The 54,084-nt window shown below is 70.3% G+C and carries 62 protein-coding genes (1 of these 62 cut by a window edge); 28 read left to right on the forward strand and 34 right to left on the reverse strand.

Annotated features, from left to right (window positions below; all coding sequences use genetic code 11):
- Nucleotides 1-141: 141 nt before the first annotated feature.
- The 7 genes from Q9S36_RS18340 to istB all read left to right on the forward strand — a co-directional run bounded on the left by Q9S36_RS18340 (nt 142) and on the right by istB (nt 6,279).
- Complete coding sequence (locus tag Q9S36_RS18340; protein WP_311286366.1) at nt 142-330, forward strand: antitoxin; 189 nt, start codon at nt 142-144, stop codon at nt 328-330.
- A 449-nt stretch (nt 331-779) separates the two neighbouring features.
- Nucleotides 780-1,211 carry a hypothetical protein gene (locus Q9S36_RS18345; RefSeq protein ID WP_311286367.1) on the forward strand — a complete coding sequence of 144 codons (432 nt, stop codon included), beginning with the start codon at nt 780-782 and terminating at the stop codon, nt 1,209-1,211.
- Nucleotides 1,212-1,233: 22 nt separating this feature from the next.
- Complete coding sequence (locus Q9S36_RS18350) at nt 1,234-1,980, forward strand: ATP-binding cassette domain-containing protein (protein WP_311286368.1); 747 nt, start codon at nt 1,234-1,236, stop codon at nt 1,978-1,980.
- A complete protein-coding gene (locus Q9S36_RS18355) occupies nt 1,977-3,284 on the forward strand; it encodes a hypothetical protein (protein WP_311286369.1) in 1,308 nt (435 codons plus the stop codon). The genes Q9S36_RS18350 and Q9S36_RS18355 overlap by 4 nt, the downstream gene beginning before the upstream one ends.
- Nucleotides 3,281-3,910 carry a hypothetical protein gene (locus Q9S36_RS18360; RefSeq protein WP_311286370.1) on the forward strand — a complete coding sequence of 210 codons (630 nt, stop codon included), beginning with the start codon at nt 3,281-3,283 and terminating at the stop codon, nt 3,908-3,910. The genes Q9S36_RS18355 and Q9S36_RS18360 overlap by 4 nt, the downstream gene beginning before the upstream one ends.
- 369 nt (nt 3,911-4,279) lie before the next feature.
- Nucleotides 4,280-5,488 (forward strand): IS21 family transposase, encoded by a 1,209-nt coding sequence (gene istA, locus Q9S36_RS18365; RefSeq protein WP_311286371.1) that lies wholly within the window; start codon nt 4,280-4,282, stop codon nt 5,486-5,488.
- Entirely contained in the window at nt 5,488-6,279 is a 792-nt protein-coding gene (gene istB, locus Q9S36_RS18370; protein WP_125133150.1) for an IS21-like element helper ATPase IstB, read from the forward strand. The genes istA and istB overlap by 1 nt, the downstream gene beginning before the upstream one ends.
- 463 nt (nt 6,280-6,742) lie before the next feature.
- Here the strand turns inward: istB and Q9S36_RS18375 are convergent, their stop codons facing one another.
- The 5 genes from Q9S36_RS18375 to Q9S36_RS18395 all read right to left on the reverse strand — a co-directional run bounded on the left by Q9S36_RS18375 (nt 6,743) and on the right by Q9S36_RS18395 (nt 10,021).
- Nucleotides 6,743-7,552: an RNA polymerase sigma factor gene (locus Q9S36_RS18375; RefSeq protein ID WP_311286372.1), complete on the reverse strand. Its 810-nt coding sequence runs from the start codon at nt 7,550-7,552 to the stop codon at nt 6,743-6,745.
- Between the two features lie 760 nt (nt 7,553-8,312).
- Nucleotides 8,313-8,483 (reverse strand): family 78 glycoside hydrolase catalytic domain, encoded by a 171-nt coding sequence (locus tag Q9S36_RS51635; protein ID WP_253036146.1) that lies wholly within the window; start codon nt 8,481-8,483, stop codon nt 8,313-8,315.
- 49 nt (nt 8,484-8,532) lie between these two features.
- Nucleotides 8,533-8,955 carry an alpha-L-rhamnosidase N-terminal domain-containing protein gene (locus tag Q9S36_RS18385; protein ID WP_253036145.1) on the reverse strand — a complete coding sequence of 141 codons (423 nt, stop codon included), beginning with the start codon at nt 8,953-8,955 and terminating at the stop codon, nt 8,533-8,535.
- Between the two features lie 120 nt (nt 8,956-9,075).
- Nucleotides 9,076-9,435 (reverse strand): hypothetical protein, encoded by a 360-nt coding sequence (locus tag Q9S36_RS18390; RefSeq protein WP_311286373.1) that lies wholly within the window; start codon nt 9,433-9,435, stop codon nt 9,076-9,078.
- Between the two features lie 79 nt (nt 9,436-9,514).
- Nucleotides 9,515-10,021, reverse strand: coding sequence for a MarR family transcriptional regulator (locus Q9S36_RS18395; RefSeq protein WP_311286374.1), 507 nt, complete (start codon nt 10,019-10,021; stop codon nt 9,515-9,517).
- A gap of 132 nt (nt 10,022-10,153) precedes the next feature.
- Between Q9S36_RS18395 and Q9S36_RS18400 the strand changes: the two genes are divergently transcribed.
- On the forward strand, nt 10,154-10,495 hold the full coding sequence (locus Q9S36_RS18400; protein WP_311286375.1) for a hypothetical protein: 342 nt from the start codon (nt 10,154-10,156) through the stop codon (nt 10,493-10,495).
- A 16-nt stretch (nt 10,496-10,511) separates the two neighbouring features.
- Here Q9S36_RS18400 and Q9S36_RS18405 read toward each other — a convergent pair whose 3' ends face one another.
- Nucleotides 10,512-11,372: a PfkB family carbohydrate kinase gene (locus Q9S36_RS18405; RefSeq protein WP_311286376.1), complete on the reverse strand. Its 861-nt coding sequence runs from the start codon at nt 11,370-11,372 to the stop codon at nt 10,512-10,514.
- Between the two features lie 185 nt (nt 11,373-11,557).
- Between Q9S36_RS18405 and Q9S36_RS18410 the strand changes: the two genes are divergently transcribed.
- The 6 genes from Q9S36_RS18410 (at nt 11,558) to Q9S36_RS18435 (ending at nt 18,536) form a co-directional block, all read left to right on the forward strand.
- A complete protein-coding gene (locus Q9S36_RS18410) occupies nt 11,558-12,433 on the forward strand; it encodes a formate/nitrite transporter family protein (protein WP_311286377.1) in 876 nt (291 codons plus the stop codon).
- Between the two features lie 77 nt (nt 12,434-12,510).
- A complete protein-coding gene (nirB, locus tag Q9S36_RS18415) occupies nt 12,511-15,090 on the forward strand; it encodes a nitrite reductase large subunit NirB (protein WP_311286378.1) in 2,580 nt (859 codons plus the stop codon).
- Complete coding sequence (nirD, locus tag Q9S36_RS18420; protein ID WP_311286379.1) at nt 15,087-15,464, forward strand: nitrite reductase small subunit NirD; 378 nt, start codon at nt 15,087-15,089, stop codon at nt 15,462-15,464. The genes nirB and nirD overlap by 4 nt, the downstream gene beginning before the upstream one ends.
- On the forward strand, nt 15,461-16,702 hold the full coding sequence (cobA, locus tag Q9S36_RS18425; protein WP_311286380.1) for a uroporphyrinogen-III C-methyltransferase: 1,242 nt from the start codon (nt 15,461-15,463) through the stop codon (nt 16,700-16,702). Before nirD ends, cobA begins: the two co-directional genes overlap by 4 nt.
- Nucleotides 16,699-17,844, forward strand: a complete 1,146-nt coding sequence (locus Q9S36_RS18430) for a uroporphyrinogen-III synthase (protein WP_311286381.1) — start codon at nt 16,699-16,701, stop codon at nt 17,842-17,844. The genes cobA and Q9S36_RS18430 overlap by 4 nt, the downstream gene beginning before the upstream one ends.
- Nucleotides 17,841-18,536, forward strand: coding sequence for a CbiX/SirB N-terminal domain-containing protein (locus Q9S36_RS18435; protein ID WP_311286382.1), 696 nt, complete (start codon nt 17,841-17,843; stop codon nt 18,534-18,536). The genes Q9S36_RS18430 and Q9S36_RS18435 overlap by 4 nt, the downstream gene beginning before the upstream one ends.
- A 160-nt stretch (nt 18,537-18,696) precedes the next feature.
- Here the strand turns inward: Q9S36_RS18435 and Q9S36_RS18440 are convergent, their stop codons facing one another.
- Nucleotides 18,697-19,572 (reverse strand): DMT family transporter, encoded by an 876-nt coding sequence (locus Q9S36_RS18440; protein WP_253035958.1) that lies wholly within the window; start codon nt 19,570-19,572, stop codon nt 18,697-18,699.
- Nucleotides 19,569-20,822 (reverse strand): serine hydrolase domain-containing protein, encoded by a 1,254-nt coding sequence (locus tag Q9S36_RS18445; RefSeq protein ID WP_311286383.1) that lies wholly within the window; start codon nt 20,820-20,822, stop codon nt 19,569-19,571. Before Q9S36_RS18445 ends, Q9S36_RS18440 begins: the two co-directional genes overlap by 4 nt.
- 93 nt (nt 20,823-20,915) lie before the next feature.
- On the opposite strand from Q9S36_RS18445, the gene Q9S36_RS18450 reads away from it, so the two are divergent.
- Nucleotides 20,916-21,227, forward strand: a complete 312-nt coding sequence (locus Q9S36_RS18450) for a DUF2470 domain-containing protein (RefSeq protein ID WP_311286384.1) — start codon at nt 20,916-20,918, stop codon at nt 21,225-21,227.
- A gap of 46 nt (nt 21,228-21,273) precedes the next feature.
- The gene (locus Q9S36_RS18455) at nt 21,274-21,927 is read left to right on the forward strand and encodes a biliverdin-producing heme oxygenase (protein ID WP_311286385.1); all 654 of its coding nucleotides are present in this window, start codon (nt 21,274-21,276) and stop codon (nt 21,925-21,927) included.
- A 22-nt stretch (nt 21,928-21,949) separates the two neighbouring features.
- Here Q9S36_RS18455 and Q9S36_RS18460 read toward each other — a convergent pair whose 3' ends face one another.
- Nucleotides 21,950-23,332 (reverse strand): ATP-dependent RecD-like DNA helicase, encoded by a 1,383-nt coding sequence (locus tag Q9S36_RS18460; protein ID WP_197471613.1) that lies wholly within the window; start codon nt 23,330-23,332, stop codon nt 21,950-21,952.
- A gap of 44 nt (nt 23,333-23,376) precedes the next feature.
- On the opposite strand from Q9S36_RS18460, the gene Q9S36_RS18465 reads away from it, so the two are divergent.
- A complete protein-coding gene (locus Q9S36_RS18465) occupies nt 23,377-24,504 on the forward strand; it encodes a hypothetical protein (protein WP_311286386.1) in 1,128 nt (375 codons plus the stop codon).
- 6 nt (nt 24,505-24,510) lie between these two features.
- Here the strand turns inward: Q9S36_RS18465 and Q9S36_RS18470 are convergent, their stop codons facing one another.
- From Q9S36_RS18470 to Q9S36_RS18495, 6 genes are all read right to left on the reverse strand, one after another.
- Nucleotides 24,511-26,493: a cytochrome c oxidase assembly protein gene (locus tag Q9S36_RS18470; protein WP_311286387.1), complete on the reverse strand. Its 1,983-nt coding sequence runs from the start codon at nt 26,491-26,493 to the stop codon at nt 24,511-24,513.
- An 82-nt stretch (nt 26,494-26,575) separates the two neighbouring features.
- On the reverse strand, nt 26,576-26,854 hold the full coding sequence (locus Q9S36_RS18475) for an HU family DNA-binding protein (protein WP_064002669.1): 279 nt from the start codon (nt 26,852-26,854) through the stop codon (nt 26,576-26,578).
- Between the two features lie 413 nt (nt 26,855-27,267).
- Nucleotides 27,268-28,299: an alpha/beta hydrolase gene (locus Q9S36_RS18480; protein ID WP_311286388.1), complete on the reverse strand. Its 1,032-nt coding sequence runs from the start codon at nt 28,297-28,299 to the stop codon at nt 27,268-27,270.
- 231 nt (nt 28,300-28,530) lie between these two features.
- Nucleotides 28,531-28,836, reverse strand: a complete 306-nt coding sequence (locus tag Q9S36_RS18485; RefSeq protein WP_311286389.1) for a biopolymer transporter Tol — start codon at nt 28,834-28,836, stop codon at nt 28,531-28,533.
- A gap of 32 nt (nt 28,837-28,868) precedes the next feature.
- The gene (locus Q9S36_RS18490) at nt 28,869-29,372 is read right to left on the reverse strand and encodes an N-acetyltransferase family protein (RefSeq protein ID WP_311286390.1); all 504 of its coding nucleotides are present in this window, start codon (nt 29,370-29,372) and stop codon (nt 28,869-28,871) included.
- Nucleotides 29,369-29,719: a helix-turn-helix transcriptional regulator gene (locus Q9S36_RS18495; RefSeq protein WP_231872752.1), complete on the reverse strand. Its 351-nt coding sequence runs from the start codon at nt 29,717-29,719 to the stop codon at nt 29,369-29,371. The genes Q9S36_RS18490 and Q9S36_RS18495 overlap by 4 nt, the downstream gene beginning before the upstream one ends.
- Before the next feature lie 92 nt (nt 29,720-29,811).
- Between Q9S36_RS18495 and Q9S36_RS18500 the strand changes: the two genes are divergently transcribed.
- From Q9S36_RS18500 to Q9S36_RS18510, 3 genes are read left to right on the forward strand one after another with little or no spacing between them, the layout of a single operon-like run.
- Complete coding sequence (locus Q9S36_RS18500) at nt 29,812-31,131, forward strand: NAD(P)-binding domain-containing protein (protein ID WP_311286391.1); 1,320 nt, start codon at nt 29,812-29,814, stop codon at nt 31,129-31,131.
- Between the two features lie 47 nt (nt 31,132-31,178).
- On the forward strand, nt 31,179-31,904 hold the full coding sequence (locus tag Q9S36_RS18505) for an MIP/aquaporin family protein (RefSeq protein WP_311286469.1): 726 nt from the start codon (nt 31,179-31,181) through the stop codon (nt 31,902-31,904).
- Nucleotides 31,901-32,305 carry an arsenate reductase ArsC gene (locus tag Q9S36_RS18510; RefSeq protein WP_064002675.1) on the forward strand — a complete coding sequence of 135 codons (405 nt, stop codon included), beginning with the start codon at nt 31,901-31,903 and terminating at the stop codon, nt 32,303-32,305. Before Q9S36_RS18505 ends, Q9S36_RS18510 begins: the two co-directional genes overlap by 4 nt.
- An 82-nt stretch (nt 32,306-32,387) precedes the next feature.
- Here Q9S36_RS18510 and rpsN read toward each other — a convergent pair whose 3' ends face one another.
- The 10 genes from rpsN to Q9S36_RS18560 form a co-directional block, all read right to left on the reverse strand.
- Nucleotides 32,388-32,693, reverse strand: coding sequence for a 30S ribosomal protein S14 (gene rpsN / locus Q9S36_RS18515; RefSeq protein ID WP_311286392.1), 306 nt, complete (start codon nt 32,691-32,693; stop codon nt 32,388-32,390).
- A gap of 4 nt (nt 32,694-32,697) precedes the next feature.
- Nucleotides 32,698-32,868, reverse strand: a complete 171-nt coding sequence (gene rpmG / locus Q9S36_RS18520) for a 50S ribosomal protein L33 (protein ID WP_005051772.1) — start codon at nt 32,866-32,868, stop codon at nt 32,698-32,700.
- Nucleotides 32,868-33,104, reverse strand: a complete 237-nt coding sequence (gene rpmB / locus Q9S36_RS18525) for a 50S ribosomal protein L28 (RefSeq protein WP_018187658.1) — start codon at nt 33,102-33,104, stop codon at nt 32,868-32,870. The genes rpmG and rpmB overlap by 1 nt, the downstream gene beginning before the upstream one ends.
- A gap of 173 nt (nt 33,105-33,277) precedes the next feature.
- Nucleotides 33,278-33,916 (reverse strand): HEAT repeat domain-containing protein, encoded by a 639-nt coding sequence (locus Q9S36_RS18530; RefSeq protein ID WP_311286395.1) that lies wholly within the window; start codon nt 33,914-33,916, stop codon nt 33,278-33,280.
- A 334-nt stretch (nt 33,917-34,250) separates the two neighbouring features.
- The gene (locus Q9S36_RS18535) at nt 34,251-34,919 is read right to left on the reverse strand and encodes a DNA-3-methyladenine glycosylase (RefSeq protein WP_311286396.1); all 669 of its coding nucleotides are present in this window, start codon (nt 34,917-34,919) and stop codon (nt 34,251-34,253) included.
- Nucleotides 34,916-36,256 carry a permease gene (locus tag Q9S36_RS18540; protein ID WP_311286398.1) on the reverse strand — a complete coding sequence of 447 codons (1,341 nt, stop codon included), beginning with the start codon at nt 36,254-36,256 and terminating at the stop codon, nt 34,916-34,918. The genes Q9S36_RS18535 and Q9S36_RS18540 overlap by 4 nt, the downstream gene beginning before the upstream one ends.
- On the reverse strand, nt 36,246-36,659 hold the full coding sequence (locus Q9S36_RS18545) for a Fur family transcriptional regulator (protein WP_064002682.1): 414 nt from the start codon (nt 36,657-36,659) through the stop codon (nt 36,246-36,248). The genes Q9S36_RS18540 and Q9S36_RS18545 overlap by 11 nt, the downstream gene beginning before the upstream one ends.
- A gap of 9 nt (nt 36,660-36,668) precedes the next feature.
- Complete coding sequence (locus Q9S36_RS18550) at nt 36,669-37,568, reverse strand: metal ABC transporter permease (protein ID WP_253034696.1); 900 nt, start codon at nt 37,566-37,568, stop codon at nt 36,669-36,671.
- The gene (locus tag Q9S36_RS18555) at nt 37,565-38,377 is read right to left on the reverse strand and encodes an ATP-binding cassette domain-containing protein (protein WP_311286399.1); all 813 of its coding nucleotides are present in this window, start codon (nt 38,375-38,377) and stop codon (nt 37,565-37,567) included. The genes Q9S36_RS18550 and Q9S36_RS18555 overlap by 4 nt, the downstream gene beginning before the upstream one ends.
- On the reverse strand, nt 38,374-39,393 hold the full coding sequence (locus Q9S36_RS18560) for a metal ABC transporter solute-binding protein, Zn/Mn family (RefSeq protein ID WP_311286400.1): 1,020 nt from the start codon (nt 39,391-39,393) through the stop codon (nt 38,374-38,376). The genes Q9S36_RS18555 and Q9S36_RS18560 overlap by 4 nt, the downstream gene beginning before the upstream one ends.
- A gap of 249 nt (nt 39,394-39,642) precedes the next feature.
- Between Q9S36_RS18560 and Q9S36_RS18565 the strand changes: the two genes are divergently transcribed.
- Complete coding sequence (locus tag Q9S36_RS18565; protein WP_311286401.1) at nt 39,643-40,071, forward strand: BLUF domain-containing protein; 429 nt, start codon at nt 39,643-39,645, stop codon at nt 40,069-40,071.
- 79 nt (nt 40,072-40,150) lie between these two features.
- Here Q9S36_RS18565 and Q9S36_RS18570 read toward each other — a convergent pair whose 3' ends face one another.
- The 3 genes from Q9S36_RS18570 to Q9S36_RS18580 all read right to left on the reverse strand — a co-directional run bounded on the left by Q9S36_RS18570 (nt 40,151) and on the right by Q9S36_RS18580 (nt 43,732).
- Nucleotides 40,151-41,485 carry a dihydrolipoamide acetyltransferase family protein gene (locus tag Q9S36_RS18570; RefSeq protein ID WP_311286402.1) on the reverse strand — a complete coding sequence of 445 codons (1,335 nt, stop codon included), beginning with the start codon at nt 41,483-41,485 and terminating at the stop codon, nt 40,151-40,153.
- A 127-nt stretch (nt 41,486-41,612) separates the two neighbouring features.
- Entirely contained in the window at nt 41,613-42,536 is a 924-nt protein-coding gene (locus tag Q9S36_RS18575; RefSeq protein WP_396653796.1) for an alpha-ketoacid dehydrogenase subunit beta, read from the reverse strand.
- A gap of 56 nt (nt 42,537-42,592) precedes the next feature.
- Nucleotides 42,593-43,732, reverse strand: a complete 1,140-nt coding sequence (locus Q9S36_RS18580) for a thiamine pyrophosphate-dependent dehydrogenase E1 component subunit alpha (protein WP_311286404.1) — start codon at nt 43,730-43,732, stop codon at nt 42,593-42,595.
- 145 nt (nt 43,733-43,877) lie between these two features.
- Between Q9S36_RS18580 and Q9S36_RS18585 the strand changes: the two genes are divergently transcribed.
- Together Q9S36_RS18585 and Q9S36_RS18590 are read left to right on the forward strand one after the other, a co-directional pair.
- Complete coding sequence (locus tag Q9S36_RS18585) at nt 43,878-44,555, forward strand: response regulator transcription factor (RefSeq protein WP_311286405.1); 678 nt, start codon at nt 43,878-43,880, stop codon at nt 44,553-44,555.
- 4 nt (nt 44,556-44,559) lie between these two features.
- Nucleotides 44,560-45,903, forward strand: a complete 1,344-nt coding sequence (locus Q9S36_RS18590) for an ATP-binding protein (protein ID WP_311286406.1) — start codon at nt 44,560-44,562, stop codon at nt 45,901-45,903.
- Between the two features lie 29 nt (nt 45,904-45,932).
- Here Q9S36_RS18590 and Q9S36_RS18595 read toward each other — a convergent pair whose 3' ends face one another.
- On the reverse strand, nt 45,933-46,445 hold the full coding sequence (locus Q9S36_RS18595; protein WP_311286407.1) for an ASCH domain-containing protein: 513 nt from the start codon (nt 46,443-46,445) through the stop codon (nt 45,933-45,935).
- An 85-nt stretch (nt 46,446-46,530) separates the two neighbouring features.
- Here Q9S36_RS18595 and Q9S36_RS18600 point away from each other — a divergent pair, with 85 nt between their 5' ends.
- Nucleotides 46,531-47,304 (forward strand): hypothetical protein, encoded by a 774-nt coding sequence (locus Q9S36_RS18600; protein ID WP_311286408.1) that lies wholly within the window; start codon nt 46,531-46,533, stop codon nt 47,302-47,304.
- Here the strand turns inward: Q9S36_RS18600 and Q9S36_RS18605 are convergent.
- Complete coding sequence (locus tag Q9S36_RS18605; protein ID WP_311286409.1) at nt 47,241-47,702, reverse strand: family 1 glycosylhydrolase; 462 nt, start codon at nt 47,700-47,702, stop codon at nt 47,241-47,243. The two genes, Q9S36_RS18600 and Q9S36_RS18605, sit on opposite strands and share 64 nt — an antisense overlap.
- A gap of 68 nt (nt 47,703-47,770) precedes the next feature.
- Between Q9S36_RS18605 and Q9S36_RS18610 the strand changes: the two genes are divergently transcribed.
- A complete protein-coding gene (locus Q9S36_RS18610; protein ID WP_311286410.1) occupies nt 47,771-48,202 on the forward strand; it encodes a GIY-YIG nuclease family protein in 432 nt (143 codons plus the stop codon).
- A gap of 19 nt (nt 48,203-48,221) precedes the next feature.
- On the opposite strand, the gene Q9S36_RS18615 is transcribed toward Q9S36_RS18610, so the two are convergent.
- Complete coding sequence (locus tag Q9S36_RS18615; RefSeq protein WP_311286411.1) at nt 48,222-48,788, reverse strand: NAD(P)H-dependent oxidoreductase; 567 nt, start codon at nt 48,786-48,788, stop codon at nt 48,222-48,224.
- A 145-nt stretch (nt 48,789-48,933) separates the two neighbouring features.
- Here Q9S36_RS18615 and Q9S36_RS18620 point away from each other — a divergent pair, with 145 nt between their 5' ends.
- A complete protein-coding gene (locus tag Q9S36_RS18620) occupies nt 48,934-50,394 on the forward strand; it encodes a sugar porter family MFS transporter (protein WP_311286412.1) in 1,461 nt (486 codons plus the stop codon).
- Between the two features lie 100 nt (nt 50,395-50,494).
- Here Q9S36_RS18620 and Q9S36_RS18625 read toward each other — a convergent pair whose 3' ends face one another.
- Nucleotides 50,495-51,559 (reverse strand): histidinol-phosphate transaminase, encoded by a 1,065-nt coding sequence (locus Q9S36_RS18625; RefSeq protein ID WP_311286413.1) that lies wholly within the window; start codon nt 51,557-51,559, stop codon nt 50,495-50,497.
- Between the two features lie 71 nt (nt 51,560-51,630).
- Between Q9S36_RS18625 and Q9S36_RS18630 the strand changes: the two genes are divergently transcribed.
- Nucleotides 51,631-52,023: a phage holin family protein gene (locus Q9S36_RS18630; protein ID WP_311286414.1), complete on the forward strand. Its 393-nt coding sequence runs from the start codon at nt 51,631-51,633 to the stop codon at nt 52,021-52,023.
- On the opposite strand, the gene Q9S36_RS18635 is transcribed toward Q9S36_RS18630, so the two are convergent.
- Together Q9S36_RS18635 and Q9S36_RS18640 are read right to left on the reverse strand one after the other, a co-directional pair.
- A complete protein-coding gene (locus tag Q9S36_RS18635) occupies nt 51,995-53,281 on the reverse strand; it encodes a hypothetical protein (RefSeq protein ID WP_311286415.1) in 1,287 nt (428 codons plus the stop codon). The two genes, Q9S36_RS18630 and Q9S36_RS18635, sit on opposite strands and share 29 nt — an antisense overlap.
- Nucleotides 53,281-53,574 carry a hypothetical protein gene (locus tag Q9S36_RS18640; RefSeq protein WP_311286416.1) on the reverse strand — a complete coding sequence of 98 codons (294 nt, stop codon included), beginning with the start codon at nt 53,572-53,574 and terminating at the stop codon, nt 53,281-53,283. Before Q9S36_RS18640 ends, Q9S36_RS18635 begins: the two co-directional genes overlap by 1 nt.
- Nucleotides 53,575-53,714: 140 nt before the next feature.
- On the opposite strand from Q9S36_RS18640, the gene Q9S36_RS18645 reads away from it, so the two are divergent.
- Nucleotides 53,715-54,084, forward strand: the 5' portion of a protein-coding gene (locus tag Q9S36_RS18645; RefSeq protein WP_308210388.1) for a low molecular weight protein-tyrosine-phosphatase. The gene runs 104 nt beyond the window's last position; only the first 370 of its 474 coding nucleotides appear in the window; its start codon is at nt 53,715-53,717; its stop codon lies beyond the right edge, outside the window.

Consider the following 54,084-nt stretch of genomic DNA (forward strand, 5'->3'; position numbering starts at 1 on the left):
GACATGGTTGTCGGCCTTCGGGTCAACGCTCGCTGAGCTGCATCCGGCTGCGTGCCGTTGTCAACCCCCGTCGCGTTCGCGCACGGTGGAGTCGAGACTGCGGCTGTTCAGCAATATCCGGGCTCAGGAAGGAGAGGCGCTATGGCAGACCTCGGAGGTTTCGGCGACAAGGCGAAGGACGTCGTCAACAGTGAGAAGGGCGAGCAAATGTCCGACGCCGCGATCGACAAAGCCGGCGACGCGGCAAGCTCCGCGTCCGGCGGGAACTTCGACGACAAGATCAACGCCGGCGAAGACGCCGCCGACTCGAAGATCGGTGACCAGAGCTGATCCATGAGATGGAACCGAAAAGGACGCCTCTGCGGGCGTCCTTTTCGATGTACGGCCTCGTACTACTGAGTGACTTCGCAGTCCAGGTGCACTTCGCCGTGGCGGCGCGCGACCAGCTCGAACGGCGTGGCTTTCACGTCAGCGCACCGCGCGGGTTTTCGTGAAATGTGCGCGCGACCGTGATGCCTGCGCTCACGCTACCGACTCGGCATTTCCGCGCCACTCCCCGACCAACCGATAATTACCCTTATGTCGACTCGGCAGATGGAACGGGCACCGGTCTTCGGGAGCGAGCGCAGGGCAATCGGAGATGCCGACGCGCAGGGTGAGTGACGCAGAGATCAACGTTGAGCGGTCCACGTAACAGCTCCGCAACGGTCCAAATCCAACGTATTGACGTTCAGCCAACTACCAGGATGAGTTCGGAGCAAGTTCTAGGGGGGACTCTCATGAAGCGATTCACGAAGATGTTGGCAGCCAGCGCGGGTCTGGCTCTGGTTGCGGGTCTAGCCGCTGTTCCGGCTTTCGCGGAGGGCTCGCGCGGACCGGGCGATTTCTGGAACGCACGTACGGGATTCAGCTCCGGGAGCTGGCGCGACTACCAGAACGACAGCAACAACACGAACGTGAAGCTGTCGAGCTGTTCGCTGACGAATGGCGACACTCTCACGAGTGTTCAGGTCGGCCTTTGGGATGAGCATGGTGCCCTTCCTGACGCGCAAGTCGGGGCCTACAAGAACCTCGGCAAGTGTGGGACCGCAAGCTGGACCCACACCTCGTCCAGCTACATACTCCGTAACAGCACATTCCACTGGGCCCTTGGCAACATCAACGGCAGCAACCGGGGCTACCTTGTCGGGACGGCGTACGTGACGTTCTAACCGGCTCGGGTAGGTTCGGCGCGTGAGCATCACGGCAACCGACGTCTCCTACGCCTTCGGTCGGAAGGAAGTACTCCACAACATCAGCATTTCGTTCGATGCTGGAGCGACACTACTTCTCGGGCCAAACGGTGCCGGTAAGTCGACGACCCTCGAGGTTCTCGCGTCGTTACGTCGGCCCCAGGCCGGCGACACCGAGATCGCCGGGGTCGGCAAACCGGGGCCAAAACGACGGCAGCTGGCCTCCTACAGGGCCGCCTTATCATGGCTGCCGCAGACTTTTGTGCCTTATCCCGGGCTCAAAGTTCGAGAGCAAGTAGCTCTCGCTGGTTGGCTCAAAGGGATGTCTCGAACTGACGCGTGGGACAAGGCTAGCCGCGCCTTAGAGCATGTGACTCTAAAGGAAAAGGAAGCAGAACCGGTCAAGTCACTTTCTGGTGGTCAGCTTAGGCGTCTGGGGATTGCGGGTGCCCTCGTGCACGACGCGCGCGTCATCTTGATGGACGAGCCAACGGCTGGGTTGGATATATCACAGCGCCAGCGCTTCCATAGCCTCATAACTGAGATCGGAGCCTCGCGAACCGTTGTCGTCTCTTCTCACGACACTGAGGACGCCCTGAGCCATTACGACTCAGTGGCCGTCCTTCACGCGGGAAGGATTATCTTCAACGGAACCAGCGGAGACTTTGTGGAGGGCACCGACCCCTCTGCGCGCCCCGCTGATCGCTTTCAGAAGGCGTACGAGTCGTTCGTGGGTGTCTCCGAGTGAGGCCGATTTTCCCTCTGACGAATCACGCGGCGACTCTCCTGTTTCTGCCAGCTCTCGTCCTGACCGTTCTGTTCGGGATTGCGCAGGGTGTCCGTGGTGACACGGTCGGTTATTGGGTGGGGATCGTCAGCTCCGCAACGGTGTTCGTCGTTCTCTCCTGCACCTACGCGTCGCTCGCCGCCGCTCTCACTGCAGGGCGCATCCGTAAAGCACAGGTATTCAAGGGCGCGACAACGCGCTCCCCACTCGCCATTGCGTCGGCGGGAGTGTGGCCGCCCGTGGTCGGTGCGATCATCCTGCAAGCGGTCGGCCTCGCGATGGCAAGCAGCCATAGCTGGGGTGCGCCTGGGCGAATCCCAGTGGAGATCTTCGCGGCCTGGATCGTGATGATCCTGTTCCACACCACGCTGGGATACCTCTTCGGCCTTCTAATGCCTGCGGTAGTCGCCGCCCCACTGGCCGTCATCGTCTCGTACGTGTGGCTCGGCTTCACCTGGTCAGTCGACTATGTACCACTGCGATACCTCGCTGGCCTTGCTCTATCGGGCTGTTGCGCCGTATACGCTGACCTCCCCATCGAAGCACCCTTAACAGTGATCCTCTTCTCGGGGGGAGCGGTAGCGCTCATAGCCGCAGCCCTCGCTCTTTGGAACCATCGCCGGCGGTGGCTCATGTTCGCGGGACTCGCGTCGATCATGATTCCTGTCACTGTCTCTTCGATCGCCCTTGCTAGCAACCTTGGCTACTACCCATCTCCTCCGCGCGCAACCAACGATCTCGTTTGCGCCGAACAGGGCGACAAGAGCGTCTGCCTCTTTCCTGAGCAGCTCTGGAATCACCAAGGCACCCCCACTCAAGTCGTTTTCTCCGCCCTCGACCGGCTCGAGGCGCAAGGCATCGACGTGCCCCAGCGCGTGTCCGGCGCGATCGTGCCGCCCTCCGCCGACACGGTGTGGATGGTCTATCGCAGTGACTTCAGCAACGAGGTGACCCTCCGCTCTCTTGTGAGCTCGCTAGTCCCGCAACGGCAAGAGGGCGAAGTGTGCGTCAGAGACGACGAAGATCCCGATCGCATGTTTGTAATCACCGATGTGCTTCGTCGTGAGCTTTATCGCCTCGCGTCTGCGTCGGACTCGGCACCCGATCTCGGAGAAATGCCAACCGGCGCAGACCAGATCGACGCCGTAACAAGCTATCTGAACCGTCTGGATGAGGACCAACGAGCCTCCTGGGTGAACAACGCAGTTACCGCTCTCCGCGACTGTGAGGTGGCGTACCCGGACACGCCACCCCTTGTCTCATGATCTGGCTGACAGGTTCGATTCGAACGTGGTGGTTGCTCGCCGCGGGTGCCGTGGGCGGCATCGCCTCCGCCCTGTTTGTCGGAGTGACGTTCGCGGTACCCGCGCTCGACCAAAGCCTCACCTTTCAGCAGCTGCCGATGACTGTGATCATTCCCCTCGTGTTTGTTGTAGTTGGAGGAGGCATCACGGCTCAGGGCGCTACAGCTAGCGCGGCTGTTTCTGCACGGCGTCATGCCATGCTCATCAACTCTTCCCTGTTTGCGGCGATCATCACCTTCGTGATGTTTCACATCATCGGCCTGATGCTGACTGCAGGTCTCGACGACCTCGCCGGCGCACGGAACGCGCTGGCCTATGCGGCGCTGCTCTACACGGCTCAGAACTTTGTCGGTGTGGGCTACGCGCCTCTTATCCCCGCGATCTATGCCGTCATCGCCACCATCTTCGGACGCGTGGGGGGGGTTATCCAACTATGGGCATGGCCCGCTCTGCCTGCCTCATGGTCAGATCTCGCCGTAGCATGTCTGGCCGCCCTCGCCACCGCCGTCACCGCCAGCGCTTGGGCAGATCGGTCTTCCGGTCGGTTCTACGGGGTCACTAGACCTGCATGGCTGAACAGCCAGTAGGTGTCACCGAGCACGCTACGAATGCAGTCGCGGGACTTTGACCCCGACATGGCCAGCTGGCTTGCCGGACGCGCAGCGAGCTAAGAAGACTCTTGTTGCCGCACGGCGAGGGCCTGCACGCGTACGCGTGCAGGCCCTCTGGTCCGGTCAGACTCGCTGGCTGATCGTTCCGCCGGGGTTGCGGTTGGCGGTCGATTCGGTGACGAACCGGCCGGTCGCCGCGGAGCGGTGCACGGTCGTCGAGTTGCTCGTGCCGGACCCGACACGTTCGGTGGTGGTTTTTCCGGGCCAACGGGCCGCAGCGTGTCGACGGCGCTCGAAAACTGGACAGTAGCGGCGCTTGAAAAGTGAACACTCAACGATTGGAGAGTGATCACTTTGGAGGACTGGGCGTTGATCCGGAGGCTGGCCGGCGAGGGCGTGCCGAAGGCGCATATTGCTGAGCGGTTGGGGATCTCGAGGACCACGGTCATCAAGGCGGTGAACTCGGAATCGCCGCCTCACTATGAGCGGACAGCGGCGCCGACGTCGTTCACGCCGTTCGAGTCGCGGGTGCGTGCGTTGCTGCTGGAGACGCCGACGATGCCGGCGACGGTGCTCGCGGAGCGGGTCGGGTGGACGGGCTCGATCCGGTGGTTCCGTGACAACGTGAAGCGGTTGCGGCCCGAGCAGCAGCGTCTCGATCCCGCGGATCGGATCACGTGGGCGGCGGGGGACGCGGCGCAGTGCGATCTGTGGTTCCCGCCGAAGAAGATCCCGCTCGAGGACGGGACAGCGAAGCTGTTGCCGGTGCTGGTGATCACCCCGGCGCATTGCCGGTTCACGACGGGAGTGATGATCCCGACGCGGAAGACGGAGGATCTGCTGCTCGGGACCTGGCAGCTGATCGAGCAGCTCGGCCGGGTTCCGCGTCGGCTGATCTGGGACAACGAGACCGGCATCGGGCGAGGACGCCGTCACGCGGACGGAGTCGACGCGTTCATGGGAACCCTCGCGACCAAGCTCGTGCTGCTGCCGCCGCGGGATCCGGAATCGAAAGGGATCGTGGAACGCCGCAACGGTTGGTTCGAGACATCGTTCATGCCGGGCCGGTCATTCACCTCGCCCGCGGACTTCAACGAGCAGTTCACCGACTGGCTCGGAGTCGCCAACCAGCGGAGGGTGCGCACCCTGGCCGCCTCTCCGATCTCGCTGCTGCCTGCGGATCTGGCGGCGATGTTGCCGTTGCCGCCGATCCCGTTGCATCTGGGCTGGCGGAACCGGATCCGGCTCGGCCGCGACTACTACGTCCGCATCGACACGAACGACTACTCCGTCGACCCGCGCGCGATCGGCAGGATCGTCGACGTCACCGCGGACCTGGACCGGGTCCGCGTCCGCCTCGATGGACGGATCATCGCCGACCACACCCGTGTCTGGGCACGAGGAATGGTGATCACCGACCCCGCGCATCGAGAAGCTGCGGCCGTCCTACGACGCGAGTTCCAGCAGCCGCGACTTGTTCCAGTCGGCGACGATCTGACTCGGGATCTCGCCGACTACGACCGCGCGTTCGGGCTCGTCGAGGGGAGCAACTGATGGCCGGCAAGACCGACGTCGCGAAGCAGATCACCTATTTCGCCGGCGCACTCAAGGCACCCCGGATCACGGAGGCCGCAGCCCGGATGGCGGACCAAGCACGCGACGCCGGGTGGTCGTTCGAGGACTACCTCGCCGCCGTCCTCGAACGCGAAGTGAGCGCTCGCAACGCCTCCGGCGCGGAGCTGCGGATCAAAGCCGCTGGCTTCCCGAGCCGGAAGACGCTCGAGGACTTCGACTGGGACGCGCAACCAGCCACCCGGCAGCAGATCGCCGCGCTCGCTTCGGGAGGGTTCCTCCTCGAAGCGCAGAACGTGGTCCTGCTCGGCCCTCCCGGGACCGGGAAGACGCACCTCGCGACCGCGCTCGGGATCGTCGCTGCCCGCCACGGGCACCGGGTGTTGTTCGCGACTGCGACCGATTGGGTCACCCGACTCGCCGACGCCCACCGGCAAGGCAACCTCCCACGAGAGCTCACCCGGCTTCGCCGTTACGGGCTGATCATCGTCGACGAAGTCGGCTACCTCCCGTTCGAACAAGACGCCGCCAACCTCTTCTTCCAGCTGGTCTCGTCACGCTACGAACACGCGTCGCTGATCCTGACCTCGAACCTGCCGTTCTCCGGCTGGGGTGGCGTCTTCGGAGACCAGGCCGTCGCCGCCGCGATGATCGACCGGATCGTTCACCACGCCGACGTCCTCACCCTCAAAGGGGCCAGCTACCGCCTCCGCGGCAGAGGCATCGACAGCCTCCCCAGCATTCGCACCACCACCGACGAGACCCCTGGCTAGACTGCCCGCAACCGTTCACTTTTCGAGCGCCGAAAGTGACCAGGATTCACCCGCCGCCGACACAGCGGCCTTGGAAACGAAACGACCGGTGGATGCGGAGCGACGAACGGTTCCCATGGGAACTCCTTTACTGATTGGTGCCGGGTGCCGTGAGACGGAGCGCCGCTAGTCTGCGGCTGCCAACTCCGGTACAGTCAGTGCTCTGGATGAGACCTGACCTTCTCAGGGCTTGTGAGCCGTCCCGTTACCGCGGGGCGGCTCTTTTCAGTTGTGATCCCGACGTCTCGGTATATATCCGTCGGTGCTCACTTCCCCTCGCCGGACCTGAACTTTCCCGTGGAGCTGCCCTTCATGGAGCGCGACACAAGGGACTGAGCTTTGCTAGACGGCACCGAGCGCCGCGCAGCCTTGGCGCTCTGGGTACCAAACGAGGAACGTTCGATCTTGCCCCTGAACTGATCGCTCATGCCGATTCCTTGTCCTCTCGTAGCTGCTGACGAGCCCGCGCCATCGCGGACTCCACCGCCTTTGCGGTCATACTCAACTTCTCGCCAATCTCGGCGTGCGTGTAACCGTGGACCGCATGGAGGTAAAAAGCTGACCGAACGCGCCCGTCAGTGATCTTCCCGAAAGCGCGGCGGAGCTCATCCTTGACCTGCGCTGCTTCGCCCGCGTCCGGGGCGGTGGGTGCCGAGGGGCCTTCCTCGAATTCTTCTACCCAGTCGAGAGCGGCTGGCGGCGCCTCCGGCTCGATATATGACCGAATCTCTTCGCGGAGCCACCGCTTGTAGACGTTGCTGAACTGAAACAGGCACTGGCCCACGAAGAACGTCCGCAGGGAAGCCCCCTTCGCGGGATCCCACCTGCCAGGGATGAGCACCTTGTCGCGGAACGCGATCAGCGCGCGGACGACAGTCTCGTCCGCGAGGCTTTCCGCATCCTCGATCATCGCGCCAGGCCGCGGCTCCGCGTCGAGTGCCCCGAATCCCTTTCGCTTCACTTCACCGCAGATCTGCCCCTTGTAGATCCAGCCGCGGATGACCGCCCACCCGTACTTTGCGATCTCGTTGGCGAACACGTCGTAGTTGCGCCCTCGAAAACCGCTTGCACGAAGCGCATCCGCGAGCTCGCGGTCCCCAGCGAGCCGATCAAACTCATCCTCGAACCGCTCACGCTCTCCATCTGCGACCGAGGCCAGATTCCTCGCCCACTCACTGAGAGTGGGAACGCCTTCGGGAGACGAATGCTCATCGGGCACGTCGTTACCGGTCATGGCGTTCCTCGCGATCCTGCTCAGTTCATAATCACCACGATCCCTCATATGTCCGACACCGGCGACCTCCCCTCGCCGCGCGGTGAAAATGTTCAAGCGACTTCGAGGCTTTGACTCGTGGAGCTCAGTTCTGGCTGGCTGACTGGCTGGAGGTCAGAGAGTTGGAACCCCTCTTGCGAAGCTCCGATAATCGACGTTATGTCAGCACAAGCGAATCGACGGTGCTCTCCCCTGCCGAAGATCCGGTAGACAGGGGCATGGGGGGAACATCTTTCGAGCAGCTCCGGAGGTCGTTGCGGAATCCGGTTGCTCGTCGCGCGATCGGCATCGAGATGTCCGACGGCGAAGCCGTGCGCATAGCAGCGGACGACGGCCTCGCTCGCGCCTACTACGAGAACTGGCTGAAACGGACGCCGGTTGAGGCCCCGACGCACCTGCCGCAAGGCCCGCAAGCTTTTGTTGACAATGCTGCTGTCGGGCAGAAACCGCGGTCTGGGTCTTGGGGCTGCTTGGGGTGCCTCGGAGTCCTGCTCGTCGCTATGGTTGGCTTCCAGCTCCCGAGAGCCGGAGAGGATCCGGCAGATCGCAACGACAACCAGTCTGTGGCCGGGGTGGTCTGCGAAAACGCCGTCAGAACGAATTTGAAGGCTCCTTCAACTGCATCGTTGGACAGCGACGCAAGCGATGCCGGCTACCGAAGGTGGACCGTCTCGGGGTACGTCGACTCCGAGAACTCCTTTGGTGCGATGATTCGCACTGGCTACGCGTGCGCCGTAGACGTCACTGCGGACGTCGAGCTGGCGTGGCGGAGCGGCCTCGTCCCGAGCTCGCCGTCCTCGAGGACCTCCGCGTGGCGGAGGCGGATGACGTCGCCGCGGCGGCCGCGCACGGTGAACCGCAGCCAGCCGACGAGGTTCTGTCCGAAGTCCACGAGGGTGCGGCCCGACGGCGACCGCCAGATGCGGCGCGGCGCGAGGGTCTCATGGCGCCGGATCGGCGGGGCCGCCTGCGGTTCGAGGGTCGCGGTCGATCTCGACCGCGCGGACGGCGAGCGCCGGCTCGTCTCCGCGGACCCGGGCATCCACCGTCTGCCCCTTGTACAGCGAGTTGCGTGTGATCCCGGATGCCGTTGCCCGCCGCTCCGGCGACGTCGTGAGCCGCTGTCGCCGCCCGTCGCGGAACTCGACCTCGAGCGCCGCGGCGACGGCGATCCCGTCACCGTAGTTCCCGTTCGCGGCACCGAACCCGAGCCGGCCGCGCCACCACCCGTTGCCGAGCAGCAAGCCGACCTCGAGGTCGCCCGTGGCGCCCCGGACGATCGCCGTCACGTCGAACGAGTGGTAGGCGAGCCGCCATTCGTACGAGGTCCACCCGGGGTTCAGGACCGACTCGGTGACGGGCATCCCGTCGCACCGTGGAAGCGCAGGGCCACCCCCTCCGAAGCTTCCGCCGTCAGGAAGGCGGCATCGTCGAGGGGGATGCGCGCATCTCGCGACCTTCCGTTCGGGCAGAGCCCGACGAGGTCAGGCCCGGCCGAACCCGTCGAGGTCGGGGTCCCAGTACGCTTCGGGCCCCTCGTCCAAGATCGTCTCACCCGAGCCGCCGTCGCCGCGAGGGAAATGCGGGTGGTGTCGCAGCTGCGCGGCGGCGAAGGAGAAGTCGGGCTCGGGACGGTCCCAGTCGGTCGCGACCGAGAGCACGTCGTTGCCGACGCCGATGACGAGGGATGCCTCGCCGATCTCCCCGTTCTTCTCGAACACGATCGGGATCGTGACAGCATGGGCCCGGCCGCGCTCTGCGACGGCGGCCGTCAACGTGACGAGAGCCTCCGCGACGTCATCGGTCGTGACCACGGTCTCGCCGGCGTACGTGATGCATCTCATGTGCCCACTATGTGGCGTGAAGTCCGAATCACCGAACGGTTGCGTTCCCGCCGCCCGGCGAGTACGGCGGATGCCGCGGTCAGGCCTCGGCGGTCACGGGCGCGACGTCGTCCACCGCATCCGTCATCTTCTGCAGGAAGGCGACGACGTGCTCCTGTTCGTCGGGGGTCATCCCGACGGCGACGTCGTACATGAGCCCGTGCATGCGCCCGAGGGTCTCGCGCACCTCTTCGTTCGCGTGCGGCGTCGCCCGCACGAAGATGCTGCGCCGATCGGTCGGGTTCGCGATCCGCTGGACGCGTCCGGTCTTCTCGAGCCGGTCGAGCATCGTCGTGATCGACGCCGAGGTGACCCCGAGATACTTCACGAGCTCGGCGGGACGGGCGGAGTGGTCGGGCTGACGCAGAAGGTAGCGAAGCGCGAGAAGCTCGTTCTCACCCATCGCCATCGAGTCCCGGGTGCGGCGACGCATGGCGGCCTCGGCGGCACGATAGGTGCGCAGGGCCTCCAGGACACGACGCGCACGATCCCGCTCGCCGGGGGCCTCGTTATACCAGTAGCCGGCCTTGTCCTCGCCGTCCGCCACATCCACTCCCTACCGGTCGCGCCGAAATGCGACGACTTCGTCGAGAATAGGTGATGGGAGCGGGCGGACAGCCGCCAGTAGCCACGTGTCCCCGGATCCGCTACTCTCCCGCAACCGCGAGAGGGGAAGCCCATGCCGTTCCGAAGCAAAGAGACCCTCGAACGCTGGGTCGACGAGTTCCACGAGGCCCGCGGCGCCGGCGAGCGCATCAAGGTCATCGTGCAGGACGGCACCGGCGGCGCCGACACCGGCCTGGTGGTCGTCCCCCTCGAGAACGCGACCGTCACGATCTTCATGCAACCGGCCGAGGTCGGGGCAGCGTCGTGGCGCGTGACCATCGAGCCGCAACCCGACACGACGATCCTCAACAGCCACCAATTGCACGCGATGGCCGTCGAGCTGTCCGTCGCCGCGGAGCTCTGCGCCTACCTCGAAGCCCGCTCCGTCGGCCACGAGGAGACTGACGTCGACTGACCTCCGGCAGCGGTCTTCAGCCGGCCCGCGTGCCCGCGTCCGGCTCGCTGAGCGCCGGATGCAGGTGAGGCGACGCGAGGGCGACCGCAGCCTGTCGCGCACCGGCCTCGAGGCTCGCATCGACGTCCGAACCCGCACCATGCGCAGCGAGGAATCCCGCGAAGAAGGCATCGCCGGCCCCGTTGCTGTCGACGACGTCGACCTCTACTGCGGCGACCGCGTACCGACGGCGAGCCGCGTCCATCGCGATCGCCCCTGACGCTCCGCGCGTGCACACCGCGAGACGGGGGCCGCGCTGCAGACACGACTCCAGCAGTTGCCACGGGTCATCGACGGCATCGTCGTTCATGAACACGACCTCCGCGGCGCGCAGGAACGGCTCATGGAATGCGGCCTTCCCGTCGTAGTCGTGGAGGTCCGTCCAGACCGGCGCGTCGATGCCGCGCGCCACGAGCTCGGCCCCGAGCGCGCTGAGGTCCACGACCGCGACAGCGGCGGAGTCCAGATCGTCACCGATCTCCGCGACGATCGCCGGATCCGCCGCCGAAGGCGTCGCGACGTACAGGGAGACCCGCTCGCCCGCCCGAGTCATCAGATTGACATGCTGCTCCGTGGCCTCGGACGCGTGGCGCGCCAGCCGCACGCCCGCACGCGCGAGCCCGCTCGCGACGGCGGCACCCTCGGCATCCGCTCCGAGAAGCGCGTGCAATCTCACGTCCAGGCCGAGCTCCGCAAGGTGGACCGCTTTGCCCGCCGATGTGCCGCCGACCGTCCGCACCGATCCGGTGGCGAACTGCATGTGGGGCGTGGGCTCGGGGAGCCGATCGAGTTCGATCAGGTGGTTCCAGGCGGCGGGCCCGCACACGACGACAGTCATGCGCTCAGTCAACCATCGGTCTCTGCTCCGGAGGCCGACGACCGGACGCATCCGTTCTCACATCGCGCCTCCCTCCGAAGAGAGGAAGAGGTAACCAAAGCGGTCGATCCCGGTGCGGTCGGGGGAAACACCGGCCCTTTAGCGTCGAGCCTCACACCCGGCTCCACGACTGAAAGGGATCTGCGATGACGTACGTCAAGCCCACCGAGCTCGTCCAGACCGTGATCGACGCCGGCGCGTCGAAGGTCATGCTCTCCACCCGCGACACCCTCGTCCGCTCCATCATGGGCGGCGCGCTGCTCACGCTCGCGGCGGCGTTCGCCGTCACGGTCAGCGTCACCACCGGCATGCCGCTGCTGGGTGCCGTGCTCTTCCCCATCGGGTTCGTGATGCTCTACCTGCTCGGCTACGACCTGCTCACCGGCGTGTTCGTGCTCGCACCCCTCGCGTGGCTCGACAAGCGCCCGGGCGTCACGCTCGGCGGCATCCTGCGCAACTGGGGACTCGTCTTCCTCGGCAACTTCATCGGCGCGTTCTCGATCGCGCTGCTCATGGCGATCGTCTTCACGAACGGCTTCTCGACCCCGCCGAACGAGGTCGGTCAGGCGATCGGCCACATCGGCGAGGGCCGCACGGTCGGCTACGCCGAACACGGTGCCAACGGGATGCTGACCCTCTTCGTCCGCGCCGTGCTCTGCAACGCCATGGTCGCCACCGGAGTCGTCCTCGCGACGGTGTCGAAGGACGTGATCGGCAAGATCGTCGCGATGTGGATGCCGATCATGCTGTTCTTCTTCATGGGCTTCGAGCACTCCATCGTGAACATGTTCCTCTTCCCCTCGGGTCTGCTCCTCGGCGGTGACTTCACGATCGGCGACTACCTGATCTGGAACGAGATCCCGACGGTGCTCGGCAACCTCGTGGGCGGACTGCTCTTCGTCGGCATCCCGCTGTATCTGACGTACGGACGTCCCGCCGCCCCGCGCCGCGTGCGCCCGTCGCGTCGCGAAGCCGCCGCTGCCCGCGCCGTCGCCGCAGGCTCCGCCGTCCCCACCCGGTGACCGACGTGGCCGGCATCGTAAAGAGACTGCAACACGACGTGACCACGCAGGCAACCTCGCCCGCATACCGTCACGACATGAGCTCCACCGGCCCCACCCCGCCCCACGTGGTCGTGGTCGGTGCCGGGATGGTCGCGCACCGCTTCGTCGAGAGCCTGCTCAGCCGCACCGACGAGCCGTGGCGGATCACCGTGATCGGTGAGGAGCAGCGGCATCCCTACGACCGGGTCGGCCTCACGTCCTTCTTCGCCGGGGCGTCGGCCGACGACCTCGCCCTCGACGGGGGTCCGCTCTCGGACGAGCGGGTGCGGTTCCTGCGCGGCGTCGCCGTCACGCGGATCGAGCGCGACCGCGCCGAGGTCGTCACCGACCGCGGCGAGCGCATCGACTACGACCGGCTGGTGCTCGCGACAGGTTCGTACGCCGCCCGGCTCGCGGTCGACGGGTACGACCACGACGGCTGCTTCGTCTACCGCACGCTCGACGACGTCGAGGCCCTCGAGCGGTTCGTGCAGCGCCGGTCGGCCGAGCTCGGCCGCCGCCTGGTCGGCACGGTCATCGGGGGCGGACTGCTCGGCCTCGAGGCGGCCGGCGCGCTGCAGGGCCTCGACGTCGACTGCACCGTCGTGCAGTCGTCCGACCGGCTCATGTCGGCGCAGCTCGACCTGCCTGCCGGCGACGCCCTGCGCCGGCTCATCGAGCAGCGCGGGATCGGCGTGCGCACATCGGCGATCACGACGCGCCTCGACGCCGACCGCAGCGGGCAGGTCGTCGGGCTCGAGTTCCGCGACGGGTCGTGGGAGCGCACAGACGTCGTCGTCTTCACCGTCGGCGTCCGCCCGCGCGACGAACTGGCCCGCACGGCCGGGCTCGCCGTCGACCCGCGCGGCGGTGTCGTCATCGACGCCGGCTGCGACACCTCCGACCCGGCGATCCTCGCGATCGGCGAGGTCGCCAGCTTCGAGGGCCAGTGCGTCGGTCTCGTCGCCCCCGGCTACGCCATGGCCGAAGTCGCCGCGGCGCGCCTGCTGGGGCTCGAAGCCTCGTTCGCGGGCTTCGACGTGTCGACGAAGCTCAAGCTGTCAGGCGTCGACGTCGCGAGCTTCGGCGACGCGTTCGCCGAAGCTCGCGGCGCCCTCGATGTCGTCTACGCCGACCCGATCGCGGGGGTCTACAAGAAACTCGTCGTCTCGGACGACGCGAAGACCCTGCTCGGCGGCATCCTCGTCGGCGACGCGTCGGCGTACGGGTCGCTCCGTCCCCTCGTCGGCGGCGCCCTCGGCGGCGACCCCGTCGCCTACCTCCTGCCCTCCGATGGCGTCGCCGCCCCGACGGGCGACCTGCCCGATGACGCGCTCGTGTGCTCCTGCAACAGCGTCACGGCCGGCGGCATCCGCTCGGCCGTCCACGACGAGGGCTGCACCGACGTGAAGGGCATCAAGGCCTGCACGAAGGCGGGCGCGGCGTGCGGGTCGTGCGTCGGCATGATCACGAAGCTCCTCGGCAGCGAGCTCGCGAAGACCGGCGCCGCGCTCAGCACCGCGCTGTGCGAGCACTTCGCGATGTCGCGGCGGCAGCTCTTCGACGCTGTCCGCGTCTCGGGACTGTCGACCTTCAGCGCCGTCATCGACCGGTTCGGCACCGGCCGCGGCTGCGACATCTGCAAGCCGGTGCTCGCCAGCATCCTGTCGACCCTCACCGGCCGGCACGTACTCGACGGCGAGAACGCGACCCTGCAGGACACCAACGACCACGTCATGGCCAACATGCAGAAGGACGGCAGCTACTCGGTCGTCCCGCGCATCCCGGGCGGCGAGATCACCCCCGAGGGACTGGTCGTCATCGGGCAGGTCGCGCAGGACTTCGGGCTGTACACGAAGATCACCGGCGGTCAGCGCATCGACATGTTCGGCGCGAGGCTCGAGCAGCTGCCCGAGATCTGGAAGCGACTGGTCGACGCGGGCTTCGAGTCGGGCCACGCCTACGGCAAGTCGCTCCGCACGGTGAAGTCCTGCGTCGGGTCGACCTGGTGCCGGTACGGCGTGCAGGACTCGGTCGGCATGGCGGTGCAGCTCGAGCTGCGCTACCGCGGGCTGCGCTCGCCGCACAAGATCAAGCTCGGCGTCTCGGGCTGCGCCCGCGAGTGCGCCGAGGCCCGCGGCAAGGACGTCGGCGTCATCGCGACCGAGGCCGGCTGGAACATGTACGTCGGCGGCAACGGCGGCTTCACGCCCCGCCACGCGGTGCTCCTGGCCGAGGGACTCGACGACGCCGGGCTACTGCAGGCGATCGACCGCTTCCTCATGTACTACGTGTTCACGGCCGACCGCCTGCAGCGCACCGCCCCCTGGTTCGAGGACCTCGAGGGCGGCATCGACGAGCTGCGCCGCGTGATCTTCGACGACTCGCTGGGCATCTGCGCCGATCTGGATGCCGCCATGGCCCGCCACCTCGACAACTACGAGGACGAGTGGAAGGCGACGCTCGACGACCCCGAGAAGCTCCGCCGCTTCGCGTCGTTCGTCAACGCCCCGACCACCCCCGACCCCTCGCTCGCGTACACGGTCGAGCGCGGGCAGGCGCGTCCCGCGACGGCGGAGGAGCGCGAGGACGGCCGCGTCCTCATCGCGGGGACGACCCTGGAGGTGCGGCGATGACGATGATGGTGCACGAGACGGATGCCGCGGTGCCGGCCGGCTGGACCGCGGTCTGCGCGCTCGCCGACCTCGAGGTCGAGCGCGGCCGGGCCGCGCTGCTCGGCGACGAGCAGATCGCCCTCTTCGTCACCCACGCGGGCCGGGTGCACGCCGTGCAGAACCTCGACCCGTACAGCGGCGCCAACGTCATCTCGCGCGGCATCGTCGGCACCCGGGGCGAGGTCCCGACGGTGGCGTCGCCGATGTACAAGCAGGTCTTCGACCTGCGCACCGGGGTCTGCCTCGAGACGCAGGGCAAGGACGCAAAGACGCTGCGGGTGTGGCCCGCCGCCGTCGAGGACGGCATCGTCTACGTCCGGGAGGAGCAGCGATGACCACCCTCTTGGGTCTCTCCCTGACGGGACGACGCGTCGTGTTCGTGGGCGGCGGCGTCGTCGCCGGGCGGCGCGTCGGCCGCTTCCTCGACGAGGGCGCGCTCGTGACGGTGGTCGCGCCGGCGCTCGGCGACGCCCTACGCGCGCACGTCGCCGCCGGCCGCGTGACGTGGGTCCCGCGCCCCGCCCGTCAGGACGACGTGACGGATGCCTGGCTCGTCCACGCGGCGACAGGCGACGCATCCGTCGACTCCGCCGTCGCGGCGTGGTGCGACGCCGTGCGCGTGTTCTGCGTCAACGCGTCGGACGGCGCCCACGGGTCGGCCCGCCTGAGCGCCGAGACCCGGTCGGGCGACGTGATCGTCGCCGTCGCGTCCGACGCCGGCGTCGACCCGCGCCGGTCCGCGCGGCTGCGCGACGCGATCGCGGGGGCGCTGCGCGACGGGATGCTGCCCCTGCGGCGCCGTCGCACCGCCGCCGGTCGCGTCGACCTCGTGGGCGGCGGCCCCGGTCCCGCCGACCTCATGACCGTCCGCGGTCGCCGGCTGCTCGCCGAGGCCGACGTCGTCGTCGCCGACCGGCTCGGACCGACCGACGTCCTCGCCGAACTCGACCCCGACGTCGAGGTGATCGACGTCGGCAAGGCGCCCGGCCACCACCCCGTGCCGCAGGAGGAGATCAACGCGATCCTCGTCGCCCACGCGCGCGCCGGCAAGCGCGTCGTCCGCCTGAAGGGCGGCGACCCGTTCGTCTACGGCCGCGGCGGCGAGGAGGTCGCCGCGTGCCTCGCGGCGGGCGTCCCGGTCGAGGTGGTGCCCGGGCTGACGAGTGTCGTGTCGGTGCCCCAGGCCGCCGGCATCCCGGTCACCCATCGCGGCACCGCTGCGGGACTGCACGTGACGATGGGCCAGGGCCCGGTGTCGGCGGCGACGCGCGCCGCGCTGGCCGACGACACCGTCACGACCGTCGTGCTCATGGGCGTCGCCGCCCTGCCGAAGCTCGTCGCCGCCGCGCTCGCGGCCGGGGCGCCCGCGCACCGGCCCGTCGCGATCGTCGAACGGGGTCACACCCCGACGCAGCGGACGACCCGTACGACCCTGTCGGCCGCGGTGACGGATGCCGCAGCCGCCGGTGTGAGCAATCCCGCCGTCATCGTGGTGGGCGAGGTCGCCGCCGCGGGCCTGCTCCTGCCCGACGCGGCCGCGGTCTCGGCGGGAGGAGGGGATTCCGACCGGTGACGACCCCCCGCCCCGCCCTCTCGGCCGCGCTCGGCGGCTGCACGATCGTCATCGCCGTCGATCGTCGATCCGCCGAGCTCGCGTCGGCGTTGGAGCGGCACGGGGCGACCGTCCGTCACGCTCCGGCGCTCACGATCGTGTCGCACATCGACGACGAGGCGCTCATCGGGGCGACGCGCGAGCTGATCGACACTCCGCCCGACATCGTCGTGGCGACGACGGGGGTCGGGTTCCGCGGGTGGATGGAGGCCGCCGACGAGGCGGGCCTGCAGGGCGCGCTGCACGAGGCGCTCGCGGGGGCGCAGATCGTCGCACGCGGCCCCAAGGCGCGCGGCGCGATCCAGCAGGCCGGGTTGGCGGCGGACTGGGTCGCCGAGTCCGAGACCTCCGAGGAGCTCGGCGCCTTCCTGCTCGCCGAGGGTCTCGAGGGGCGCCGCGTCGCGGTGCAGCACCACGGCTCGGGCGCGGACGGCCTCGACGAGCTGTTCACCGAGGCGGGCGCCGACGTCGTGAGCCTGACGGTCTACCGCTGGGGGCCACCGCCCGATGCCGCCGCGGTCGCGCGCTCGGTGGTCCAGACCGCGCAGGGCGAGGTCGACGCCGTGCTGTTCACCTCCGCGCCGGGGGCCGCGGAGTGGATCGAGACCGCGCGGCGCGAGGGCGTGCTGGAGGACGTCGTGCAGCGCTCGGCCGACGGCACCCTCCTGCTCGCGGCCGTCGGCCCGATCACTGCAGGCCCCCTCGTCGCCGTGGGAGCCGCGCCGCTCGTCGCCGAGCGCGGCCGGCTCGGCTCGCTCGTCCGCGCCGTCGTCACCCACTTCGGCGGCGGGGGCGCGCCGTCGCTCGCCACGCCCGTTGGGCGCCTCGAGCTGCGCAGCGGCGCCGCCGTCCTCGACGGTGCCGTGCTGCCCCTGTCGCGCACGTCGGCGTCGATCCTCGCGATGCTCTTCGCCGCCCGCGGCGGCGTCGTCGGGCGGGCCGAACTCGCCGCCGCCCTGCCACGCTCGGGTGCCGACAGCGCCCACGCCGTCGACGTGGCGATCGCGCGTACGCGCGAAGCCCTCGGCATCCCGACCCTCATCCGTACCGTCGTCAAGCGCGGGTACCGCCTCGACGTCCTCGCCCCGGAAGGATCACCGTGACGCCCGTCCTCATCGCCTGCTCGCACGGGACCAGTTCGCTCGCCGGACGCACCGCCATCTCGGCCCTCGTCGAGAAGGTGCGGCTGCTCCTTCCGCACGTCGCCGTCGAGGAGGCGTTCGTCGACGTGCAGCAGCCCGAGATCGACGACGTCGTGCGGGCGACCGCCCCGCGCGCCGCGGTCGTCGTCCCCCTCCTGCTGTCGACGGGGTTCCACACGAAGGTCGACATCGCCCGCGCGGTGACGGATGCCGGGGGCCGCGCCTCCGCCACAGCGCCGCTCGGGCCGCATCCGCTGCTCGCCGACCTGCTCGCGACGCGTCTGCGCGAGGCGGGGACGGCACCCGGCGACGCGGTGGTGCTCGCGGCGGCGGGATCGACCGACCCCGCGGCATCCGTCGACGTCGTCGCGATGGCCGACCTGCTGCGCGAGCGCGTCGACGGCCCGGTGTCGGTCGGCTTCGCCGCGGGCGCGGGAACCCGCATCGGGGCCGCCGTCGCTGCGGCGCGGGATGCCGGTGCCCCCCGCGTCGTGGCCGCGAGCTACGTCCTCGCCCCCGGCTTCTTCGCCGACGTCATCGCCCGATCCGGCGCCGACCTCGTCACCGCGCCGCTGGCGCCCGACGACCTCGTCGCCCGGGTCGTCGTCGAGCGCTACCTCGCCGCCGCCGCCCCGCTCACCCGCGCCGCCTGACCCATCCCGCGCGCCGCGCGCGCCGCATCCGCCGCGCCGCCCGCGAAAGCGCCCCTCCGTGCCGAGAGCGCCTGCCCCGCACGCTCTCCAACCGGCGCGCTCGGCAGCAACCCACGCTCTCGCGGCGCACGCCGCGCCCCGCGCGCGAACCCCCGGCGCCTCAGCCGACGGGCTCGGCGACGTCGCGTGCGCGGCGGCCGGCGGCACGGACGGCGCCGATCGACGCGACGATAACGAGCGCGATGCCCGCGACCTCGAGCAGGCTCAGGTGCTGGCCGAGCAGCAGGAACCCGGCGAACGACGCCGTCGCGGGGGCCAAGGCCATGAGGATCGAGAACGCCGCTGCGGGCAGTCGGCGCAGCGCGATGAGTTCGAGCGCGTACGGGATGGTCGACGACAGCACCGCGACGGCGGCGCCGAGCGCGACGAGGTCGAGGCGCAGCAGTGACGCACCGGCATCCACGATCCCGAAGGGCAGCGACAGGACGGCACCGACCGCCATCGCGAGCGCCAGGCCGTCGAGCTTGGGGATGGCGGCGCCCACCTTCGCCGAGGCGAGGATGTAGAACGCCCAGCTGACGGCGGCGCCCAGGGCGAAGACGACCCCGAGCGGATCGAGCCGGTCGAAGCCGCCGCCGCCGAGCGCGACGACGCCGACGAGCGCCAGCCCTGCCCACAGCCACGCCGACGCGCGCCGGCTCGCGATGATCGAGAGCGCCAGCGGTCCGAGGATCTCGATCGTGACCGTCACGCCGAGCGCGAGCCGTTCGAGCGCGAGGTAGAAGAAGCCGTTCATGACGGCGAGCGCGACGCCGAGCTGCACGACGGCGGTCCACGCGGCGCGGCTGTGCCCGCGCAGCGACGGACGGGCGATGAGCCACAGGATGAGCGCCGAGAACACGAGGCGCAGCATCACCATCCCGAGCGGGCCGACCTGCGGGAACAGCAGGACGGCGAGCGAGGCACCGACCTCCTGGCAGCAGAGGCCGACGACCACCAGGACGACCGCGGTCGTCGGGGCGGTGCGTGTGGTCACTCGCCGCAGATGGCGTAGCCGGCGAGCTCCTCGCCGAGGCTCTCGACCGTCCACGGCAGGCCCAGCTCGGGAGCCGTGCGACCGTCGGCGGCAGGAGCCTTCGACGCGAGGGCGGCGAGCTGCCAGGCGAGCAGGCGCGCGACGTTCGACGACGCGCGCGAGTCGTTGAGCACGACGACGACCGACATCCCCGTCTCACGGTCGGCGAAGGCCGCGACCATGTAGCCCGGGAGGGAGCCGTACTGCCCGACGAGGCTGTCGCCCTGATACGTGCCGCCCTTGGCCGTGAACCAGGTGGGCTGCGAGTCGGCGACGGGACGGGCGTCCGCGAGGCGCTGCTCCACGTCGTAGGGGCGGGCGCCGACGGCGAGGGCGCGGACGTAGGTCGAGAGGTCCGCGACGCTCGACACGGCGCCGGCCGCCGCTGCGCCGACGCTGGAGGTGAGGTCCGTCATGTCCGTCGGGGCGCTGCAGTCGGCCTTGCCGTCCTCACCGGACGCGAGGTACGAGCCCTTCAGCCGGTCGCCGCCGCCGACCCCGGCGGGCAAGGAGCTGGAGGTCATCCCGAGCGGCTGGAAGACGTACTCGTCGAAGAGCTCGTTCAGAGGCGTGTTCGCGGCACGCTCGAGCACGATGCCGAGCAGCACGTACCCGGTGTCGGACTCCGCGAAGCGCGCGCCGGGCTCGAAGGCGCGCGGCTGGCCGAGGCCGTAGGCGACGAGCTCGCGCGGGTTCCAGGTGCGCTCGGGCGTCGCGAGGACCCGTTCGAAGATCGCGCCGAGGTACCCGTGCAGTCCGCTCGTGCTGTCGCACAGCTCGCCGAGGGTGATGTCGCTCTCGGCCGGGTAGGAGTCGACGTACTCCGCGATGCTGTCGTCGAGGGCGACGGTGCCCTTCTCGACGAGGGCGTACAGGACGTCGCAGGTCATCGCGCGGGTGACGTTGACAGCTTTGAAGGTCATCGCGGGGTCGACCTTCGGGCCGCCCTCACCCGAGGTGCCGACACCGGCGACCCACTGGCCCGACCAGGGCACCGACACCGAGACGATGGCCCCGCTCGCGCCGACGGCGGTCATCGCCGTCTCGGTCAAGGTCTGCATCTGGTCGGTCAGATCCGACGGGAGCGCCCCGTCGACCTGGTCGACGCCGATGTCGATCCGCGCGGGTCCGGGTGAGCACGCTCCGAGACCGATCGCGAGACCGAGCGCCGTCACCGCTGCGACCACTCGCCTCGACACTCGTCCTGCCACGCGCAGATCACCCCCGTTTTTCCCGTCCCATGATTACAGCACACCCGTCGGCCGCCTCCCGTTCGCCCGACCGCACCCTCCTAGGCTGTGCGCATGACCGCCGTCTTCGACGACTCCGTGCAGCGCGCCGTGCTCCACCACATGAACGCCGACCACACCGACGACAACGTGCTCATCGCGCGCGCGTTCTCGCCACTCCCCGACGTCATCGCGGCGACGATGACGACCTTCGACGGGGAGGCAGGTCAGTGGCACGTGATCACCGCGGACGGGGCTGAGGACGTCATCCGCATCCCCTGGCCCGGCGGCGCGATCACCGAGCGCGCCGAGGTCCGGCGCGAGATCGTCGCGCTCTACGACGCGGCCTGCGCCCGGCTCGGCGTGGAGCCCCGCCCGCATTCGTAGATATCCGACCTTCAGGTTAGCTGAGCCTTACTGTACGCTCGGGGCCATGTCCGAGCCCGTCCCCTTCTCCGCCGCCGTCCGCGCCCGCTCCGCCGGCGCCCACTCGTCGAGCGAGGGCGCCGACTTCATGTCGGACCTCATGCGCGGCGAGGGTTCCCGCGAGGACTACGTCGCCCTCGTGGCGCAGCACTGGTTCATCTACGAGGCGCTCGAGACAGCGGCCGCCCGCATGAGCGGCGACCCCGTGGCATCCCGGTTCCTCAGCGACAAGCTGACCCGTCTGCCCGCTCTCGAGGCCGATCTGGAGTTCCTCATCGGCACCGACTGGCGCGAGCGCATCGCGCCGCTGCCGACGACCGCCCGCTACGTCGCACGCATCGCCGAGGTCGGCGCGACCTGGCCGGGCGGCTTCGTCGCACATCACTACACGCGCTACCTCGGCGATCTGTCGGGCGGTCGGTTCATCGCGCGGATCATGTCGCGCCGCTTCGGCTTCGAGACCAACGGCATCGGCTTCTACGTCTTCGACGACATCGCCGATCCCGCCGCGTTCAAGGACGTCTACCGCGAGCAGCTCGACGCGGTGCCGTGGGATGCCGCCGAGCGCGAGCGCGTGATCGACGAAGTCCTCCTCGCCTACCGCTTCAACACCGAGCTGTTCGCCGACCTCGCGGCCGCGAAAAGCACCTCGGCCGCCTGACCTGACGAGCGGATGCCGCGGCTCACCCCGCGTTCTGCGCCGCCCGCACCCCGGCCATGAAGCGCCGCACGTCGCGGTCGACGAGGATGTCGGCGGGGCGCAGAGGCCGCGACAGGTAGAGCCCCTCGAGCGAGGTCAGCCGCGAGAGCGCGACGTAGGTCTGCCCCGGCGCGAAGGCCCCGTTGCCGAGGTCGACGATCGCGCGGTCGTACGTCTTGCCCTGCGACTTGTGGATCGTGACCGCCCACGCGAGACGCAGCGGGAATTGCGTGTACTCGGCGACGATCTCGCGGGTGAGCTTGCGGGTGCCGGGGTCGTACGCGTAGCGGAACTTCTCCCACACCGTCGGTTCGACGTCGTGCTCCTCGCCGTCGAGCTCGACGCGGACGGTGCCGCCCGCGATCCGCGTGACGGTGCCGATCGACCCGTTGACCCAGCGCGGACCGTCGCCGCCGAACCCGCCGATGTCGTTGCGCAGGAACATCACCTGCGCCCCGACCTTCAGCTGCAGCTCCTGGTCGGCGGGGTAGGCGTCGCCGCGCCCGAAGTCGCCGCTGATCTCGGCACGGGCGGTCTGGGCAGGACCGGGCAGCGCGTCGAGGTGGCGCTGGTTGATGCGCGAGACGATGTCGTTGCGGGTCGCGAGGGTGATGATCGGCACCTCGCCGGCGGCGGGCTCGGGGGGCTTGCGGGCTCCCGCCGCGTTGAGGGCCCCCGCGATGTCGGCCGTCACGATCCCGTGGCGCACGGCGTTGAGCATCGCCTTGAACGCATCGTCGGACTGGCGGTGGATGTCGCGCAGCTCGGCGATGTGCAGCGGAGCGCCGACCCGGCCGAGGTCGAGCAGCCCGTCCGAGCGGATCGCCCCGGCATCCGCTCGGGGTCCTGCCCACACCTGCGCGTCGAAGAACCAGAACGAGCGGTAGTGGTCCTGGATGTAACGCAGCTCGTCGCCGCGGGGCGGCACCGGGGAGAGCTGGTACGGGTCGCCGAACATGACGACCTGCACCCCGCCGAACGCCTCGGCGCGACGGCGGCGGGCCTGGCGCAGCGACCGGTCGATCGCGTCCATGACGTCGGCGTTGACCATCGACACCTCGTCGATGATGAGCGTGTCGATGGCGTTGAGGATCTTGCGCGTCGCGTCGGTCTGCTCGATCTCGCTGTCGGCGATGAGGCCGATCGGCAGCTTGAACAGCGAGTGGATCGTCTGGCCCTCGACGTTGAGTGCGGCGACGCCGGTGGGTGCGCAGACGGCGATCTGCTTGTTCGTGTTCCACGCGAGGTGCTGCAGCAGCGTCGACTTGCCGGTGCCGGCACGACCCGTGACGAACACGTGTTCGCGGGTGTCCTCGATGAGACGGAAGAGCGCGTCCTGTTCGGGAGACAGGGGCGGCGTGCTCACCGGAACAATGCTAGCTACCAGCCGGGCTTTCCTAGACTGAGCGTGTGGAACGCGAGGGGGAAGAGGCGGTGACGGATGCCGCCGCGCCCGACGCCCCCGCGGCCCGCACCCGCACGGCCACCGTCGCCGGACCCCGTCGGCGCCGCAAGCTCGCGTTCGACCTGACGGTGCTGGGGGTGGTCGGCATCCTCTTCCTCGGTGCCGTCGGTGCGACGTCGGCCGTCCTGTACCGCCAGCTCTACAGCCCGACCGCGTTCGTGCTCGACTACCTGCACCTGCTCGCCGACGGGCGCGCGACCGACGCCCTGCTCGTGCCCGGCGTCTCGGCCACGTCGAAGGACCTCGCCGCCGCGGGTCTGCCGGCCGATGCCAGCGCGGCGCTGCTGCGCGGCAGCACCCTGACGCCGCTGTCCGACGTCGAGCCGGTGTCGGAGGAGACGGATGCCGACGGCACGACGGCCGTCACCGTCACCTACCGCGTGGGCGGTCACGCCGGCGAGACGACGTTCGAGGTCGAGCGCGACGACGACGAGGGCGGCATCCTCCCCCGCTGGCGGTTCGCGCAGAGCCCTCTCGCGGTGATCGAGCTGGGCGTGCGCGGGTCGATGCAGTTCGAGGTGAACGGCTTCGAGATCGACAAGCGTCAGGTCTCGCCCGAGGCGGAGGAGGCCGACCCGCTCGAGCCGATCCCGATGCTCGCCTTCTCGCCGGGGCTCTACTCGATCACCGTCGACACCGCGGCGACGACGAGCCCCGGGGTCGCCGTGCTGTCGGACACCCCGCTCGCCGAGATCCCGGTCTCGTTCCAGGCGGAGCCGACCGACGAGTTCATCGGCGTGGTCCAGCGCGAGGTCGACGCGTTCCTCGCGGAGTGCGCGACGCAGAAGGTGCTGCAGCCGACCGGATGCCCCTTCGGGTACTACGTGCGCAACCGCATCGTCGAGCCGCCCACCTGGTCGATCGAGGAGAACCCGGTCGTCACCCTCGAGCCCGACGGCGCCGGATGGGCGATCACGCGCACGCAGGCGGTCGCCAAGATCGACGTGCAGATCCAGTCGATCTTCGACGGCTCGATCTACGACGTGACCGAACTGGTCCCGTTCTTCCTGACGGGCAAGATCACGATCCTCCCCGACGGCACCGCGTCGATCGCGGTGTCGGCCGCGGACTGACCGGGCTCAGCGCGCGGCTTCGCGCCGGGCATCCCGTTCGGCGATCGCGGCGAGCCGGGCGTTGTACGCCTCGAGCTCCGCATCGCCGCTGCGGTCGGCCTGCCGGTCGTCGCGTCGCTGGCGTCGCTCGTCGGACCGGCTCCACTGCACGGCGACGACGATCGCGAGGATGAGCGTCGGGATCTCGCCGATCGACCAGGCGATGCCGCCGCCCATGTACTGGTCGGCGAGCGGGTCGAGACCCCACGTCCGCCCCATCGAGCCGAACCACTCGGCGACGAACAGTCCCGACGACATCATGATCGCGATGCCGAAGAACGCGTGCATCGCCATGACGCCGATGAGGGTCAGCAGGCGGCCGGCGTGCGGCAGCCGGTAGGGCACGGGGTCGATGCCGACGAGCGAGAGGACGAAGAGGTAGCCGACCGTGAGGAAGTGCAGCACCATCCACTCGTGACCGAGGTGGTCGTACAGCGTCCAGCGGAAGATGTCGGTGTAGTAGAACGCCCAGAGCGACACGATGAACAGGGCCGCCGCCACGAGCGGATGCGTGATGATCTTCGCGTACGGGCTGTGCACGGCCCAGAGGATCCACTCGCGGCCGCCGCGCGTGCCGTCGTCGCGCTTGCGGATGGCGCGGGACGCGAGGGTCACGGGCGCACCGAAGACGAGGCATATCGGGATCGCCATCGACAGCAGCATGTGTCCGACCATGTGCATGCTGAAGAGGTAGTCCTGGTACGCGTTGACCGGTCCGCACGTCACGTACAGCAGGAGCAGGAGCCCGGTCACCCACAGGACGGTGCGGCCGATCGGCCAGCGGTCGCCGCGGCGGGCGAGCCGGCGCACCCCCGCGAGGTAGAAGAACAGGCCGAACCCGACGGCGAAGGCCCAGATGGGGTCGACGTCCCACATCGTCACGAAGCGCAGCGGGGTGAGCTCGGGCGGCAGCGGCGACCCGGTGAGCACCTCTGCGGGCGTCGCGTCGGTGGGGATCGTCGTATCGACCGGCGGCGGGGTGAGCGAGAGGGCGACCGCCGCGCCCGAGGCGATGCCCATGAAGAGCACCTCGACGGCGACGAGGGTCCAGAAGCGTGCGGCGACGGCGGTGTCGCGGATGCCGGCGATCAGCCGTCGGCGGTAGATCGCGCCGAGCACACCCAGCGCGAGCAGGGCACCGACCTTGACCATGACGAGCGCGCCGTACGGCGAGAAGACATTCGCGGGGCTGACGAGCCCGATGAGGGCGCGGGCGACACCCGAGAGGGTGACCACGATGAAGGCGGCGAGCGCGATGCTCGAGTAGCGCTGCAGGACGACGACCAGCTTGTCGCGCGACAGCACGGGTCGCAGCAGCACGATCAGCAGCAGACCGCCGAGCCACGCCGCTGCCGCGATGATGTGGAGCGAGAGCGAGGTGACGGCCGAGTTGTGGTTCGCCTCGCTGCCGGTGTGGCCGGCGGTCGCCATGGGCACCATCGCGGCGATCGCGAGGATCGTCACCAGCAGGGTCGCCAGCCAGCCGCGGACGGCGAACGCGAGGACGGTCAGCGCCGCTGCCGCGACGGTGGTCATGAGCCAGGCGCGGCCGGGGTCGGTGTCGACGAGGAAGCGGCCGAGCTGCTCGCCGAACGCCGCATCCGCGCTCGGTCGTGCCGGGATCACCTTGAGGAAGGTGAGGTAGGCGGTCGTGCCCGCCGAGACGGTGAGGATCGCCGCGCCGGCGGAGGCGGCATCCAATGCCAGGTCGAACTCCTTCGACCCCGACGCGAACGCGAACACCGCGAGCACCAGCGAGCCGACGAGGAGCGCGGCCGAGAGGTTGACGACGAGCTCCGCCACCGGGAGACCCCAGCGGACGACTGGACCGGGGTCGCCGATCACGAGCGGCGCGGCGCCGCCGCCGTAGGCCAGGCCCAGGAGGAGCGCGACGAGTCCCGCGCCCGCGAGGATCACCGGGCCGGAGAAGCGGAGAGCACGCGGGTTCACCCGTCAAGCCTACGCGCGGGCGGGTGGGGGAACGCCGAAGGGGGACGCCTCTCGGCATCCCCCTTCGTACGTCTGCAACGTCTTACTTGACGGCAGCCTTCAGCTTCGAGCCGGCGCTGACCTTGACGCGCTTGCCGGCGGGGATGTTGATCTCGGCACCCGTCTGCGGGTTGCGGCCCGTGCGAGCCGAGGTCTCGACCTGCTCGAACGCGATCCAGCCCGGGATCGAAACCTTCTCGCCCTTGGCGACGGCCTCGGAGACGGACGAGAACAGGCCGTCGACGACGCGCGAGACGGTGGCCTGGCTCTCGCCGGTGGCGCTGGCGATGCTGGCGACGAGTTCGGTCTTGGTGATGGCCATGGTGCTCCTCCAGACGGCGGGTCGCCGTCTTCAGTTACTCGGACCGACGGGATTCCGCCGGTTGGTCGTTGCGACCGGTCCCGAATATACCCACGAACCCCGGAATTCCGCGGATCTTCGGTCACCTGGGCCGTAATCGACCGGCGTGTCGTGTGTCAGAAGGGGTTTTTGAGGCTGATGTTGCCGATTCGGGCGGATTCCGCGGATTTCCGCGGGAGGGGTTGCTTTTGTGCGCGGGTGTGCCGTCGGCATCCGTCGTCTGTCGCCGGATTCGGAGAACGGCGCGGGATTCGGATGCGGCGGGCGAAGGGCGAGCGGCAGCAACCGCGGAAAATCGGTGCGATCCGAGCGCCTGGGCGGGGTGACTGCTGGATGCGGGGCGAAACTCCGCGGTTGGTGTCGCGGCATCCGCGTCAGATGCGGCGCAGGGCGGCGACGACGTCGTCCTCCCAGCGGCGCGCGGCAGGCAGCGCGCCCACATAGAGAGGGGTGTCGTGCGTGACGCCGAGGTAGCGCGTCGCGCTGGCGTCGACCCCGGCGTCGCGGAGCTTCGCCGCGTACGTCGCGCCGTCGCGGCGGAGCGGGTCGTACTCCGCGGTGAGGATGACGGCGGGCGGCAGTCCCGCATGCGACGCCGCGCGCATCGGCGAGGCGTACTGCTCGCGCGCGCGGGACCGGTCGCCGAGGTAGGTGCGGGCGACCGAGCGCAGCTCGCGCAGCGCGATGAACGCCGGCACCCCGAGCGCGTACGTCGCGCGCAGGTCGATCCAGCGGCCGGTGAGGTCGGTGACGGGGACTTCGAGGATCTGCAGGGTCGCCTGTCGGGTCCCGCGGTCGCGGTTCATCAGAGTGAGGGATGCCGCGAGGCATCCCCCCGCTGAGGCACCGTTCAGGCCGATCCGGTCCGGATCGAGTCCGAGTTCGGCGGCGTGGGCGTGCAGCCACACCCACGCGGCGTGGACCTGCTCGACCTGTGTCGGGTAGCGGTGCTCGGGCGCGAGCGAGTAGCCGACCGCGACGAGCACGACGCCGGAACGGTCGGCGCGGCGGCGACACGAGGCATCCGCCGTCGGGTAATCGATGCCGCCGATGCGGAACGCACCGCCGCCGATCACGAGGCACGCCGGCGCCGGGGTCGGGGCCGAGGCGGGGCGGTAGATGCGGATGCGGACGTCGGGGTACCCGTCGACCGGCACGGCGTGCTCGGTCGTCTCCATCTGCGGGCCCGGGATGCCGGCGGTGCGCAGTTCCATGCGGTCCCAGTTGAGGGCGGCGCGGCGGTGCCGCTCGCGCGGCGTGAGCGGCTTCGCCTTCGTGGCTGACGCGGATGCCGCGGGTGCGGGCTTCGCCGGACGGAATCGCGCGGTCAGCTCGGTCCACGCCTTCTTCGCGAGGTAGCGGCGGTGCGTGCGCAGTCGCTCGCGGAAGAACGGATCCAACGGCATGGGGCTCCCTCCGACCGTTCGAGCGTAGCCCCGGGTCGTCGGGCGCGGACTCGACCGCGGTGAGGGAACCGCCGAAGACGTCACGAGTGATCGACGCGGGTCCGGCCTGGATCTCCCGCGTTCGGTTCAGCAAGACATGGCGGACCGCTTACTTCCCAGGGCGGACACCCCATCGCGTGACGAGTACGGCATTCGCCAACAACGACGCCCCATCCCACGCGTCGAGACCCGTCAGTCCTCGAGTCCCTCCAGCTCAGCGAGCGCCTGCCTCGCTCGGTGCAGCCGCTCGCTCTCCGGCTCGTCCCACCAGTAGGGACCTCGCTCGCCGAGCCCGTGCTTGGCCAGGTCGACGCGTCTGCGGGCGGCTGCCGTGGCATCCGGATCACCCTGAGCGCGGCGCACCCCTGATCTGCCGCGCCCGAGATGGGAGGTCAGCGCCGCCACGAGTTCCGCGGGCAGCGACGGGTCGGTACGCCGCCATCGACGTCCATTGATGACAAGCCATCGCTCGTCGTCAGAAGCTGCGTCATCCGCCATCGATAATCGGTTAAAGAGGGTTTCGGGGCCGCTCAGCCCAGCCGGCGTTCGATGAGGATCGTGTCGCGCCAGGTGTCCGCCCAGGGGCCGTAGGTCATGTACGCGACGCGTTCGCGGTAACCGATGCGGCGGAAGCCGGCCCGCTCGTGCAGAGTGAGGCTGGCGGTGTTCTCGGGGAAGATGCTGGCTTGAACCGTCCAGATGCCGGCAGGTGCGGCCTCGCTCAGGAACGCGGCGAGAAGATCTCTCCCGACCCCGCGCCCGCGGGCGTCATGTGCGACGTACACGGAATGTTCGACGACGCCTCGATAGACCTCTCGCGCCGAGACCCGGGACGCGGCGATCCAACCGAGCACGGCGCCAGCGGAGTCGGCCGCGACGAGCCGACCGACACCGAGCTTTCCTCGATCGAAGTCACTCCACGACGGGGGCTCGCTCTCGAACGTGGCGTTTCCCGCGGCGATGCCTTCGCGGTAGATCGACTCCACCTGTGGCCAATCGTTCGCAGTCATGGCACGGATGGTCGCGTGGGTCATGGGCGAAGAGCCTGGGATGCCGCGTCGAGGGCGTCGGTCACGACCCGGTAGTAGGCCCAACGGCCGCGCTGCTCGCGGGTGGCCAGTCCTGCATCGACGAGCTGCTTCATGTGATGCGAGACGGTCGGCTGGGACAGACCCACCGGTTCGGTGAGGTCGCAGATGCAGGCTTCCCCGTCGTCGGATGCGGCGATGAGCGAGAGCAGTCGCACACGGGTCGGGTCCCCGAGGGCTTTGAAGACCCGCGCGGTGCGCTCCGCATCCGCGACCGAGATCACACTGCCCGTGACCGTGCCGCAGCACACGGCCCCGTCCGTGGGTGCGAGAAGCGGGAGATGCGTGGGCATGAGGCCATCCTCCCACGTCGTATTGACATCTGTCGATGCGTTGGGGCATTCTCGATCCATCGAGATTCGTCGATGTGTATCGGAAGGTTCAGATGGAGAGCGCATTGCCCGTGGTCGTCATCGGCGCAGGCCCGCAGGGGCTGGCGGCGGCCGCACACCTGGTCGAGCGGCGCATGCCGGTCATCGTGCTCGAAACCGGTGCTTCTCCTGCTGCCGCTGTTGCCGAGTGGGGGCACGTGCGGTTGTTCTCCGAGTGGCCCGAACTCATCGACGCGGCCGCAGCGCGCCTCCTGAGCACCACCGGATGGCAGGCACCGACCGCGGGGTACCCCACCGGACAGCAGTGGATCGAGACCTACCTCGCCCCCCTCGCAGCGGCCCTGGGCGATCGCATCCGCCTCGGCGCCCGCGTCACGGGCGTGTCCCGTCTCGGCCGGGATCGGCTCGTCGACGCGGGACGCGGGGATCAGCCGTTCACGGTTCACGTCGCTCCCGCGGAGGGGGAGGAGTATCGGCTGCAGGCTCGTGCCGTCATCGACGCATCGGGCACGTGGGCCACCCCGAACCCCGCCGGCGCCGACGGGCTCCCGGCGCTGGGAGAGACTGCCGCAGCGGATCTGCTCTCGTACCGCATCCCGGACTTCCGAGATCGAGCCGGGTTCACCGGCACGCACACGGTCGTGATCGGTTCCGGCCACTCCGCTGTCACCGCTGTCCTCGCCCTTGCGCGCATGGCGCGGCGCGATCCGTCGACCACCGTGACGTGGGCGCTGCGACGAGCGACGGCCGGCAACACCTTCGGCGGGGGCGACGCCGACGAGCTGCCCGCCCGCGGGGCGCTCGGGAAGACGGCGAAGGAGTACGTCGACGCCGGTCTCGTCTCGCTCGTCACCGGGTTCCGCGTCGAGCGTGTCACTCGCGCGGGCGAAAGCGCCGTTCTGGTCGCTGAGGACGGCCGCACCCTCACTGCGGATCGGGTGGTCGTGCTGACCGGGTTCCGTCCCGATCTGTCATTCCTCTCGGAGCTGCGGCTGGAGCTGGACCCGACGCTGCAGGCACCCGTCCGGATAGCCGCCGAGATCGACCCCAACGTGCACTCCTGCGGGTCCGTCGCCGCGACCGGTGCCGCGGACCTCGCTCAGCCCGAACCCGACTTCTACCTCGTGGGAGCGAAGTCGTACGGGCGCGCCCCGACGTTCCTCGCACTGACCGGCTACGAGCAGGTGCGGAGCGTCGCGGCGGAGCTCGCCGGCGACCGCGAGGCCGCCCGCCGTGTCGAGCTGTCCCTGCCGGACACCGGTGTGTGCGGGGGCGCGGGACTGTTCGACGCAGCCGGCTCCTCGCTCGGTGGTGCATGCTGCGCCCCGCCCGCCGCGTTGCTGCAGGTCGGCCGGTCCCCGGCATCCGTCTGATCATGGATGCCGAACCGCGCCCACCGTCATCGGTGCGACCGCCGTTGATGCGCCGCCTGGCCGCCGAGTTCCTCGGGACCGGGATGCTGGTCACGGTCGTCGTCGGATCGGGGATCGCCGCGCAGCGACTGTCTCCGAACGATGTCGGCCTGCAACTGCTCGAGAACAGCCTCGTCACCGCCCTCGGCCTCGCCGTACTGATCCTCCTGGTCGGCCCCGTATCGGGAGCCCATCTCAACCCCGCCGTCTCCCTCGCCGACTGGGTGCTGTCGCGCCGTCGTGCCGGCGGCCTCTCGTCGACCCACCTCGGCGCGTACGTCGCCGCTCAGATCACGGGCGGAGTCGCCGGCACCCTGCTGGCGAGCGTCATGTTCGACGTCGCCCCGACGCTCTCGACCACTCCTCGCGCGACCGCAGGGCACCTGGTCGGGGAGGTGGTCGCCACTGCGGGACTGGTGCTGCTGGTGTTCGCCCTCGCGCGCACGACCACGGCCGCCGTGACCGCCGCGGCGGTCGGGGCCTACATCGGTGCTGCCTACTGGTTCACCAGCTCGACCTCGTTCGCGAACCCCGCCGTCACCGTCGCCCGGATCTTCACCGACACGTTCACCGGGATCGCCCCCGCCTCCGTGATGCCGTTCATCCTGGCGCAACTCGTCGGCGCCGCCGTCGGAGTCGCGCTCCTCCTCGTCCTCTACCCGACGGCCGATCGCACCGCCGCCCGCGCCGTCGTCCCCATCCGACCCGACAGCACACCGCAGGAGCACTCATGACCGACACCACCAAGCCCGCCGTCCTCTTCGTCTGCGTCCACAACGCCGGCCGATCGCAGATGGCCGCCGGCTACCTCCGCGCGATCGCGGGCGACCGCATCGACGTGTTCTCCGCCGGCAGCGAGCCCGGCAACGCCGTCAACCCGAACGCGGTCGCCGTCATGGCGGAGGAGGGCATCGACCTCACCGGCGCCGTTCCTCAGATCCTCACGACCGATGCCGTCCGCCAGGCCGATGTCGTGATCACCATGGGATGCGGCGACGCCTGCCCGATCTTCCCGGGCAAGCGGTACGAGGACTGGCAGCTCACCGACCCCGCCGGCCAGCCCATCGACGTGGTCCGCGAGGTCCGAGACGACATCCGAGGACGGGTCGAAGAGCTCGTCGCGAGTCTCGTCTGACCGCGACCCGGCGAGCGGATCCACCCCCCGGGAACGACGAAGCCCCCGTCCGAGGACGGGGGCTTCGTGCGGATGCTGTCGCTTACCAGCTCGACTTGGTGACACCGGGCAGCTCGCCACGGTGCGCCATCTCGCGGAAGCGGACACGCGAGATGCCGAACTTCGACAGGTGGCCGCGGGGGCGTCCGTCGATGGCGTCGCGGTTGCGCAGGCGCACGGGCGACGCGTTGCGGGGAAGCTTCTGCAGCCCGACGCGGGCGGCCTCGCGGGCCGCGTCGGTCGCGTTCGGGTCGACGAGGGTCTTCTTCAGCTCGGCACGCTTCTCGGCGTAGCGAGCGACGACGACCTCACGCTGCTTGTTGCGCGCGATCTTGCTCTTCTTGGCCATGAGATCAGCGCTCCTCTCGGAATTCGACGTGCTTGCGGATCACCGGGTCGTACTTCTTCAGCACGATGCGGTCGGGGTTGTTGCGGCGGTTCTTGCGCGTCACGTAGGTGTACCCCGTGCCGGCGGTCGAGCGCAGCTTGATGATCGGACGGACGTCCTGAGCCTTCTTCGCCATTAGAGCTTCACACCCTTCGCGAGGAGGTCCTTCACGACCGACTCGATGCCGCGGGCGTCGATGACCTTGATGCCCTTAGCCGAGACGTTCAGCGTGATCTTGCGACCAAGCGAAGGAACGAAATAGGTCTTCTTCTGCACGTTCGGGTCGAAGCGGCGCTTCGTCCGGCGGTGCGAGTGCGAGATGTTGTGACCGAAGCCGGGAACTGCTCCAGTCACCTGGCACACTGCTGCCATGGTGATGTCTCCTTAGTACCGTGAAGCCGGACGGCCCCACCCAAGATCCCTTGTCTGCACCCCGCATCCGGACACGACTCGAGAGCCGTCTTCTGGAGGTGGGATGCGAACTGCGTGCTGGAGTGCGCGCAGACGAAGAGTCAGTCTAGCACGGCCGGGCGTGTCGCCTTGACTCAGGCCGACTCCGCCACCGCGACGACCGCCTCGGCGTACGTCACTTCGGGGTCGTCCATCAGCCGGGCGGTCACCGCGGCGTGCGCCCGCGTGTACGGACCACCGGTCGCCAGCGCCCAGTCCACCTGCGGCCGCGCCGGCTCGCCGATCGTCGCGAACGCCTCGCTCAGGCTCCGTCGGGTGTCATCCTCGCCGCGCGCGAACTGCGTCGCCAGCACATCGGCGAGAGCGGATGCCTCGGCTGCCGGCACGTGCCGCGCCGCGGTCCGCCACGCGGTGCGCGCGACCGTGTCGTCGGCATCCTTCAGCAGCTCGGTCGTGACCGCCGGCCACACCCGCGGTCCCCCGATCTTCGACATCGTGTGCAGCGCCTGCGCGCGCACCTGCGCGCCGCGCGAGCGCAGCTCGCCGATCAGCAGGTCGAGCACCTCGTCGGCGTCGTGACGGGTCAGCGCCCAGGTCATCATCTCGCGGACGAGGAACTGCGGCTCGATGCGGCACTGCGCCACCAGCACCGGGATGTACTCCGACCGCGGGTGCGTGCCCGCCGTCATCGCGGCCTGCACGCGCGCCGACGGATCCAGCGACGCGAGGGCGGCCTCGAGCCGGGCGGCGGCGTCGATCGGAGCGTCGGTCATGGGGGTCACCTCACGGAGTCGGGCGGGATGCGGCATCCCACCCTGTCTCGAACACCCGGGCACCCGCGCGTGTTCCCGCGTCGCTTCGCGGACAACGCGGACGCAGGCCGCCGCGTCAGCGGGCGCTCTCGCGCAGGACGACGGCGCCGGCCCAGACGGTGAGGGCCAGGACGAGCACGACGAACGTCAGGAACACCGGGACGAGCGGAACGACCAGCATCCTCGCGACCCGCGCCGCCTAGCCGTCGCTTCGCGAGGAGATGGAGGCTCCGGAGGGCCGAGCCGCGGCATCCGCTCCTCGATAACCGTCATCTCCTCGGCAACCGTCACCGGTTCACCCGCCGGCGGCCTCGCGCGCGCCGCGCCCCCAGCGGAACGCCGACACCGTCGGGTCGCCCGGGATCCAGAAGCGCCACGGGAACGCGTCCGTCCCGGCGACGCCCGCAACCCCGACGCGCGGTCCGGTCGCGATCTCGCGCAGCGGCTCTGCGCGCACGAAGAGCCGCGCCCGCGCGCCGGCCTGCTCCGCGCCGGTGACGGCGTCGATGCCGTCGTGGATCGGATGCCGCAGCCCCACCGCATCGCCGAGCCTGCCCGGTCCGCGGGCCAAGTCGCGCGCGAGGCGCGCGGCGGGTCGACGGGCGTGCGCGGCATCCTGCCCCTCGACGACCTCGCCCGCGCGCAGCAGGACTCCGCCGGCGACACCCTCGGGGCCGCACACGACGTTGACGCACGAATGGATGCCGTGGCTCAGGTACACGTACAGGTGGCCGGGCTCGCCCCACATCGTCGCGTTGCGGGCGGTCGGACCCATGCGCGCGTGCGACCCCGGGTCGACGAGGTCGCCGGTGCCGCGCCCGTGGTACGCCTCGACCTCGGTGATCCGCAGCGCGACGAGACCGCTCGCCGTCGTCACCCGCAGCTCCCCTCCGAGCAGCGTCGGCGCGACGTCGGCCGGGAGACCCGCCAGGGCCTCACGCGTCGCGGGGACGAGGGCGCTCACAGCGCCGGGGCCTTGCGACACCAGGAGATGTCGAATCCGCGCAGCGCCACGACCTGCGTGCCGTCGAGCGTGTAGATCCGGGTCTCGAGCTTCGTGGGCAGCGGCAGCAGGTACCCGTCGTACGTGTCGGTGACGATGTCGGGCGCGACGACGAGGGCGGCGTACCGGCCGCTCGGCGACACGCACGTCTGCAGCAGCGCGTCGGTCGGCGCGACCTCGGCGACGGGAGTGGCGGCACCGTCGGCATCCACTCGTGTGACCGTCGTCGCGAGCGGCGTCATGCCGTCGAAGGGGGTGAGGGCGCGGAGCGTGGAGCCGTCGGCGAGCGCGGTCACCGACCCGGTCTGGCCGAGGTCGGCGGGCGTCGGCGGCAACGGCTTCTCGTCCGCCGTCGTCAGGTCCACCACCGCGGGGCCGTCGACGCGCTCGATGAAGGCGGTCGTCCCGGCGAGGTCGTCGATGCCGATCGCGTTGCCGAGCTCGACGGGCGCCCCGCCGGAGGGCGAGACGTTCGAGCAGATCGACACGATCATCGCGAGCAGGATCATCGCCGCGATCGACAGCGCGGGGTTCGATCCGATCGACAGCAGCACGTCGCGCGGCACGACGACCTGCACGGCTCCGGCGACCGCCGATCCGATGATGAGCGCCGGCATGACCGCGCGCAGCTCGACGACGAACTGGGCGAGGCTGCGCCGCCCGCGGTCGCCCGTCACGCCCTGCTCGGCGAGGCACGCGTCACGGAAGCGGTCGGTGACGAGGGCGTCCTGATCGGGATGCCGGCTGTACAGCCACCCGATGACGTTCGCGATGAGGTAGCCGCCGAGCAGGCGGGCGACCAGGATGCCGTCGTCGAACCCGAAGGCCTGGTGGGTCGTGATGATCACGATCGGGTTGACGATCGGCGCCGCGACCAGGAAGGTCAGCGTCTCGGCGACCGAGAAGCCGCGCATCATGAGCCCGCGCGCGAAGGGCACGTTGCCGCACTCGCACACCGGGATCAGCATGCCGAGCAGGGAAAGGACGGCGCGACGGCCCCAGGGGTTGCGCGGCATCCACCGTTCGATGACGCCCGGCGGCACCCACACCTGCACGACGATCGAGAGGATCACGCCGAGCACGACGAACGGCAGCGACTCGATGAGCACGCTGAGGGCGAGCGTCAGCCCGTCCTGCGCGCGGGTCGGGAGTTCGGGCGACGGGCTCCACAGCGCCACCCCGATCAGCGCGAGGACCGCGAGGAACCCGACCCCCAGCCAGAGCGCGCCGCGACCGGCCGACCCCGCGGGGGAGGTCGACGTCGAACGCGGCTCCGCAGGGCGGACCTCAGTCCGCACGGGCCCCGGATGCCGCTGTGCGGGCGCAGTCCGCGCACGTGCCGAAGATGTCGACGACGTGCTCGGCGTCGGTGAACCCGTTCGCCGCGGCGATGCGCTTGGCCCACGTCTCGACCTCGTCGGCCTGGATCTCGACGGCCTTGCCGCAGACGCGGCAGATGAGGTGGTGGTGGTGTCCCGTGCTGGCGCACGCGCGGTAGATCGCCTCGCCGTCGGGCGACTGCAGCTGGTCGGCTTCGCCGCTTGCGGCGAGGGTGGCCAGGGCGCGGTAGACGGTCGCGAGCCCGATGCCGGTGTTCTCGTCGCGCAGGGCGGCGTGCAGGTCCTGGGCGCTCACGAATCCGGGGGCGTCGGACAGCGCTGAACGCACGCGCTCGCGCTGCCAGGTGTTGCGCTGGGCCATGGCCGGATTCTACGCCCGCGTGCTGGCGACGGCCTGGGCGCCGTGGGCGGCATCCGTCCGCTGCACCCGCCCCCGACGGTCGCCGACGACGCGGCAGACGAGGTAGATGACGAACGAGATCGTCGTGATGTAGGGGCTGACGGGGAGGGTCCCCGCGACGGCGAGCAGGATGCCGCCGACCGCCGAGACCACGCCGAAGAGGGCGGCCAGCAGCGGCACGGCGACGGGACCGTGCGCGATGCGGGCGGCGGCCGCGGCGGGCGTCACGAGCAGGGCGAGGACGAGCAGCGCGCCGATGATGTGCACGGCGACGGCGACGGCGAGACCGAGCAGCAGCATGAAGGCGAGCGAGATCAGCCCCGTCGGGACGCCGCGGGCGGCCGCCGACTGCGGGTCGAGCGAGTCGAAGCGCAGCGGCCGCCAGATGAGCAGCAGCGCGACGAGCACGACGGCGGAGATGACGATCAGCCACGTGAGCTGGTCGGACTGCACCGAGACGATCTGCCCGGTCAGCAGGCTGAACCGGTTCGCGCTTCGCCCGTTGTAGAGGGCGAGGAAGAGGATGCCGAGGCCCAGACCGAACGGCATGAGCACCCCGATGATCGAGTTACGGTCGCGGGCGCGCGCACCGAGCCACCCGATGAGGGCGGCGGCGACCATCGACCCGACGATCGACCCGGTGACGACGTCGGCTCCGATCAGCAGCGCGGCGGCCGCCCCCGCGAACGAGAGCTCGCTGATGCCGTGGACGGCGAACGCCATGTCGCGCTGCAGCACGAACACCCCGATGAGGCCGCCGACCAGCCCGAGGATCGCCCCGGCCCACACCGAGTTCTGCACGAGCGCGAGGATCTCGCCGTAGACCGGCACGCCGCCGAACATGGCGTTCGCGATGTCGTCCCAGTTCATGCGTGGTCCTCGTGATGGTGGTGGGATGCCTCGGCGTCGGGCGCGCCGACCACGACCAGACGGTCGCCGGCGCGCAGCACGAAGACCGGCGCGCCGTAGAGGTCCGTGAGCACCGGCGAGGTGAGGACGTCCTTCGGCTTCCCGAGCGTGAAGCGGCCGTTCGCGATGTAGAGGATGCGGTCGACCTTGCCGAGCAGCGGGTTGATGTCGTGGGTGACGAGGAGAACCGCGGCCCCGCTGCGGCAGTGCCGGTCGATGAGCCCGACGACGGCCTGCTGGTTGGCGAGGTCGAGGCTCGTCAGCGGTTCGTCGCACAGGAGCAGCCGCGGGTCGTCGGCGAGGGCCTGCCCGACCCGCAGGCGCTGCTGTTCACCGCCGGAGAGGATGCCGACGGGCCGGTCGGCGAACTCCGTCGCGCCGACGGCGGCGATCAGTTCGTCGACCCGCTCGCGGTCCTTGCGGCGCGGGATCGGCGGACCGAAGCGGTGCCCGTTGACCCCGAGCGCGACGAGGTCGCGTCCGCGCAGCGCCGTGTCGCGCGGCAACGGCCGGGTCTGCGGCAGGTACCCGATGCCCCGGTTGCCGGCGCGGTGGACGCGCTTGCCGCCCACCTCGACCATGCCCTCGCTCAGGTCCTCGAGGCCGAGGATCGCGCGGAGCAGAGTCGTCTTGCCCGAGCCGCTGGGGCCGAGGACGGCGATCAGCTCGCCCGGCTGCACGTCGAGATCGAGGCCGCTCCAGAGCTCCCGCCCGCCGCGGCGGAGCGCGGCGCCCCGGATGCGGAGGGGGATGTCGTCGGGGCGGGTCACCGAGTCAGGCTACCGGCCAGCTCGTCGATGTTCTGCTGCATCCACTCGAGGTAGGTCAGCCCGTCGGGCAGGAGCTCGGTGAACTTCAGCACCGGGATGTCGGCCTTCGTCGCGAGGCCCTCCACCTCGCTCGTCTCCGCGCCGCCGGTCTGGGCGTTGACGATGACGGTGCGGACCTCACCCGAGCCGAGGATCTTCGTCGCCTCGAGCATGGTCGCGGGCGGGACGTCCTGGCCCTCTTCGACGGCTTCGCTGAACGCCTCGGGGGTCGCGTTCTCGAGCCCGGCCGCGGCCGTGAGGTACAGCGGGACCGGCTCGGTCGCGAAGATCTTCTCGCCCGCGTGGTCGGCCTTGATCTTCTCGAGAGAGGTCTCGAGGCCGGCGATGCCGTCGATGAGCTTCTTCGCGTTCGCCTCGAAGGTGTCGGCCTTGGCGGCATCCAGGTCACCCAGTTCGTGGGCGATGTCCTCGACGACGTGCTCCATCGTGTGCGGGTCGTACCAGACGTGCTCGTTGAAGCCTTCGATGTGGTCGTGGCCCGCGTGGTCGTCGCCCTCGGCGTGGTCCTCCTCGGCGTGAGAGTCGCCCTCGGCGTGCGCGTCGCCCTCGGCGTGCGCGTCGTCGGAGTGCCCCTCGTTGCCGGGGTAGTCGTGCGAGTACTCGACGGCGGTGATGACGGGGGCGGTGGTGCCGCTCGCGTCGATCAGCGCGTCGACGAACGCGTCGTAGCCGCCGCCGTTCTCGATGACGAGGTCGGCCTGCGACACGGTGAGCTGGTCCCGCGCCGAGGCCTCGTACGAGTGCGGGTCCTGCGAGAGCGAATTGACGATCGAGGTGACCTCGACATCGTCGCCGCCGACGGCCTGGGCCAGCGAGCCGTAGACGTTCGTCGACGCGACGACCTTCAGCCGGTCGTCACCGCCGCCCGCTGCCGGGCTCGTCGCGGTGGCACAGCCCGCGAGCACGAGGACCGATCCGACGGCGAGGGCGAGCAGTGCGGGCACACGAGAGGTCATGCCGCGAGTCTACGCGGTGTTGATAATCGTTCTCAACTCGTCGAGCTGCTTCCCCGGCTCCTACTTCAGTGGGTCGTGACCCCAGTGCATCAGCGAGAAGCGCCAGTCCGTGTCCTCGACATCACCCTTCCTTGGCGCATGACCACGGGCTTGCGCAAGAGCCCCGAGCCGGTTTTCGCCGCCTGTTACTGTCATCGGACCGGGGGCACCCGCATCCTCCGGCGCGCCACCACTCCGGGGAGTTCGAGCATGACCGAGCAGCTGACCTTCATCGTCTATGCGAGCCGTGCGGCCGCGCCCTTCGATCACGACGACCTCGTCGACCTCCTGAGCCAGAGCCGCGTGAACAACTCCCGCGACGGCATCACGGGGATGCTGGTCTACCGCGACCTCGACTTCATCCAGATCCTCGAAGGACCGGATGCCGCCGTCCGTGCACTCCTCGAGCGCATCGGGCGCGATCCCCGTCACACCGACGTCCGCGTGCTGCTCGAGGAGCAGACGACCGAGCGCAAGTACGCGGCATGGTCCATGGGCTACGAGCCGACGGCCCCCGGTGACGGGTCGGACGGCGCAGTCGACGCCCTCCGGACCGCCGACGACGATGCGACGACCCGCGAGTCGGCGGACGCCCTCGGCGGATGGTTCCACGGCAGGGCGGGCGGCTCGACCGACTGACCGGCTCCGGTCACCCGCGGGTGAGCGACACGCCCGCCAGGCCCGACAGGTTGACGATCGTCGGTGTGGACGTCGCCCATCAGTCGAGCAGGAGCGCCGGCTCCTCGAGCACCGAGGCGACGTCGGCGATGAAGCGGCTGATGCCGTCGCCGTCGATGACGCGGTGGTCGAACGAGCCCGACACCGTCGTCACGAACCGCGGACGCACCTCGCCGTCGACGACCCACGGCTTCTGCCGGATCGTGCCCATGGCGATGATGCCGGACTCCCCCGGATTGATGATCGGGGTCCCGGCATCCATCCCGAAGACACCGATGTTCGTGATCGTGAACGTGCCGCCCTGCTGATCGGCGGGCGTCGTCTTGCCGTCGCGCGCCGTCACGGTGAGCTTCTCGAGCGCCCTCGCGAGGCCGCGCATGTTGAGGTCCTGCGCGTCCTTGATGTTGGGGACGAGCAGGCCGCGCGGCGTCGCCGCCGCGATGCCGAGGTTCACGTAGTGGCGCACGCGGATCTCGGCGCCATTCTCGGTCTCGACCCACGCGGCATTGATCATCGGCGTGCGGCGCAGCGCCCAGATGACGGCGCGCGAGAAGATCAGCAGCGGCGAGATCTTCACGTCGGCGAAGTCGGGCGAGGCCTTCAGCCGCTTGACGAGCTCCATCGTGCGGGTCGCATCGACGTCGGTCCAGACCGACACGTGCGGCGCGGTGTACGCGCTCGAGGTCATCGCGTTGGCGGTCGCCTTGCGCACGCCCTTGACGGTGATGGCCTCTTCGCGGGCGTCCGCCGGCGGCGCCGACGGGGCGGGGACGGATGCCGCGGGTGCCGCGACGGGAATCGACAGCTCGCGCTCCTCGGGCAGCTCCGGCGTCGCGATGTTGCGGAACACCGACGCCTGCTCGGCGTGACGGACGACGTCCTCGCGGGTCACCTCGCCGGCGGCGCCGCTCGGCGTCACGTCCGACAGGTCGACACCCAGATCGCGGGCGAGCTTGCGGATCGGCGGCTTCGCGACGACGCCGACCGCCTTCGTCACCGGCTTCTCGGCCGGCTTGCGGCGGCGCGACTTCACCTCGCCCCCGGTGCCGTAGCCGACGAGCACCGAGCCACCGGGCTCCTCGGAGGGCTTCTCGCCGTGCTCGGAACGGCCGATGTCGGCATCCGGCTGTCCCTCGCCCCCGGCGATCGTGATGATCGCGGCGCCGACCTCGACCGTCGCGCCCTCGGCGGCGAGGATGTCGCCCACCGTGCCGCTGAACGGCGACGGCAGCTCGACGAGCGACTTCGCCGTCTCGATCTCGACGAGGACGTCGTTCACGTCGACCGCGTCGCCCGGCGCGACGCGCCACTGCACGATCTCGGCCTCGGTGAGGCCTTCGCCGACGTCCGGGAGGTGGAAGGTCTGCGTGCTCATGTCATCTCCATCCCCGCGAGACTGCAGACGCGCGCCGAGACCGCGGGCTGAAACCGCAGTCTCGATGCACACGTGCAGTCTCGCGGATGTGTGGGGGTCGCGGGTAGGGGAGGCATCGTCGGAGGGGTCAGTAGGCGAGGGCGCGGTCGACGGCCTCGAGGATGCGGTCCGCGTCGGGGAGGTACTGCCCCTCGAGCTTCGCGGGCGGGAAGGGCACGTCGAAGCCCGAGACCCGGAGCACGGGCGCCTCGAGGGCGTAGAACGCCTTCTCCATGACGGTCGCCGCGACCTCGGAGCCCACCGAGACGTTGCCGGGGGCCTCTTGCGCGTAGACCATGCGCCCCGTGCGGCGCACCGACTCGAGGATCGGCTCGTAGTCGATCGGCGACAGCGAGCGCACGTCGATGACCTCGCACGAGGTGCCCTCGCCCTCGGCGAGCGCGGCCGCCTGCAGGAGGGTCGTCACCATCGCGCCGTGACCGACGAGCGTGACGTCGGTGCCGCGGCGGACGACGCGGGAGGCGTGGAGCGGGAGCGCCCGCTCCGCGACATCCACCTCGCCCTTCATCCAGTACTTCGCCTTCGGCTCGAGGAAGATGACCGGGTCGGGCGAGGCGATCGCGTCCTGGATCATCCAGTAGGCGTCGTTCGGCGTCGAGGGCGACACGACCCGCAGACCCGGGGTGTGCGCGAAGTACGCCTCGGGGCTCTCCTGGTGGTGCTCGACGGCGCCGATGTGCCCGCCGTAGGGGATGCGGATGACGAGGGGGAAGTGCGCGTGCCCCTCGTGACGGTTCGCGAGCTTCGCGAGCTGCGACGTGATCTGGTCGAACGCGGGGAAGACGAACCCGTCGAACTGGATCTCGATGACGGGACGGAACCCCGCCATCGCCAGGCCGATCGCCGTGCCGACGATGCCGGACTCCGCGAGCGGCGTGTCGAGCACGCGCTGCGGTCCGAACTCGGCGTGCAGGCCCTCGGTCACGCGGAAGACGCCGCCGAGCGGCCCGATGTCCTCGCCCATGAGCAGGACGTGGTCGTCCGCGGTCATCGCCGCGCGGAGGCCGGCGTTGAGCGCCTTCGCGAACGGCAGGGTCTGGATGTCGCTCACGCGTTCCCCTCCTCGAAGGATGCCTCGTACTCGGCCAGCCAGCGCTGCTGCTCCTGCACGAGCGGGTGGGCGTCGCCGTAGACGTGGTCGAACATGACGCCGGTGGGGATGTCGCCCAGGGCGTTGGTGCGCACGCGCACGTCGTCGGCGTAGGCGGCGGCTGCGGCATCCACCTCGTCGAAGAAGGATGCCGAGGCGCCCCGGTTCTGCAGGAAGGCCCGCATGCGCGCGATCGGGTCGCGGCGCAGCCACGACTGCTCCTCGTCGCTCGTGCGGTACTTGGTCGGGTCGTCGCTGGTCGTGTGGGCGCCCATGCGATAGGTCAGCGCCTCGATCGCGCGGGGGCCGCCGCCGGCGCGCGCCTCGTCGAGGGCGACCTTGCTGACCGCGTAGCTCGCGAGGACGTCGTTGCCGTCGACGCGGACGGCGGGGATGCCGTAGCCGTCGCCGCGGCGGGCGAGCGGGACGCGCGACTGCGTGGAGACGGGGACCGAGATCGCCCAGTGGTTGTTCTGCAGGAAGAAGACCTGCGGCGTCCGGTAGCTCGCGGCGAACACCATCGCCTCGTGCACGTCGCCCTGGCTCGAGGCGCCGTCGCCGTAGTAGACGATGACCGCCTCGTCCTTCTCGGGGTCGCCCGTGCCGGTGCGGCCGTCGAAGACGAGGCCCATGCCGAGTCCCGTCGCGTGCAGGGTCTGCGCGCCGAGGACGAGCGTGTAGATGTGCGTGTTCTGGTGCTCGGCCGGGTTCCAGCCGCCGTGGGTGAGCCCGCGCATCAACCGGATGATGTCGATCGGGTCGACGCCGCGCGTCGTGACGACGACGTGCTCCCGGTAGGACGGGAAGACATGGTCGTGCGCGCGCGTCGCCCTCGCCGAGCCGACCTGCGCGGCCTCCTGCCCGAGGGACGGCGGCCACAGCGCGAGCTGGCCCTGACGCTGCAGGTTGGTCGCCTGCCGGTCGAAGGCGCGCACCACGACCATGTCGCGGTAGAACGTCTCGAGCTCGGTGTCGGTGAGGGCGTCGATCAGCGGCAGGTAGCGCTCAGCCGCGTCGGAGGGGTCGTACGAACCGTCGGCGGCGAGGACGCGGACGACGTCGGATGCTTCGGCCGGAGCCTCGAACGAGGGGGTCACCCTCCCACGCTAGACCCCGACGCATGAGCGGTTCTGCATGACCCCGACAACGGATGCCGCGATTCGCCGTTCCCTCGGGACAAGCCGGCCTCGCCCCGGCATCCGCTTCAGCCGCGCTTCAGCGTGCGCACGCCACACTGGGCGCATGCGTGTTCTGGTGGTCGACGACGAGGTGCGCCTGGCGGACGGCGTGCGGCGCGGGCTCGAAGCCGAGGGGTTCGCCGTCGACGTCGCGCACAACGGCGTCGACGGGCTGTGGCGCGCCCGCGAGACGCGGTACGACGCGATCGTGCTCGACCTGATGATGCCGGGCATGAGCGGCTGGAAGGTCTGCGAGGCCCTCCGCGCCGAGGAGAACTGGACGCCCGTCCTCATGCTGACCGCCAAAGACGGCGAGTGGGACCAGGTCGACGCGCTCGACGCGGGCGCCGACGACTACGTCACGAAGCCCTTCTCCTACCCCGTGCTGGTCGCGCGGCTGCGGGCGCTCATCCGCCGCGGCGGAGTCGAACGTCCCGTCGCGCTCGAGGCGGGCGACCTGCACGTCGACCCCGCCGCGCGCCGCGTCCGCCGGGGCGACACGGCCGTCGAGCTGACCTCGCGTGAGTTCGCCGTGCTGCTGCATCTCATCCGCCACAAGGGCCAGGTCGTCTCGAAGCGCGACCTCATCGCCGGTGTCTGGGACGACGACTTCGACGGCGACCCGAACATCGTCGAGGTCTACGTCGGGCATCTGCGCCGCAAGCTCGACAGGCCGTTCGACCGGAACGCGATCGAGACGGTGCGCGGCGCCGGCTACCGCTTGGCGGCCGACGGTGGCTGAGCGGATGCCGCGGGTCAGGTCGCTCCGCACGCGCATCACCGCCGCGGCGACCCTCATCGTCGCGGTCGTCATGGTTCTCGCCTCACTGAGCTTCAGTGCCGTGCTCGGCGCGGAGATCCGCGGCGCGACGACCCGGACCGCCGAGACACGGGCGGGGGAGATCGCCGTGCGCGTCGACGAGTTCGGGGTCGACGCCGTCGACGACCTCGACGACGACATCGTGCAGGTCGTCGACGGCGCGGGGGCCGTCGTCGCCGCCTCGGACGATGCCCGCGCGGGAGCGCTGCCCGCCGACCGCGACGGCGAGACCGTCGTGTACGACGGCGAACGCGTCCTCGTCGTCGTGGCGGACGTCGACGACGACGGCGGCCGCGAAAGCGACGACGATGACGATGAGCCGTCCGCCGATGCGCGGGTCGCGCTGGCGGTATCCGTCGAGGACGACGACGCGACCCTCGCCACCGCTGGGTGGCTGCTCACGGCATCCACCCTGCTCGTCGCCGTCGTGGTCGCCGCCGTCACCTGGTGGGTCGTCGGCCGCGCCCTGCGTCCCGTCGAGCGCATCCGCCGCGAAGTCGACGAGATCACCGGCGACCGCCTCGACCGGCGGGTCGTCGAGCCGTCGTCGGGTGATGAGATCGCGGCCCTCGCCGGCACGATGAACCGCATGCTCGACCGGCTCGACACGTCCGCCACCGCCCAGCGCCGGTTCGTGTCGGATGCCTCGCACGAGCTGCGCTCGCCGCTCGCGACCATGCGCCAGCACGCGGAACTCGCCCAGGCGCACCCCGAGGCGACGAGCCTCGACGACCTCGCCGAGGTCGTGACCGAGGAGGGCGCGCGGATGCAGGACCTGGTCGAGGGCCTGCTGGTGCTCGCCCGGCTCGACGAGCAGGCCCCCTCGCAGCGAGGTGTCGTGGACCTCGACGACCTCGCCCTCGCCGAGGTGTCGCGCCTGCGCGCAGCCGGAGTGAGCGTCGACGGCTCCGCGATCACGGCGGTGCAGGTCACGGGCGACGAACGTCTGCTCGGGCGGATCGCCCGGAACCTGGCCGACAACGCGGCCCGGCACGCGGCATCCCGGATCGCGCTGGGAGTCGCCCGCGACGGTGCCGACGCGGTGCTGACGGTCGACGACGACGGCAGCGGCATCCCCGCCTCGGAGCGCGAGCGCGTGTTCGAGCGGTTCGTGCGTCTCGACGAAGGACGGGCGAGGGATGCCGGGGGCAGCGGCCTCGGCCTCGCGATCGTCGCCGGCGTGGTGCGGGCCTCGCGAGGCACGGTGACGGTGGGCGAATCGCCGCTGGGCGGCGCGCGCTTCACGGTCCGGTTGCCCGCCGCGGACTGAGGGCGGCGAGGGCGCTCAGGCGGGAGCGCTCAGTCGGCGTGCTCGGGCGGCCAGACCACGGCGAACCGCTCGAAGACGATCTCGTCGTCCTCGGACCACTCCGCGCCGCGGGCGGCGGCGACGCGCGTGAAGTAGCGGCGGTGCTCGCGCTGCCAGCTCTCCAGGGAGCGATCGTCCTCGCCCTCGTCGAACGCGAAGGCCGCGTCGGCGCACGCGAACGGGCCGACGCGCAGTTCGGTGCTGCGGATGATGATGCGCGGCGCGCCGGTGCCGTCGCACGCGATCCAGTGCGAACCGATCCGCGGCAGCTGGTCACCGTGCTCGAAGAACTCCGCGACCAGTTCGGAGGTCGCTCGCTTCGGGCCGTTCAGCACGCCGTCGAGGAGCTGGTCCGCGAGCCGCGGGCTGTCGCCGAAGTGCTCGACCGTGTAGTCCGGTCCTGCCGCCGCGGCAGCGGGATGGGCGGAGCGGTAGTCGGCCCACATCCGGTCGGCGGCGTCACGATCGAGGGGGAAGGCGGCGGAGGAGAGGCTCTCGGACATCCCTCGATCCTGGCATCCCGGCATCCTGAAGACCGCTTCAGGTCGCTTCAGGTGGGCTTCAGTGCCCGCTCGGCACTCTGGGTGCATGAGCGAGAACACCACCACCCCCGACCCGTCCACCCCCACCCAGCCGTACACGCCCGCCGCCGAGCCGTCGGCGGAGAAGCCGGCGAAGCGGCGCGGCCGCACCGCGCTGATCGCCGGTGGCGCAGCGCTCGGCGCACTCGTGCTCGTCGGCGGCGGCGTCGCGATCGGCTCCGCGCTCGACGAGGACGACGACCGCCTGGACGGCGTGGCCGTCAGCCAGCAGGGCGCGGCCGACGGCACGCAGGACCCCGCCGCAGCAACGCAGGGCGAGGCCGACGGCACGCGCGTCGACGACACCGACGATGACGCGTCCGACGTCGACGACGACACCGCGGCGACGACCGCGTCTGGCGAGTTCGGTGCGTCCGACGCCGCAGCGCTCGACGGCATCGCGAAGGCTGCGCAGGGCGTCGCCGACGGCGAGCCGACCGCGATCGACGGGAACCGCGACGGCAGCTGGGACGTCACCCTCACGGGCGCGGACGGGTCCGAGACCGAGGTCCTCGTCGGCGCGGACGGCCAGGCGGTCGTGCGCGAGACGGAAGGACCCGACGCCGACGACCGCGCGCCGCAGAACGTGCTCGACACCGCCACGCTGCAGGCCATGGTCGACGCTGCCCTCGCGGAGCAGCCCGGGCGCATCATCGACATCGACGCCGACGACGACAACCGTTCCCCGTTCGACGTGTCGATCCTCACGGGCGACCGTCAGATCGTCGAGGTCACCCTCGACGCGTCCGGCACGGTGCTGAAGACCGAACTCGACGACTGAGCGGATGCCGCCCCGCGGCACCCGTGACAGGGCGCAGACCTTCCGGGGTCCGCGCCCTGTCGTGCGTTCGCGAGGAGATGTCGGTTCGAGAGGAGGCATCCGCTCGATCCGATCCTCGGGAACCTCCATCTCCTCGCGAAGCGACGGCGCGCGAGCCTCAGACCGCCGGGATCACCCCGCACGTCGAGGCCGTCGCGCAGCGCGGCCGAGACACCTTCGAGCGCGCCGGTCGTGTAGTCGATGCGTCGGCTGTCGTCGGCCGTCGCCATGCCGTTCTCGGTGACGATCATCGGGATGCCGCCGGTCACCTCGTGGGTGTGGCGCAGCGCGTGGCCGAGGGCCTCGGGGTAGTACTCCCAGCCGGTGAGGGTGCGCTCGACGTCGTCGGGGAAGGGCACCGGACCGCCCGGGCCGATGATCGTCCGCAGGTAGACACGGTGTCGGCCGTCGATGCCACCATGCTCACGTGCCCGATGCCCTGCCCTCGCGCTGCCGCCTCTGCGGCGGCACGATCGGCGAGCGCCGCGACGACGCCTGGTACTGCACGCGCTGTGGATGGCGGCTGGGCGACGCCCCCGACCCCGACATCCCGCCGCCGCGGATCGACGTCGTCTACTACCTGCGGTACCGCGACCGCGTGAAGATCGGCACGTCGGCGACGCCACGGCGCCGGTTGGCCGCGATCATGCACGACGAGCTGCTGGCCTTCGAACCGGGCGACCGCGCTCTGGAACAGCAGCGGCACCGCGAGTTCGCCGAGCTTCGCGAGGGCGGCGAATGGTTCACGCTCACCGGGGTGCTCGCGGCGCACATCGACACCGTGCGAGAGCGCGTAGGCGACCCGTGGGCGGCCTACAACCGCTGGCTCGGCGACGCGTTCCGACGCCGATCCTCGTAGGCGGCCAAAGGTTTAAGCGTCAGGCGCGGACCGCGGCGGCGATGCGCGCGACGACGGCATCGACGTCGGCGGCGGCACCACCGGCATCCGCGTCGTAGAGGAACTCGGTCAGCCCGCGACGCACCCCGCAGTAGTCGAGGATGCCGGTCTCGATCTGGGTCGCGAAGGCGCGGTCGTATCCGCGCCGCTCGTAGAGCGCGGCATCCGAGCCCGCGACGGGCACCAGGTGCACCCTGAGCCTGCCGAGTCCGGGACGGATGCCGCCGCCCTCGCCGATACCGAAGGCCCACCCGTTCGCGAACACCCGATCGATCCAGCCCTTGAGGAGGGCGGGCATCGACCACCAGAACACCGGGAAGACGAGCACGAGATGGTCGGCACGGTCGATGCGGGCCATCTCGGCGGCGACGTCCGCGGGGTACTCCCCCGCCACGGCGTACGCCTGCCGATCGGCGAGCGTGAAGCGGGGGTCGAAGCCCTCAGCCGTGAGATCGGCGATCTCGACCTCGCCCGCCGGCAGAGCGGCGGCGAGGCGGTCGGCGACGTGGTGCGTGAAGGACTGACCCGGGCGCGAGGCGCCCCACACCTGAGGAACGAGGAGGTTCCGATGAGAAAGCGCAGGCCACGCCGTTTGTGACAGGCGAGCGCGGATCAACCGCCACCCGTATCGGTTTTCGTCGCGCGCGCAAGGGCGGGCAGGACCGACGCGCACCGGCGTACCCTCGAACCTCATGAGCACTACCGGGACCATTCCTGCGGACGCCTTCTCGATCAAGAGCCCCTACGGCCGACGAGCGATCGGCCTATCGGTGGCCGCCGCGGTCGGCGGCTTCCTCTTCGGATTCGACTCGTCCGTCATCAACGGCGCGGTCGACTCCATCGAGTCGAACTTCGACCTGAACAGCGTCCTCACCGGCTTCGTCGTCGCCGTCGCCCTGCTCGGCTGCGCCGTCGGCGCGGTGCTCGCGGGCGGCCTCTCCGACCGCTGGGGCCGCCTGAAGACGATGATGCTCGGCGCCGTCATGTTCCTGGTGTCGTCCATCGGATCGGGCCTGACCTTCAGCGTCCCCGACCTGATCGTCTGGCGTGTGATCGGCGGCATCGGCATCGGCATCGCCTCGGTCGTCGCCCCCGCCTACATCGCCGAGATAGCGCCGCGGCAGATCCGCGGCAGCCTCGCGTCGCTGCAGCAGCTCGCGATCACGCTCGGCATCTTCGCCGCCCTCCTCTCCGACGCCGTCCTCGCGAACACCGCCGGCGGCGCGTCGGAGCAGCTGTGGCTCGGCCTCGAGGCGTGGCGCTGGATGTTCCTCGTCGGCATCGTCCCGGCGGCGGTCTACGGCATCCTGGCCTTCACGATGCCGGAGTCGCCCCGCTATCTGCTCGCGAAGGGACGCAACGACGAGGCCCGCGAGGTCTTCGCGCGACTCGTGCCGGAAGCCGACCTCGACAAGTCCGTCAACGAGATCCGCAACGCCATCGACGAGGACCGCAAGACCAAGGGCGCCTCGCTGCGCGGCCCGGTCCTCGGCCTGCAGGGCATCGTCTGGGTCGGCATCATCCTGTCGACGTTCCAGCAGTTCGTCGGCATCAACGTGATCTTCTACTACTCGACCACCCTCTGGAAGGCGGTCGGCTTCGACGAGAGCAACTCGCTGCTCATCAGCGTGATCACCTCGGTCACCAACGTCGTCGTGACCCTCATCGCGATCTGGCTCGTCGACCGTGTCGGCCGCAAGCCGATCCTGCTGACCGGTTCGGTGCTCATGACCCTGTCGCTCGCGACCATGGCGCTCGCGTTCGCCTTCGCGGTCACCGTCGACGGCGAGGTCTCGCTGCCCGGCGCGTGGGGGCCGGTCGCGCTCATCGCGGCGAACCTGTTCGTCGTCGGATTCGGCGCCTCGTGGGGCCCGCTCGTGTGGGTGCTGCTCGGCGAGATCTTCCCCAGCCGCATCCGCGGCAAAGCGCTCGGCGTCGCCGCCAGCGCGCAGTGGATCGCGAACTTCCTCATCACGGTGTCGTTCCCCGCGATGTCGACCTGGTCGCTGCCCCTCACCTACGGCATGTACGCGCTGTTCGCGGCGCTGTCGTTCGTCTACGTCGCCTGGCGCGTGCCCGAGACGAAGGGCATGGAGCTCGAGCAGACCGAGACGCTGTTCGTGAAGAAGTCGAAGGAGAACGCCAGGCATTGAGACGGCTCGAGGGACGCGAAGCGTCGTCCCTCCACCGCCCGACCGACAAGACGCGTCCCCGGAACGCCCGCACAGGGCACCGGGGACGCGTCTTTCGCCGTCAGGGGCGAACGGATGCCGCGACCTCGACCACGCGGTCGATCGACTCCTCCTCGCCCACCGACACACGCACGCCGTCGCCGGCGAAGGGCCGGACCACGAGGTCGGCGGCCTCGAAGGCCGCCGCGACCTCGAGCGATCGGTCGCCGGCCGGGAGCCAGACGAAGTTGCCCTGCGCGGTCGGTACGTCCCATCCGATCTCGCGCAGGCGGTCGACCAGAAGGTCACGCCGCCGCGCCACCACGGCGACGCGCTCGCGCAGGTCGTCCTCGGCGTCGAGGCTCGCGAGCGCGGCGGCCTCGGCCTGCGCCGTGACCGACAGCGGGATGCCGGCACTGCGGGCGGCATCGAGGATGCGGGAGTGCCCGACGGCGTATCCGATGCGCAGGCCGGCGAGCCCGTACGCCTTCGAGAAGGTGCGGAGGATCACGACGTTGTCGTGCCCGGCGGCGATGACCCGCTCGCCCTTGACCGCTGCGGCATCCGTCACGAACTCGACGTACGCCTCGTCGAGGACGATCAGCACGTCCTCCGGGACGGCGGCGACGAACGCGTCGAAGTCTGCCTGCGTCACGACCGCGCCGGTCGGGTTGTTCGGCGTGCAGACGAAGACGGCGCGCGTGCGGTCGGTGACAGCGGCGGCGAGGGCGGGAAGGTCGACCGCGGCGGCATCCGTCAGCGGGACCATCACGGGGGTGGCGCCGGTGACGGTCACGATGCCCGGGTACGCCTCGAAGGAACGCCACGGCAGGACGATCTCGTCGCCGACCGAGGCGACCGCCTGCGCGAGCTGGTACAGGATCGAGACCGAGCCGGCGGCGATGTGGATGCGGTCGTCGGTGACCCCGAACCGCTCCGCCAGGCGCGTGCGCAGCCGGGCGGCGAGCGCATCGGGGTAGCGGTTGAAGGCGACCGCGTCACGCACCGCGGCGACGACGCCGGGGAGCGGGTCGAACGGGTTCTCGTTGCTGGAGAGCTTGTACGCGGTGGCGCCGGCCTGCTTGCCCTGCTTGTAGGCGGGGAGCGCGGCGATCTCGGGACGAACCCGGACGGGGATGTCGGTCACGCGACGAGTCTACGAGCGGGAGCGCCGGCCCGTGCCTCGCCCACGGGCGCACGGCATGGGAGACTGCGGGCATGCGCTTCATCGTCCGCGTCGTGATCAACGCCTTCGCGATCTGGGTCGTCACCCTCATCGAGCCGCTGCGCGTCGAGGTCACCCCCTTCGAACCCGGCGAGACGCTGCAGCTCGTGCTGTCGCTGCTGGCGGTCGCGGCGGTCTTCGCGATCGTCAACACCGTCATCGGGACGATCCTGAAGATCGTCGCGTTCCCGCTCTACATCCTGACGCTCGGCCTCATCTCCCTGGTGATCAACGGTTTCCTGTTCTGGCTGACGGGGTGGCTCACCGAGTGGTGGGGCTGGGGTCTGTCGGTCGAGTCGTTCTGGCTGGGCGTCGTCGCGGCCCTGATCATCTCGCTCATCAACTTCGTCTTCGGGATCATCCTGCGTCCGCAGACGAAGCGCTGACACCCTCGGCGGTGTCGTAGACGAACACCTCCACCGACTCCGCGGTGCCGAGCTCGGCGAGGCGGTCGCGCACGGCATCCATCCGCGGGTCGGTCGAGACGTCGAGCATCTCGGACGTCGCGGTGTACTCGTCCATCTGGTGGGAGTTCAACCACGGAAGCGGGTCGACGGTCCGCTCGACGACCATGCTCCCGGGGGCGCCGATCTGGGCGTCGTGACCTCCGCCCGCCAAGAGCGGCACCACGTCGTCCCGGTGCCGGAAATCGACCTGCAGGGTGTCGGGGCCCACGTCGGCCTGGACGGGGTTGCCGAACCCGACGATCATCGGCACCTCGTACTCCTTCTCGAGCGCGATCCGGCTGGCGACCATGGCGCCCTGGGAGTGCCCGCTGACCATCACCGAATCGCCGGGCTTCGCTCCCGCCTTCTCGAGCGCGATGCGGCTCGCTTCATAGGAAGACGACCTCATCCCGTCGTACAGGGCGACGTTCGACGACCAGTCGAACGTCCCGGGGTCCTCTCCGAACCGTGTGCCCGAAAGGTACAGCGCGAACCGCCGTCCGCCGTCCGGCATCGTGTACCGCTCGACCCGGATGACGCCCGGCCCGCCGCCGGGCACGCGGCGCGCCACGTCGGCGACCGTCGCGGGCGCCGACCCCGGCTGGGACCGCGCCAACTCGACGGTGGGACGGGCCGGCTTCCCGAGCAGACGGCTCCCCTCGGGAAGCGTTCCCGTGCCGCGGTCGCGGATCTCCGCCGCGCCCCAGCGGAGCGCGCCCACTGCGACGGGCGCGAGGCCGGAGGCGAGGGTCGTCCACCACAGCTCGCGCGCGACCGTCGCGAAGGGATCGGGCGCGTCGGCGACGGCCTGCCGCGCCGCCTCGGCCGCAGCGGGGGAGGAGGCCTCGAGCTCCGCCACCTTCCGGGCGAGGTCCACCACCTCGCCGCGATCGCGCGCGTCCCCGTGCCAGGCGATCGCCGCACGCGCCTGCAGCTCGACGATCTCGTACGCGGTCGCCGTGTCGCGGAGTGCGCGCGCAAGCTCCTGCCCCCGCTCGACGACCGCGCCCGCGGCGGTGGCGAGGTACGCGGCACCCCCGCCGATCGTCGCGGACCCGAGGAGGCGGTCGGCCGACCTCAGTCCGGCACGGACGGTGTCGGCGTCGGCGACCGCGAGCTCGGTCTGGGCCGCCGCGTTGCGCAGGGTCTCGGTGTCGACGGCGACGACGCGGCCGCCGCGGATCTCGATCTCCGCCATCAGCCCGTCGCCTCGACCCAGGTACGGTCGCCGTACGCCTGGCCGATCGCCCCCTCGATCGCCGGCGACAACCGGGCGACCTCGCCCTCCCACGCGGCCACCGCCTCGCGGAACGCGTCGGCGGCCTCGGCGCGCCAGTCGACGAGGTGCGCGATCCGCCGGACGTCGGCGAGCAACTCGAGCACCTGATCGTCGGCCTGTCGCAGCAGAGCGATCCCGTCGTCGAGGGCGGCGAGACGCTCCCCCACGGGAGCGCCCCACAGGTACGGGGACGGCGCGAGAACATCGGACATGCGTCGACTGTGCCCCCGGCATCCGCTCTTCGGAGGGCGTCGGTAACGGACGGTGGATGCCGCGCAGCGGACCCGCTCTGTGCAGAAGGCCCGACGATCAGCACAATGGAAGGGTGCCCGAGCCCGATGATGCTTTCCGTGTGCTGTTCGTGTGCACGGGCAACATCTGCCGGTCCCCGATGGCGGAGGTCGTGTTCCGGTGGTTCGCCGATCAGGCGGGCCTCGGCGACCGTGTCGTCTCGACGAGCGCCGGCACCGGCGAATGGCACGTCGGCGAACGAGCCGACAGCCGCACGCTCGAAGCCCTGGTCCGCCGCGGGTACGACGGCACCCGGCACCGCGCGCGGCAGTTCTCCCGCGAGGACTTCGACCGCAACGACCTCGTGATCGCGCTGGACCGCTCGCACGAGCGGATCCTGTCGGAGTGGGCGCGCAGCCCCGCCGACGTCGACAAGCTCGCGCTGCTGCTCAGCTTCGACGCGCGGGCCGACGGGGCCCTCGACGTGCCCG

It is taken from the genome of Microbacterium sp. ARD31 (assembly GCF_031844425.1).

Bases quoted from the DNA above. Each gene is read 5' to 3' on its own strand.
- Q9S36_RS18570 (WP_311286402.1), bottom strand. From the start codon at position 41,485: ATGAGCACGCAGACCTTCCACCTCCCGGACGTCGGCGAAGGCCTCACC.
- Q9S36_RS18620 (WP_311286412.1), top strand. From the start codon at position 48,934: ATGAGCACTACCGGGACCATTCCTGCGGACGCCTTCTCGATCAAGAGC.
- istB (WP_125133150.1), top strand. From the start codon at position 5,488: ATGGCCGGCAAGACCGACGTCGCGAAGCAGATCACCTATTTCGCCGGC.
- nirB (WP_311286378.1), top strand. From the start codon at position 12,511: ATGAGCTCCACCGGCCCCACCCCGCCCCACGTGGTCGTGGTCGGTGCC.
- Q9S36_RS18400 (WP_311286375.1), top strand. From the start codon at position 10,154: ATGCCGTTCCGAAGCAAAGAGACCCTCGAACGCTGGGTCGACGAGTTC.
- Q9S36_RS18410 (WP_311286377.1), top strand. From the start codon at position 11,558: ATGACGTACGTCAAGCCCACCGAGCTCGTCCAGACCGTGATCGACGCC.
- Q9S36_RS18560 (WP_311286400.1), bottom strand. From the start codon at position 39,393: ATGACCTCTCGTGTGCCCGCACTGCTCGCCCTCGCCGTCGGATCGGTC.
- Q9S36_RS18455 (WP_311286385.1), top strand. From the start codon at position 21,274: ATGTCCGAGCCCGTCCCCTTCTCCGCCGCCGTCCGCGCCCGCTCCGCC.
- Q9S36_RS18485 (WP_311286389.1), bottom strand. From the start codon at position 28,836: ATGGCGGATGACGCAGCTTCTGACGACGAGCGATGGCTTGTCATCAAT.
- Q9S36_RS18630 (WP_311286414.1), top strand. From the start codon at position 51,631: ATGCGCTTCATCGTCCGCGTCGTGATCAACGCCTTCGCGATCTGGGTC.
- Q9S36_RS18450 (WP_311286384.1), top strand. From the start codon at position 20,916: ATGACCGCCGTCTTCGACGACTCCGTGCAGCGCGCCGTGCTCCACCAC.
- Q9S36_RS18505 (WP_311286469.1), top strand. From the start codon at position 31,179: ATGCGCCGCCTGGCCGCCGAGTTCCTCGGGACCGGGATGCTGGTCACG.
- Q9S36_RS18375 (WP_311286372.1), bottom strand. From the start codon at position 7,552: ATGACCGGTAACGACGTGCCCGATGAGCATTCGTCTCCCGAAGGCGTT.
- Q9S36_RS18340 (WP_311286366.1), top strand. From the start codon at position 142: ATGGCAGACCTCGGAGGTTTCGGCGACAAGGCGAAGGACGTCGTCAAC.
- Q9S36_RS18640 (WP_311286416.1), bottom strand. From the start codon at position 53,574: ATGTCCGATGTTCTCGCGCCGTCCCCGTACCTGTGGGGCGCTCCCGTG.
- Q9S36_RS18345 (WP_311286367.1), top strand. From the start codon at position 780: ATGAAGCGATTCACGAAGATGTTGGCAGCCAGCGCGGGTCTGGCTCTG.
- rpmB (WP_018187658.1), bottom strand. From the start codon at position 33,104: ATGGCAGCAGTGTGCCAGGTGACTGGAGCAGTTCCCGGCTTCGGTCAC.
- Q9S36_RS18585 (WP_311286405.1), top strand. From the start codon at position 43,878: ATGCGTGTTCTGGTGGTCGACGACGAGGTGCGCCTGGCGGACGGCGTG.
- nirD (WP_311286379.1), top strand. From the start codon at position 15,087: ATGACGATGATGGTGCACGAGACGGATGCCGCGGTGCCGGCCGGCTGG.
- Q9S36_RS18565 (WP_311286401.1), top strand. From the start codon at position 39,643: ATGACCGAGCAGCTGACCTTCATCGTCTATGCGAGCCGTGCGGCCGCG.
- Q9S36_RS18595 (WP_311286407.1), bottom strand. From the start codon at position 46,445: ATGTCCGAGAGCCTCTCCTCCGCCGCCTTCCCCCTCGATCGTGACGCC.
- Q9S36_RS18550 (WP_253034696.1), bottom strand. From the start codon at position 37,568: ATGAACTGGGACGACATCGCGAACGCCATGTTCGGCGGCGTGCCGGTC.
- Q9S36_RS18600 (WP_311286408.1), top strand. From the start codon at position 46,531: ATGAGCGAGAACACCACCACCCCCGACCCGTCCACCCCCACCCAGCCG.
- Q9S36_RS18385 (WP_253036145.1), bottom strand. From the start codon at position 8,955: ATGCCCGTCACCGAGTCGGTCCTGAACCCCGGGTGGACCTCGTACGAA.
- Q9S36_RS18390 (WP_311286373.1), bottom strand. From the start codon at position 9,435: ATGAGATGCATCACGTACGCCGGCGAGACCGTGGTCACGACCGATGAC.
- Q9S36_RS18490 (WP_311286390.1), bottom strand. From the start codon at position 29,372: ATGACCCACGCGACCATCCGTGCCATGACTGCGAACGATTGGCCACAG.
- cobA (WP_311286380.1), top strand. From the start codon at position 15,461: ATGACCACCCTCTTGGGTCTCTCCCTGACGGGACGACGCGTCGTGTTC.
- Q9S36_RS18530 (WP_311286395.1), bottom strand. From the start codon at position 33,916: ATGACCGACGCTCCGATCGACGCCGCCGCCCGGCTCGAGGCCGCCCTC.
- Q9S36_RS18475 (WP_064002669.1), bottom strand. From the start codon at position 26,854: ATGGCCATCACCAAGACCGAACTCGTCGCCAGCATCGCCAGCGCCACC.
- rpsN (WP_311286392.1), bottom strand. From the start codon at position 32,693: ATGGCCAAGAAGAGCAAGATCGCGCGCAACAAGCAGCGTGAGGTCGTC.
- Q9S36_RS18575 (WP_396653796.1), bottom strand. From the start codon at position 42,536: ATGACCGCGGACGACCACGTCCTGCTCATGGGCGAGGACATCGGGCCG.
- Q9S36_RS18510 (WP_064002675.1), top strand. From the start codon at position 31,901: ATGACCGACACCACCAAGCCCGCCGTCCTCTTCGTCTGCGTCCACAAC.
- Q9S36_RS18500 (WP_311286391.1), top strand. From the start codon at position 29,812: ATGGAGAGCGCATTGCCCGTGGTCGTCATCGGCGCAGGCCCGCAGGGG.
- Q9S36_RS18545 (WP_064002682.1), bottom strand. From the start codon at position 36,659: ATGGCCCAGCGCAACACCTGGCAGCGCGAGCGCGTGCGTTCAGCGCTG.
- Q9S36_RS18480 (WP_311286388.1), bottom strand. From the start codon at position 28,299: ATGCCGTTGGATCCGTTCTTCCGCGAGCGACTGCGCACGCACCGCCGC.
- Q9S36_RS18590 (WP_311286406.1), top strand. From the start codon at position 44,560: ATGCCGCGGGTCAGGTCGCTCCGCACGCGCATCACCGCCGCGGCGACC.
- Q9S36_RS18495 (WP_231872752.1), bottom strand. From the start codon at position 29,719: ATGCCCACGCATCTCCCGCTTCTCGCACCCACGGACGGGGCCGTGTGC.
- Q9S36_RS18635 (WP_311286415.1), bottom strand. From the start codon at position 53,281: ATGGCGGAGATCGAGATCCGCGGCGGCCGCGTCGTCGCCGTCGACACC.
- rpmG (WP_005051772.1), bottom strand. From the start codon at position 32,868: ATGGCGAAGAAGGCTCAGGACGTCCGTCCGATCATCAAGCTGCGCTCG.
- Q9S36_RS18405 (WP_311286376.1), bottom strand. From the start codon at position 11,372: ATGACTGTCGTCGTGTGCGGGCCCGCCGCCTGGAACCACCTGATCGAA.
- Q9S36_RS18360 (WP_311286370.1), top strand. From the start codon at position 3,281: ATGATCTGGCTGACAGGTTCGATTCGAACGTGGTGGTTGCTCGCCGCG.